This is a genomic window from Neisseria brasiliensis (genome assembly GCF_009671065.1).
GTDB classification, from domain to species: domain Bacteria; phylum Pseudomonadota; class Gammaproteobacteria; order Burkholderiales; family Neisseriaceae; genus Neisseria; species Neisseria brasiliensis.
Genome location: NZ_CP046027.1, coordinates 2355016 through 2412686, shown reverse-complemented (window position 1 = coordinate 2412686; position 57671 = coordinate 2355016). Strand labels below are relative to the sequence as shown.

The 57671-nt window shown below is 48.8% G+C and carries 56 protein-coding genes and 2 tRNA genes (2 of these 58 only partly in view); 20 read left to right on the top strand and 38 right to left on the bottom strand.

The features are described from left to right. The 7 genes from GJV52_RS12060 to surE all read right to left on the bottom strand — a co-directional run. Window positions 1–739, bottom strand: partial view of an ABC transporter permease gene (locus GJV52_RS12060; RefSeq protein ID WP_100562967.1) — the 5' portion only. Its footprint begins 374 nt before the window's first position; 739 of the gene's 1113 nt are visible here — the first part of the coding sequence; its start codon is at window positions 737–739; its stop codon lies off the left edge, out of view. Then, window positions 739–3837 (bottom strand): ABC transporter ATP-binding protein/permease, encoded by a 3099-nt coding sequence (locus tag GJV52_RS12055; RefSeq protein WP_100562968.1) that lies wholly within the window; start codon window positions 3835–3837, stop codon window positions 739–741. Before GJV52_RS12055 ends, GJV52_RS12060 begins: the two co-directional genes overlap by 1 nt. Before the next feature lie 66 nt (window positions 3838–3903). After that, on the bottom strand, window positions 3904–4956 hold the full coding sequence (locus tag GJV52_RS12050) for an HlyD family secretion protein (RefSeq protein ID WP_100562969.1): 1053 nt from the start codon (window positions 4954–4956) through the stop codon (window positions 3904–3906). Next, the gene (locus GJV52_RS12045) at window positions 4953–5600 is read right to left on the bottom strand and encodes a TetR/AcrR family transcriptional regulator (RefSeq protein WP_157798106.1); all 648 of its coding nucleotides are present in this window, start codon (window positions 5598–5600) and stop codon (window positions 4953–4955) included. Before GJV52_RS12045 ends, GJV52_RS12050 begins: the two co-directional genes overlap by 4 nt. A gap of 214 nt (window positions 5601–5814) precedes the next feature. Further along, window positions 5815–6429, bottom strand: coding sequence for a TetR/AcrR family transcriptional regulator (locus tag GJV52_RS12040; protein ID WP_100562971.1), 615 nt, complete (start codon window positions 6427–6429; stop codon window positions 5815–5817). 169 nt (window positions 6430–6598) lie between these two features. Continuing rightward, entirely contained in the window at window positions 6599–7498 is a 900-nt protein-coding gene (locus GJV52_RS12035; protein ID WP_095503794.1) for a peptidoglycan DD-metalloendopeptidase family protein, read from the bottom strand. Window positions 7499–7711: 213 nt separating this feature from the next. Next, window positions 7712–8479 carry a 5'/3'-nucleotidase SurE gene (gene surE, locus GJV52_RS12030; RefSeq protein ID WP_100562972.1) on the bottom strand — a complete coding sequence of 256 codons (768 nt, stop codon included), beginning with the start codon at window positions 8477–8479 and terminating at the stop codon, window positions 7712–7714. A 140-nt stretch (window positions 8480–8619) separates the two neighbouring features. Here surE and GJV52_RS12025 point away from each other — a divergent pair, with 140 nt between their 5' ends. Both GJV52_RS12025 and GJV52_RS12020 read left to right on the top strand, forming a co-directional pair. Continuing rightward, entirely contained in the window at window positions 8620–9771 is a 1152-nt protein-coding gene (locus GJV52_RS12025; RefSeq protein ID WP_100562973.1) for a UbiH/UbiF family hydroxylase, read from the top strand. A gap of 146 nt (window positions 9772–9917) precedes the next feature. Beyond that, on the top strand, window positions 9918–10256 hold the full coding sequence (locus GJV52_RS12020; protein WP_095502517.1) for a cupin domain-containing protein: 339 nt from the start codon (window positions 9918–9920) through the stop codon (window positions 10254–10256). 172 nt (window positions 10257–10428) lie between these two features. Here GJV52_RS12020 and GJV52_RS12015 read toward each other — a convergent pair whose 3' ends face one another. The 3 genes from GJV52_RS12015 to folB form a co-directional block, all read right to left on the bottom strand. Continuing rightward, complete coding sequence (locus tag GJV52_RS12015) at window positions 10429–11106, bottom strand: IS1595-like element ISNme3 family transposase (protein ID WP_095503842.1); 678 nt, start codon at window positions 11104–11106, stop codon at window positions 10429–10431. Window positions 11107–11170: 64 nt separating this feature from the next. Next, window positions 11171–11707, bottom strand: coding sequence for an NUDIX hydrolase (locus tag GJV52_RS12010; protein WP_100563781.1), 537 nt, complete (start codon window positions 11705–11707; stop codon window positions 11171–11173). Window positions 11708–11799: 92 nt separating this feature from the next. After that, window positions 11800–12150 carry a dihydroneopterin aldolase gene (gene folB, locus GJV52_RS12005; RefSeq protein WP_095503498.1) on the bottom strand — a complete coding sequence of 117 codons (351 nt, stop codon included), beginning with the start codon at window positions 12148–12150 and terminating at the stop codon, window positions 11800–11802. Window positions 12151–12208: 58 nt separating this feature from the next. Here folB and plsY point away from each other — a divergent pair, with 58 nt between their 5' ends. From plsY to GJV52_RS11990, 3 genes are all read left to right on the top strand, one after another. After that, entirely contained in the window at window positions 12209–12814 is a 606-nt protein-coding gene (plsY, locus tag GJV52_RS12000; protein ID WP_095503495.1) for a glycerol-3-phosphate 1-O-acyltransferase PlsY, read from the top strand. Between the two features lie 159 nt (window positions 12815–12973). Then, a complete protein-coding gene (locus GJV52_RS11995; RefSeq protein ID WP_100563780.1) occupies window positions 12974–14497 on the top strand; it encodes a patatin-like phospholipase family protein in 1524 nt (507 codons plus the stop codon). A 175-nt stretch (window positions 14498–14672) separates the two neighbouring features. Continuing rightward, window positions 14673–15398, top strand: a complete 726-nt coding sequence (locus tag GJV52_RS11990) for an epoxyqueuosine reductase QueH (RefSeq protein ID WP_095503493.1) — start codon at window positions 14673–14675, stop codon at window positions 15396–15398. Between the two features lie 184 nt (window positions 15399–15582). Here the strand turns inward: GJV52_RS11990 and GJV52_RS11985 are convergent, their stop codons facing one another. The 7 genes from GJV52_RS11985 to GJV52_RS11960 form a co-directional block, all read right to left on the bottom strand. Further along, window positions 15583–17187: an NAD(P)-binding protein gene (locus tag GJV52_RS11985; protein WP_095503492.1), complete on the bottom strand. Its 1605-nt coding sequence runs from the start codon at window positions 17185–17187 to the stop codon at window positions 15583–15585. 78 nt (window positions 17188–17265) lie between these two features. Beyond that, window positions 17266–17616 carry an adenosylmethionine decarboxylase gene (gene speD / locus GJV52_RS11980; RefSeq protein ID WP_095503491.1) on the bottom strand — a complete coding sequence of 117 codons (351 nt, stop codon included), beginning with the start codon at window positions 17614–17616 and terminating at the stop codon, window positions 17266–17268. Further along, window positions 17616–17777: a hypothetical protein gene (locus GJV52_RS13130; RefSeq protein ID WP_195690046.1), complete on the bottom strand. Its 162-nt coding sequence runs from the start codon at window positions 17775–17777 to the stop codon at window positions 17616–17618. The genes speD and GJV52_RS13130 overlap by 1 nt, the downstream gene beginning before the upstream one ends. 9 nt (window positions 17778–17786) lie before the next feature. Then, window positions 17787–19322, bottom strand: a complete 1536-nt coding sequence (locus GJV52_RS11975) for a DUF4178 domain-containing protein (RefSeq protein WP_095503490.1) — start codon at window positions 19320–19322, stop codon at window positions 17787–17789. A 26-nt stretch (window positions 19323–19348) separates the two neighbouring features. Next, a complete protein-coding gene (locus GJV52_RS11970) occupies window positions 19349–20074 on the bottom strand; it encodes a nuclease-related domain-containing protein (protein WP_100563778.1) in 726 nt (241 codons plus the stop codon). A 63-nt stretch (window positions 20075–20137) separates the two neighbouring features. Further along, a complete protein-coding gene (locus GJV52_RS11965; protein WP_095503488.1) occupies window positions 20138–21172 on the bottom strand; it encodes an SPFH domain-containing protein in 1035 nt (344 codons plus the stop codon). A gap of 16 nt (window positions 21173–21188) precedes the next feature. After that, window positions 21189–21587, bottom strand: coding sequence for a DUF350 domain-containing protein (locus tag GJV52_RS11960; protein ID WP_229439429.1), 399 nt, complete (start codon window positions 21585–21587; stop codon window positions 21189–21191). Between the two features lie 180 nt (window positions 21588–21767). Between GJV52_RS11960 and GJV52_RS11955 the strand changes: the two genes are divergently transcribed. After that, a complete protein-coding gene (locus GJV52_RS11955; protein ID WP_095503487.1) occupies window positions 21768–23282 on the top strand; it encodes a polyamine aminopropyltransferase in 1515 nt (504 codons plus the stop codon). A gap of 70 nt (window positions 23283–23352) precedes the next feature. Here GJV52_RS11955 and GJV52_RS11950 read toward each other — a convergent pair whose 3' ends face one another. From GJV52_RS11950 to GJV52_RS11915, 8 genes are all read right to left on the bottom strand, one after another. Next, the gene (locus GJV52_RS11950) at window positions 23353–24450 is read right to left on the bottom strand and encodes a 5-methyltetrahydropteroyltriglutamate--homocysteine S-methyltransferase (protein ID WP_095503486.1); all 1098 of its coding nucleotides are present in this window, start codon (window positions 24448–24450) and stop codon (window positions 23353–23355) included. A 156-nt stretch (window positions 24451–24606) separates the two neighbouring features. Next, window positions 24607–25359 carry an amino acid ABC transporter ATP-binding protein gene (locus GJV52_RS11945; protein WP_100563776.1) on the bottom strand — a complete coding sequence of 251 codons (753 nt, stop codon included), beginning with the start codon at window positions 25357–25359 and terminating at the stop codon, window positions 24607–24609. Window positions 25360–25368: 9 nt separating this feature from the next. Further along, entirely contained in the window at window positions 25369–26085 is a 717-nt protein-coding gene (locus tag GJV52_RS11940; protein WP_095503484.1) for an amino acid ABC transporter permease, read from the bottom strand. After that, window positions 26075–26899: an amino acid ABC transporter substrate-binding protein gene (locus GJV52_RS11935; protein ID WP_095503483.1), complete on the bottom strand. Its 825-nt coding sequence runs from the start codon at window positions 26897–26899 to the stop codon at window positions 26075–26077. The genes GJV52_RS11940 and GJV52_RS11935 overlap by 11 nt, the downstream gene beginning before the upstream one ends. A gap of 170 nt (window positions 26900–27069) precedes the next feature. Continuing rightward, on the bottom strand, window positions 27070–27909 hold the full coding sequence (gene panC, locus GJV52_RS11930; RefSeq protein WP_095503482.1) for a pantoate--beta-alanine ligase: 840 nt from the start codon (window positions 27907–27909) through the stop codon (window positions 27070–27072). A gap of 156 nt (window positions 27910–28065) precedes the next feature. Then, window positions 28066–28857: a 3-methyl-2-oxobutanoate hydroxymethyltransferase gene (gene panB / locus GJV52_RS11925; protein WP_100563774.1), complete on the bottom strand. Its 792-nt coding sequence runs from the start codon at window positions 28855–28857 to the stop codon at window positions 28066–28068. A gap of 134 nt (window positions 28858–28991) precedes the next feature. Further along, window positions 28992–29067 (bottom strand) — tRNA-Thr (locus GJV52_RS11920). Window positions 29068–29102: 35 nt separating this feature from the next. After that, a tRNA-Thr gene (locus tag GJV52_RS11915) sits at window positions 29103–29178 on the bottom strand. 231 nt (window positions 29179–29409) lie between these two features. Between GJV52_RS11915 and GJV52_RS11910 the strand changes: the two genes are divergently transcribed. After that, complete coding sequence (locus GJV52_RS11910) at window positions 29410–30201, top strand: polyamine aminopropyltransferase (RefSeq protein WP_100563772.1); 792 nt, start codon at window positions 29410–29412, stop codon at window positions 30199–30201. Window positions 30202–30259: 58 nt separating this feature from the next. Then, complete coding sequence (locus GJV52_RS11905; protein ID WP_095503479.1) at window positions 30260–30895, top strand: alpha/beta hydrolase; 636 nt, start codon at window positions 30260–30262, stop codon at window positions 30893–30895. Window positions 30896–31121: 226 nt separating this feature from the next. On the opposite strand, the gene GJV52_RS11900 is transcribed toward GJV52_RS11905, so the two are convergent. Further along, complete coding sequence (locus GJV52_RS11900) at window positions 31122–32069, bottom strand: GlxA family transcriptional regulator (RefSeq protein ID WP_100563770.1); 948 nt, start codon at window positions 32067–32069, stop codon at window positions 31122–31124. Between the two features lie 128 nt (window positions 32070–32197). On the opposite strand from GJV52_RS11900, the gene GJV52_RS11895 reads away from it, so the two are divergent. Continuing rightward, window positions 32198–33055 (top strand): MBL fold metallo-hydrolase, encoded by an 858-nt coding sequence (locus GJV52_RS11895; protein ID WP_100563768.1) that lies wholly within the window; start codon window positions 32198–32200, stop codon window positions 33053–33055. 66 nt (window positions 33056–33121) lie between these two features. Here GJV52_RS11895 and GJV52_RS11890 read toward each other — a convergent pair whose 3' ends face one another. From GJV52_RS11890 to GJV52_RS11855, 8 genes are all read right to left on the bottom strand, one after another. Continuing rightward, entirely contained in the window at window positions 33122–33382 is a 261-nt protein-coding gene (locus GJV52_RS11890) for a hypothetical protein (protein WP_154143304.1), read from the bottom strand. Window positions 33383–33397: 15 nt separating this feature from the next. Continuing rightward, a complete protein-coding gene (locus tag GJV52_RS11885; protein WP_154212907.1) occupies window positions 33398–33571 on the bottom strand; it encodes a hypothetical protein in 174 nt (57 codons plus the stop codon). A gap of 142 nt (window positions 33572–33713) precedes the next feature. Next, complete coding sequence (pnp, locus tag GJV52_RS11880) at window positions 33714–35819, bottom strand: polyribonucleotide nucleotidyltransferase (RefSeq protein WP_100563766.1); 2106 nt, start codon at window positions 35817–35819, stop codon at window positions 33714–33716. A 236-nt stretch (window positions 35820–36055) separates the two neighbouring features. Beyond that, complete coding sequence (locus GJV52_RS11875; protein ID WP_095503562.1) at window positions 36056–36916, bottom strand: phosphoribosylaminoimidazolesuccinocarboxamide synthase; 861 nt, start codon at window positions 36914–36916, stop codon at window positions 36056–36058. A gap of 146 nt (window positions 36917–37062) precedes the next feature. Next, window positions 37063–38022 (bottom strand): calcium-binding protein, encoded by a 960-nt coding sequence (locus GJV52_RS11870; RefSeq protein ID WP_229439427.1) that lies wholly within the window; start codon window positions 38020–38022, stop codon window positions 37063–37065. 967 nt (window positions 38023–38989) lie between these two features. Continuing rightward, complete coding sequence (locus GJV52_RS11865; RefSeq protein ID WP_095503563.1) at window positions 38990–39502, bottom strand: TPM domain-containing protein; 513 nt, start codon at window positions 39500–39502, stop codon at window positions 38990–38992. Beyond that, window positions 39502–40392: a TPM domain-containing protein gene (locus GJV52_RS11860; protein WP_100563782.1), complete on the bottom strand. Its 891-nt coding sequence runs from the start codon at window positions 40390–40392 to the stop codon at window positions 39502–39504. Before GJV52_RS11860 ends, GJV52_RS11865 begins: the two co-directional genes overlap by 1 nt. A gap of 100 nt (window positions 40393–40492) precedes the next feature. After that, window positions 40493–41083 (bottom strand): LemA family protein, encoded by a 591-nt coding sequence (locus tag GJV52_RS11855; RefSeq protein ID WP_095503466.1) that lies wholly within the window; start codon window positions 41081–41083, stop codon window positions 40493–40495. 195 nt (window positions 41084–41278) lie between these two features. Here GJV52_RS11855 and rfbD point away from each other — a divergent pair, with 195 nt between their 5' ends. Next, window positions 41279–42169: a dTDP-4-dehydrorhamnose reductase gene (rfbD, locus tag GJV52_RS11850; protein WP_229436973.1), complete on the top strand. Its 891-nt coding sequence runs from the start codon at window positions 41279–41281 to the stop codon at window positions 42167–42169. 438 nt (window positions 42170–42607) lie between these two features. Here the strand turns inward: rfbD and GJV52_RS11845 are convergent, their stop codons facing one another. The 3 genes from GJV52_RS11845 to brnQ all read right to left on the bottom strand — a co-directional run bounded on the left by GJV52_RS11845 (window position 42608) and on the right by brnQ (window position 45413). After that, the gene (locus tag GJV52_RS11845) at window positions 42608–42847 is read right to left on the bottom strand and encodes a glutaredoxin family protein (protein ID WP_095503463.1); all 240 of its coding nucleotides are present in this window, start codon (window positions 42845–42847) and stop codon (window positions 42608–42610) included. Window positions 42848–42874: 27 nt separating this feature from the next. Further along, complete coding sequence (locus GJV52_RS11840) at window positions 42875–43840, bottom strand: AEC family transporter (protein WP_195690045.1); 966 nt, start codon at window positions 43838–43840, stop codon at window positions 42875–42877. 247 nt (window positions 43841–44087) lie between these two features. Next, on the bottom strand, window positions 44088–45413 hold the full coding sequence (gene brnQ / locus GJV52_RS11835; RefSeq protein ID WP_095503461.1) for a branched-chain amino acid transport system II carrier protein: 1326 nt from the start codon (window positions 45411–45413) through the stop codon (window positions 44088–44090). 391 nt (window positions 45414–45804) lie between these two features. Here brnQ and GJV52_RS11830 point away from each other — a divergent pair, with 391 nt between their 5' ends. Further along, window positions 45805–46764, top strand: a complete 960-nt coding sequence (locus tag GJV52_RS11830; protein WP_154143172.1) for an IS30 family transposase — start codon at window positions 45805–45807, stop codon at window positions 46762–46764. Between the two features lie 45 nt (window positions 46765–46809). On the opposite strand, the gene GJV52_RS11825 is transcribed toward GJV52_RS11830, so the two are convergent. Beyond that, window positions 46810–47031, bottom strand: coding sequence for a YdcH family protein (locus tag GJV52_RS11825; protein WP_095501781.1), 222 nt, complete (start codon window positions 47029–47031; stop codon window positions 46810–46812). Window positions 47032–47271: 240 nt separating this feature from the next. Between GJV52_RS11825 and GJV52_RS11820 the strand changes: the two genes are divergently transcribed. From GJV52_RS11820 to GJV52_RS11780, 9 genes are all read left to right on the top strand, one after another. Further along, window positions 47272–48015 (top strand): nitroreductase family protein, encoded by a 744-nt coding sequence (locus GJV52_RS11820; protein WP_095501782.1) that lies wholly within the window; start codon window positions 47272–47274, stop codon window positions 48013–48015. Beyond that, entirely contained in the window at window positions 48008–48367 is a 360-nt protein-coding gene (locus GJV52_RS11815) for a hypothetical protein (protein ID WP_100564141.1), read from the top strand. The genes GJV52_RS11820 and GJV52_RS11815 overlap by 8 nt, the downstream gene beginning before the upstream one ends. 140 nt (window positions 48368–48507) lie before the next feature. Next, window positions 48508–49758 carry a serine hydroxymethyltransferase gene (gene glyA / locus GJV52_RS11810; RefSeq protein ID WP_100564139.1) on the top strand — a complete coding sequence of 417 codons (1251 nt, stop codon included), beginning with the start codon at window positions 48508–48510 and terminating at the stop codon, window positions 49756–49758. A gap of 335 nt (window positions 49759–50093) precedes the next feature. Continuing rightward, the gene (locus tag GJV52_RS11805) at window positions 50094–51893 is read left to right on the top strand and encodes an assimilatory sulfite reductase (NADPH) flavoprotein subunit (protein ID WP_100564137.1); all 1800 of its coding nucleotides are present in this window, start codon (window positions 50094–50096) and stop codon (window positions 51891–51893) included. 471 nt (window positions 51894–52364) lie between these two features. Further along, the gene (locus tag GJV52_RS11800) at window positions 52365–52871 is read left to right on the top strand and encodes a hypothetical protein (RefSeq protein ID WP_095501786.1); all 507 of its coding nucleotides are present in this window, start codon (window positions 52365–52367) and stop codon (window positions 52869–52871) included. Between the two features lie 122 nt (window positions 52872–52993). Further along, window positions 52994–53575, top strand: coding sequence for a hypothetical protein (locus GJV52_RS11795; protein ID WP_095501791.1), 582 nt, complete (start codon window positions 52994–52996; stop codon window positions 53573–53575). Between the two features lie 191 nt (window positions 53576–53766). Further along, window positions 53767–54717 carry a thioredoxin-disulfide reductase gene (gene trxB / locus GJV52_RS11790; protein ID WP_095501787.1) on the top strand — a complete coding sequence of 317 codons (951 nt, stop codon included), beginning with the start codon at window positions 53767–53769 and terminating at the stop codon, window positions 54715–54717. Window positions 54718–54958: 241 nt separating this feature from the next. After that, the gene (locus GJV52_RS11785; protein WP_095501788.1) at window positions 54959–56983 is read left to right on the top strand and encodes a site-specific recombinase; all 2025 of its coding nucleotides are present in this window, start codon (window positions 54959–54961) and stop codon (window positions 56981–56983) included. Between the two features lie 215 nt (window positions 56984–57198). Beyond that, window positions 57199–57671, top strand: the 5' portion of a protein-coding gene (locus GJV52_RS11780) for a 2OG-Fe dioxygenase family protein (RefSeq protein WP_095501789.1). It continues 172 nt past the right edge of the window; the window shows 473 of its 645 coding nt (coding positions 1–473); its start codon is at window positions 57199–57201; its stop codon lies beyond the right edge, outside the window.

Below are 57671 nucleotides of genomic sequence, written 5' to 3'. Positions count from 1 at the left end.
GCACATCCAGCATGTGATGCACAATCAGCCGTACCGACAGCAATTCCACCACCAGAATTACCAAACTGTTGGCCAAAATCTTCGACATCATCAATTCAAAACTATTCACCGGCATCACCAACAGATGCTCAATGGTGCCGCGTTCGCGCTCGCGAATCACTGCCGCGCCGACCAAAATCAGAATCAGTAAAGCCGCATTATTTCCTTCCTGCATAATCGGCAGAAACCACACGCTGTCGCCATTGGGGTTGAACTGGATATTCATCACCGGCGAAACCACCGGCATCGAAGGCGTGCCGACAAATTCCTGAATTTCTCGGTTGATAATTTGGGTCAGATAAGACGAACCCAAACCGGCCTGCGTCATCATGGTCGCATCAGTGAGAAGCTGAACCGACGGGCTGCGTCCGGCCTGAACATCGCGTTCAAAATTCGGGGGAATCTCCAACACAAAAATCAAACTGTTTTTATCCATCAGCTCGTCGGCATCTTCACGTTTCACATCTATTGGTGTGCGAAAATACGGCGGCAAAATAACATCACGGATGCGCAGCGACAAGGTTGAGCGGTCTTGATCGATGATGCCCACGGTGGCATTTTTTACATCGGTGCTGATTTGCGCCGAGCTGATGATTTCGCCGGTGAACATAAATCCAATCAATACCAGCAATACCGGATCGGTCAACAGGCTGCGGAATTCCTTAAACATCAGCGTGACAATATTTCGTAAGGTTCTCATCATTTCTCCTGTTTTTTCAGAAGCATACACGCCAAAATCAACATAGCCGCCGCAAAGGCCGCAATTGCTGCATATTCAGTGGTGTAATCGGCCGTATTTAAGCCTTTGGTAAAACTGCCGACGGTAATATTGCGATACCAAGATGCAGGCATGATTTTACCGAACATGACCGAAGCTCCGCTCATCGCAGAAAGCGAATACAGAAAGCCGGAATAATTGACCGTCGGGATAATCGTGATGATCGCCGCCGCAAAAATCGCAGCCAATTGAGAACGCACAAAGCTGGAAATTACCAAGCCCATGGCGGTTGATGCGGTCACAATCAATACCGTGCCAATCAGCACCCCCAGCAACGAGCCTTTCAATGGCACGCCAAACCAAAACACCAGCATCAGTGCCAAGGCAGCAAAGTTAATCAAGCCGACACCGATATAAGGCAACTGCTTGCCGATTAAATATTGCGACACACTGGCGGGCGATGCATAAAAGTTGGCAATCGAACCAATCTCTTTTTCACGCACCACGCCCACCGCCGCCATCATTGCCGGTACCATAATCAACACCAGCATCACCACACCCGGCGCAATCGCATTGATGCTATTGAAATCTTGGTTATACAGCATGCGCGGTTCCACCACCGCCGGAGGATTCAGATTAATCGGTAAGCCTTGTGCTTCAATTTTGGCGCGACTATATGCACCGACCAAACTGGCCGCATAGCCTTGAATATTCGACGCATTAAACGGCATGGCGCCATCAATATAAAAAGCCACTTCCGGCGATAAACCACGCGCCACATCGCGCCCGAAGCCGTGCGGAATATCCATCACCATCACCGCTTGCGAGCTTTGTAAGGCCGTCTGAATGTCAGCTTCGTTTTGCAAAGGCGGCTGCTCAATGAAATAACGCGAACCGGAAAAATATTCCACCAATTCACGGCTTTTGCTGGTTTGGTCACGGTCGTACACAGCAAATCTTAGGTTTTGCACGTCAAATGACACGCCCCACGCCATCGCTGCCAACATAATCACCGGCCCGAACACGGCAAACACCAAGCGGATTTTGTCGCGGATTAATTCTTTGGTTTCACGCCTTGCAAAAGTGAACACCGTTGCCAGCCAATATTTCAATGATTCGGTATCGCGCTTGTGATGGGCGTTTTCAGACGGCGTGAGCGTATTCAGGCCGTCTGAACGTGTATTAACCGGCTGCTTATCCGTGGCTTGGTTTTCAGACGGCATAGAGATATGTTCCGTAGAAGCAAAGTCATCATTTTGCGGAACCGATTGTTGGTTTGGATTAAACGTATTTTCTGTGCTGCTTTCTGCATGTGATGGCGTATTTTGCGCAGAATGGCTAACAAGGCCGCCTGAAACGGATTCGGTGTCATGATTTTCAGACGGCCTGTCTTGCTGTCTGTCGGCCTGAATCACGCGGGCGGCCAGTTGCGCGGCGGCTTCGCCGTTGGCTGTCGGATTATAAGAAGTTGGCTGTGATGCAGTTGATGGTAGGCCGTCTGAAGCAGCGGGCGCAGATTGGCTGGGGTCGCTTGTTTTTTCACCGGATTCTGTTTCGCCTTCCGCTTCAATCAAATACTGCACAAACGCTTCTTCCAAATCCGGTGCGTTTTGCTCGCGGGTCAATTCTTCCGGCGTACCCACGCCCAACACGCGGCCTTTGTGCATAAAGGAAATGCGGTCGCAACGCTCGGCTTCGTTCATAAAGTGGGTGGAGACAAAAATGGTGATTTTGTCTTCGCGCGAGAGCTTGAGCAAATGGCGCCAAAACATATCACGGGCTGCCGGATCAACGCCCGAAGTCGGCTCATCCAAAATCAACACTTCAGGGTGATGCAGACACGCCGCAGCCAATTGCAGGCGCTGACGAATGCCCAAAGGCAGCGATGACGGCGCAGTATCGGCCACTTCATCCAATTGAAATTGATGCAATGCATCCTCTACCGCCGCTTTGCCTTTGTCACCCAATTGATAAAGTTTGGCATGCAAATCCAAATTCTGGCGCACGCTCAATTCTTCATACAGCGAAAACGCTTGCGACATATAACCCACGCGCATTTTCACGTCGGTGCCGCCTGCATCAATCGGTTTACCCAACAACTCAGCCGTACCCTCAGTGGCTTCCAGCAAGCCGGTGAGCATTTTCATGGTGGTAGATTTACCACAGCCGTTGCTGCCCAAAAAGCCAAAAATCTCGCCTTGCGGAATGGTAAAGCTAACCTGATCGACGGCGGTAAAATCACCAAAACGCTTGGTCAAGCCATGCGCTTCAATGGCCGGCGGCAAATCAGGATCAGGCATAAACGGCGTGATGTTTAAAATGCCTTCGGTCTGTTTTTCTTCCGGCAACATTTTGATGTAGGCTTCTTCCAGCTCTTCGGTGCCATACTCTTCCAAAACCGATTGCGTGGATTGGTTGGACAACAGTTTGCCGTCGTCCATCGCCAACAGCTGCTCAAATTGCTGCGCTTCTTCCACATAGGCAGTGGCGACAATCACCGTCATGCCTTGGTTTTCTTGGCGCAAATCGTTAACCAGCGTCCAGAATTGGCGGCGCGACAAGGGATCGACACCGGTGGTCGGTTCGTCCAAAATCAATAAATCGGGATTGTGTACCAAGGCGCAACACAGGCTTAATTTCTGCTTCATGCCACCGGAAAGTTTGCCTGCCGCGCGGTCGATAAACGGATCCAAACCCGTTGCCGCCACCAAACGCGCAATCCGCTCTTCACGTTCTTGCGCTTTCAAGCCGAACAAACGCGCGTGGAAATCGATGTTTTCATATACGGATAAGGTGCGGTAAAGGTTTTGTCCCAAACCTTGCGGCATATAGGCAATGCGGTGCGACAATTCCCGCCGCGTTTCTTTGTCGGCCATGTCGCCACCCAACACCGACACGTTGCCATCTTGAATCACGCGCACACCGGCAATCAGCGACAATAAAGTCGATTTGCCCACACCATCGGGGCCGATTAGACCCACGGTCTGGCCGCGCTCGATTTCAAGCGATATGTTATCCAGCGCCTGCACTTTGCCGTAGCGGTGGGAAACAGCGGAAAGGGAAACGGCGGTTGTTGTCATGGTTATTTCACTCGTGTGGTTCAGACGGCCTGTGTTGCTTCAAGGCCGTCTGAAAATATGGAAAGCTTATTGCGGCAGCTTCACCGCCAATTCAGACGGCCATTCGCCTTCTTGCGTTTTGACAAAGCCGTTGCCGGTCAAACCGCCTTTTAACAAGCGGTTGTAGCGCGTGGCGGTTTCAGACGGCACTTGCAATTTCACTTTAAACATCAACTTGGCGCGCTCGCTTTCGGTTTCCACCGATTTCGGCGTAAATTGCGCATCAGTAGCAATAAATTGAATGGTGGCAGGGAACACGGCATCGATACCGTCAAGTTTGATGCGTGCTTCATCACCGACTTTCAGACGGCTCATGCTGTCGGTCGGCAGGAAAACATTCATCGATACGTCAGTCGGATCCAACAGGCTGACAATTTTGTTGCCTGCTGCAATCACGTTGCCGACTTCAGCAATTTTGTATTCCACGCGGCCATCAATCGGCGCACGGATGTTCATATCATCATTGGCAGACGTGGCGGATTTCACTTGTGCTTCAGCTTGTTCCACACCGGCACGCGCTTCGGCAATTTGCGCGCCGGTTTGTGCCACCACAGCTTGCGCTTCATCGCGGGCGGCTTCGGCGGCTTTTACACCGGCAGTAGCTTGTTCGTAATCCGCTTGGCGTTTGGTCACTTCTGAACGCGAAACCAATTGATCAGCCAGCAATTTGCGGGCGTTGTCTAATTCCAGTTTCGCCACGCGCTGCTGCTGGCGGGCGGAATCGACATTGGCTTGTGCGCGGGCAACCGATTGCTGGGTTTGCGCTTTGGCCGCTTGCGCACGCGTAACCGCTTCTTGCTGACGGCGTGCCGCTGCCTGCGCTTCTGCCAAGCGGCTGGAGCTGGTGTCTGACGACAATTCCGCCAACACATCGCCTGCTTTCACATCATCGCCTTCGGCCACATTCATTTTTTCCACACGACCACCATACAAACTGGCGACATCAATACGGTTTAATTCCAAACGGCCGTTGGATTGGGCGATGTTTTCCGGCAATTTGCCGCTTTGCTGTTGCTGCCAATAGTAAAAACCGCCGGCAGCCAATGCCGCAACCACGGCAATCGTGATGATTTTTTTCATGATTTTTCCTGTTTATCGGTGAATTTTGCGTGATGGGGAAACATGGCATTCAAGCACCAGTCGATACGCTCGCTAATGGCTTCATTGGTGAGAATATCCGGCACTCGGCCTTTGATGGTATCGGGCAGTAAATCCATTTGACCGAAGCGTGAGCCAATAATCATCGGGGCATTTACCGCCGCGCTGAAATAGCCCAAGCGCTGCACATCGGTTGCCGGAACGCTGTTATCCAGCTTGCCACACTCTTCCAACACTTTTCTGAATATTTCCATGCGCTTAGCGCTAGTGGTGCGGATAAAATGATTGATGACATCAACGCCGTTGGCGCTGTCGGCAAACATGCGGTGAATCAATTGCAAATTATTGCGTATATCTTCGGCCAAAACCTGCGCCATGGTGCGCAACTTTTCAAAGGGATTATCGGAGAGCGCCGCCATGTCCAGATTGGCGGAAATGTAGTTATTATGATGATTGAGCAATTCGAGAATAAAGACATCTTTATTGGTAAAAAGATGATGAAACATGCCCGAGCTCAAGCCTGCTTCGGCCGCCAACACGCGCACCGAAAGTTTGTAATAGCCTAATTCGGGATAGAGTTTGCTGCCGGCAGCAATGAATTTGTCATGTGCATTTTGTTCAGACATGGCATCTTCCTTTTCATTGGACAGTTGTCCAATTATGATAAAAAAATTTTTCCCTATCAAGAAAATTTTTAGAATAAAAATACTTATCATCCATTAATATGATATTGTGTTTTTACTCTTAAGATTTGCATAGAGCTTGGTTCAAATTCATGCTTTTTTCAAGAAGCCAGATAGGCCGTCTGAAAAACCATACGCCTTCAGACGGCCTATGGTTTCAATCATTAAATAATACTTTAAACGCCCAATTAATCCGCTGCTGGATATGCGTATCGGTCATCAGGTTGGGCACATTGCTGCTGATGTCTTCTGACAACACACCCATTTTTTCATCACGATGCGTGATAATCAGCGGCAGGAATACCGCACCTTTCAGAAATTCATAGCGGTTTTGCAATTCTAATTCGGAAATTTCCTGCCCTTGATAACATTCACGCAGCAGCTTAATTAAACCTAAAGCAATGATTTCATTTTGGATTTTCAAGGCTCTTCTGATGATTTTGACACCCAAGTAGCTATCCAACAGCATACGGTGCGTCCAATCCAAATTACAGCGCAACGCCACTGATAAGCGCCAAACAATTTGGCGCATACGCTCGATTGGCGGCATTTGCGGCGCAAAATCGAATGATAATCTGCCCAATGAACAGGCATTGAATTCCTGCAACATGATTTTGATAAATTCATCTTTATCGGGAAACATCGATTCGTATGTTTGTGGGGAAATATTGAGGTGCTTGGAGATGACTTCAGCAGTTAAGCCTTCATATCCGTGACTCGGATAGAGCTTGATGCCGGCACGCACCAATTGCATGGCGGTGACACTGTTCATGATATTCTCCTTGTGATTATTTTGTTTTAATTGGACATTCGTCCAACGAGAAAATACTATACCCCCGATAGCTTATTAAACGCAAGCAAAATTTTAAAAAAAAAGCCGTGTGAATCATGTAGATGCATGATTCACACGGCTTTATGTAGATTCAATAAAATCAGTTGATTTAGAACGGAACGTATGTAGTCGGATTAACCGGTTTACCGTTTTGACGCACTTCAAAATGCAATTGGTTGCGTGGTGCATCGGTGCTGCCCATTTTGGCAATAATCTGACCACGTTTCACAGTTTGACCTTCGTTGACCATCAGGCTTTGGTTATGGCCGTAAGCAGTCAGGAAAGTAGAATTGTGCTGCACAATCACCAAATTACCGTAGCCGCGCAAGCCTGAGCCGGCATACACGACTTTACCGTCGGCAGCAGCAACCACAGATTGACCGGCGTTACCGGCGATGTCGACACCTTTATTGTTGCCGCCGAAATTAGTAATCACGTTACCCACGGTCGGACGCTGCCAAGTGATGCCGCTCACGGTGCGGGTAGCACCAGTTGATACGGTGGCGGTAGTGGCCGGAGTAGAAACTGGAGCGGCTGCCGGTGTGCTGGCTGCGGTGGTCGCAGGTGCTACATAGCCTGCCGGTTTCACGCGCAAAACTTGGCCCACGCTGATGGTGTTGTCGGCCAGATTGTTCCATGAGCGCAAGTCATTTTGGTTGATGCCATAGCGTTTAGAAATATTGTAAACGGTATCGCCGCGCACCACGGTATGCGTAGCTGCATTCACGTCAACCGGTGCGTAAGACGGCACATAAGTACCGCCGGTTGAACCGGTGTAAGCAGGCGTAGAAACAGGTTGCGTGGCAGGTGGAACGTATGGCGCATCAGTGGCCACGGTAGAAGCCGCATTCGGATCGTATGGATTGGCGCCGTATGGATTGGTTGCCGTTGAAGTCGAGCCGGTGGAAGAAGTACCGTCGACAACAGGTGCAGGTTGCTGGCTGGCACATGCGCTTAAGAATAATGCCAAAGCGGCCGAGCCGGCATAGAATGCGGTTTTTTTCAACATATGGATGACCTTCGTTTGGGGGTTTTCTATTTCTGTTGGGGCATATCATAATCAAAATATGCCCCATTCTCAAGTGTTGTATGGGTAAAATGACAAACTAATCTGATGAGCGCAGCTGTTTTTGCTCGAGCTATTTGTCTGTTTTTAGGCCGATTTATGCTTGAGGCCGTCTGAAAATTTTTACTTTAGCAAAAGTAAACCGATTGTTCACGCTTATTTTGAAGCCGGCTTATGCGGCGCATTTTGCCAAAATGCACGCACGCCGCTGAGTTCTTCATGCGAGGTTAAATCAATTTGCAGAGGCGTTACCGTGATGAAACCCGCTTCGCACTCGCCAAAATCCGTGCCTTGTTCGCGGTCGGAAATGTCGCCGACCGGGCCAATCCAATACACCGGCTCGCCGCGCGGATTGGTCGTCGGTACAATGCTTTGCGCGTGGTGACGCCGCCCCAAACGCGTGATTTTAATGCCCTGGATGTCTTCCGGCGCAACCGCTGGGATATTGATGTTCCACAGCATGGGGGGTTGCGGCGGATTTTTCAGCAGATGCTCGAGCAGCAACCACGCGGCTTTTTCGGCGGTTTCCCAATAGCGGCCGCTGAAATCGTTTAACGAAATCGCCACCGCCGGAATGCCCATTAAATAGGCTTCTGTTGCCGCAGCGACTGTGCCCGAATACAGCGTGTCATCGCCCATATTTGCACCATTGTTGATGCCGGACAGCACCAAATCGGGCTGAAATTCGGGCAGCGCGTGCAAACCGAGATGGATGCAGTCGGTCGGTGTGCCGCTCACATAATAAAAACCGTTTTCCGCTTGGCGGATGCGCAAAGGCCGGTCGAGCGTTAAGGAATTACTCACGCCGCTGCGGTCGCGTTCGGGTGCCACCACGCGCACGTTGGCAAATTCTGCCGCCACGCGCGCCAAAATCGCGATGCCCGGCGCAAGATAACCGTCGTCATTGCAAATTAAAATATTCATGCGTAATCCCCGAATGATGATGAATGCGATTGTAAATGCACGGTTTGCAATTTGTCTATGTTTCAGACGGCCTTGTGTGTTAGTAAGGCCGTCTGAAACAGGCTATAATCTGAACTATATTCGTTTTAGAAAACCATGCCATGATTGAACACGAAATTCTGATTATCGGTGGCGGCTTGGTCGGCACAGCGGCGGCTGTGGTGCTCAAACGCCAAGGTCGCGATGTTGCCCTGCTGGAAATCCGCCCCGCCGAAACCGATTTAAGCCGCTTGGAAACCGGCTGGGACGCGCGCATTTTTGCCATCAGCCCGGCCAATCAGGCTTTGCTGCAATCGCTGGATGCGTGGCCGTCTGAAAGCCGCATTCAGCCGGTGACCACCATGGATGTACGCGGTGACAATGGCGGACGAATCGAATTCAAAGCCGCCGATATTCCTGCGCCGCGCCTTACCGCCATCGCAGAAAACCGCTGGATCTTGGCCGGATTGTGGCAACAAATCCGTGCGCTGGATATTCCGGTGATCACGCAAAAAGCAGTCGAACTGGAAACCGACATTCAGACGGCCTTAGTACGCTTGGAAAACGGCGATACAGTGCAGGCCAAGCTGATTATCGGTGCCGACGGTGCCAATTCTTGGGTGCGCACTCAAGCCGGCATTCAGGTGCGTGAAAATCCTTACGGCCATCATGGCGTGGTTGCCAACTTCATCACCGAAAAAGACCACCACGGCACAGCGTTTCAATGGTTTAAAAATGGCGAAGTGCTGGCTTATCTGCCGCTGCCCGACCATAAAATTTCCGTAGTATGGAGCACCGCCGAACCGGAAAAACTCACCGCGCTCAGCCCCGAAGACTTGGCCGCTGCCGTCACCGCGCAAGGCGAAGGCGTGTTGGGAAAGCTCTCGCCGCTCTCACCCGCATTTTCTTTCAACCTGATTTTGCGCCGCCCCGAAACCACATTTGCGCCGCGTGTGTTGCTGATTGGCGATGCCGCACACACCATCCACCCTCTGGCCGGACAAGGTGTGAATTTGGGGTTCGGCGATGTGCTCGAACTGCAAAAACTCAGTCAAGGCGTGACCGACATCGGCGCGTATCAATTTTTAAAACGCTTCGCACAAAACCGCCTCGAACCGGTGCGCACCATGCAATACGGCTGCGACGGCCTGTTCCGCCTGTTTGCCGACAACACCCTGCCCGCCCTGCCTTGGCTGCGTAACACCGGCTTGGATTTGGTCAACGCTGCGCCGTTTATCAAAAACCGCTTGATTAAGCATGCGATGGGGTTGTGACTGTTTAAACGTTAATTGAGTGATTGATAGGCCTTCTGAATATTTTCAGACGGCCTTGTTTTATGTCAAAACAAATTGGGATATTTAATATCGAAACAAAATAAAAGTTTATACTAATCGCTGATTTTACGCTTCAGGAAAACACCATGAAACAATACACCCCCGACCCCAAAGCCCTGCTCGGCGGCGTGATTGCCAGCGACAACGACCAAGAAATCGTGCAGCTTTCTTTGCAGCAAAACAATGAAATCCCGACTTACGAAACCGATGCGATTGTGTTATTGCTGGTGCTCAACGGCCGCGCGCAAGTCATCACTTCCGCAGGCACGCTCGACACGCAAGGCTTGCAGGTGGTGCGCCTTGAACCGAACGAAGCACACAGCATCCGCGCCTTGGAAGATGCCACCAATATTTTAGTTATTAAACAAAAAACACATGAATTGGTGTTCAGCAAGAAATTGCGCTTTGGCAGCTGCTGCTTGTGATGGATAAAATCAGGCCGTCTGAACGATAATCTTTCAGACGGCCTTTAACTTTAAGCAAACTATAGTCGTTTTAAATAGAAATCAGACAAGACGACAGCGACCGCCGTGTACATTGAGTACATAAGGGAGCTGGCAACGCTATATTATTTTAGGGGCTTAGGAAGCAAAAATATTAAATTGGGTTATTTCGAAGCATCTTCATTAATATTTTACCTAAATCTTCATGCCGGTGGTTAAACCTAAACTCCGTTTCTTTGAGATGCAGATAAAACATCTCTTTGGAAATACCATGAAATTTAGCCAAACGCCCCTTAGCATAACTCCAAAAAGATTCAATACCATTGATATGTTGCTTTCCTCGAGCAAACTCATTGGAACCGTGATGAACACGGTAATGCTTCTCATAGCCCATATCGACAAGACCGTCATATGCTTTCCAGCCGTCAGTATTGATTTCACTGTCAGCAGATATGTGACCACGTATGACCTTGATTAGTGAGGCTTTCGAAGCGTCGGGAACGATTTCCGTATAGACCACGCCATTGCGTTTCAGTATGCCAAATACGATGGTTTTACCTGACGCTCCGCGACCGCGCTTACCCCTGATACGTCGCGCACCAAAGTAAGATTCATCTAATTCGACCACACCGGACAGTGGTGAGCTTTGTTCGCACAGAGCAGCAATCCTGTGTCTGATTTTCAGGAAAATAGGATTGATACTGCGTACACTAATGCCGGTCATTTTAGCAGTATCGGAAGCGGTCAAATCAAGAGCAAAACAGCGGATTATTTCTCTAAACTTTTGCTCTGAAATTTTGCTGAACTTTTGATACTTATTTTTTAGTTTCATATTAGGAGCTTATCATGTTTTTTGATGATTTTGCTTCCTAAGCCCCTATTTTAAATGACTATATTCAACTATTCATCAACCAATATTGCAAACCCACTAAGGTTTTGGCATCTTTGATTTCATCGTTTTTCAAAGCGACTTTCACTTCTTCGCGGCTGAGCAACACGGTTTCGGTGATTTCGTCTTCATCGTTGCTCAAGGTGCTGCCCACGCGCACGCCGTTGGCTTGGTAGAGATACATTTTTTCATCGCAAAAGCCGACTGCGGTGTAGAAAGTATGCAGTAGTTTCACGCTGTCGGCGGTGTAGTTGGTTTCTTCGGCCAACTCACGCAAGGCGCATTCGGCAGGATCTTCGCCGGCCACATCCAATTTACCCGCCGGCAATTCCAACACGGCTTGATCGGCGGCATAACGCCATTGACGCACCAGCACCACTTCGTCATTATCTGTCACGGCCAACACACAGGCAGCACCGGGATGGCGAATCACCATGCGTTGGCTTTCTTTGCCGTTGGACAAGCGGATTTGGTCGCGGCTGATGCGGATAAACGAACCTTCGTAAATCGGTTCACTGCTGATACAGGTTTCTTTTAAATCCATGATGTTCTTTCTTCAATATAAATAAACAGGCCGTCTGAACGTTTAAGCGAAGCTTTCAGACGGCCTTAGATATAACAAAAGGCCGTCTGAAATCAATTTTTACTACGCTCGATTTCCACGCCCACTTCTTTTACATCCGGCAGAATACCCGGTTTGACGATTCTCACGCGCACCCACAGCGCATTGAAATCTTCTAAAATCAACTTGGCCACATGCTCGGCCAATACTTCCAGCAACAAAAAATCCTGTTCTCGCAAGCTATTGCGCACGGCTTCGCATACTTCGCCATAGTGCACCGTATCGCCGATGTCATCGCTCAAGGCAGATTTTTCCGGCACGCCAATATCTAAATCCAGCACCAGCGTTTGCAGTCGCTCGCGCTCCCAATCGTACACGCCAATCAACGTATCGGCCTTCATGCCGCGTAAAAAAATTTTATCCATTTGCATTGTCCCGTTTTTTGGATAGAATACCCCTTTCATTCTAAGCAAAGCATACAAAATGTACAATGTTTTAGCGGTGACTTCGGCTTATTTAATCGGTTCATTGTCTTTTGCGGTAATTGTATCGAAAGCATACGGCATGGATGATCCGCGCACCTACGGCTCCGGCAATCCGGGCGCGACCAATGTTTTGCGCAGCGGCAAGAAAAAAGCAGCCGCGCTCACTTTGCTGGGCGATGCGCTCAAAGGCTTTGTGGCCGTGTGGCTGGCGCGCTGGTTGGGAACCGAAGTCAGCATGGTAGAAGCCACCGTCGGCGTGTGTGCGGTGGCCGTGCTGGTTGGACATATGTGGCCGATATTCTTCCGCTTCAAAGGCGGCAAAGGCGTGGCCACTGCCTTAGGGGCGTTGCTGGCGCTTTCTTGGCCGACTGCGTTGGTATGCGCCATTGTGTGGTTGGTGATGGCTTTTGGGTTTAAAGTTTCTTCGCTGGCGGCTTTGGTTGCCACAGTAATCAGCCCAATTGTGGCCTATTTCTTTATGCCTTATCCTTCTTGGGTGTGGGCAACCGCGGTGATTGCGGTATTGGTGTTGTATCGCCATAAAAGCAATATCATCAACCTGATTTCTGGTAAGGAAAGTAAAATCGGCGATAAAGCTTCATAGCTTTGCCAAACAATCATATAAAAAAGCCCGACAATGTCGGGCTTTTTTATGCTTTAATACATACAATAGTGTATTTATTCAAATATAATTCAGCTAGAATAAACAAGGCCGTCTGAAATCAGATTCATCATTTTTTCTTTATTTTCCGATTAAAACATTATGTTGAAAAAAAACGCCAAACTCACCCTCACCGTCTCGCTGGCTATCATGCTTTCTGCTTGTTCGCTGGTGAAATATCAACCGCTCGAAACCATCAATAAAGTGGATTTGAGCAAAGGTTATCGTTTTGAAAATGCCAATAAAGAAAATCAAGACGATACTTTTATGGTGTTGATGTTTTCCGGTGGTGGCACGCGTGCGGCGGCTTTGGGTTATGGCGTACTAGAACAATTGCATCAGCAGCAAGTCCAGATCAACGGTCAAAAAAAATCCTTACTCGAAAACGTTGATTTAGTAGTAGGCGTATCCGGCGGCTCAGTATTGGCTGCTTATTATTCGCTGCATGGAGCAGATACTATTCCCAGCTTTTATCGCCGTTTCTTACGGCAAAATTTTCAACGCAAAGTCATCAGGCAGGCATTCTCTGCCACCAACATCCCACGTCTCGCTTCACGGGAGTTCGGCCGCGGTGATTTGCTGCAAGAACAATTTGAAACTTATTTATTCGGCAGTGCCACGTTTGAAGATTTGGAAAAACGCCGCAAAGGCCCGTTTGCTATCATCAGCGCGACAGATATGGGCATAGGCGAACGCCTGAATTTTACCCAAGAATATTTTGATCCGATGTGCTTAAACTTAAGCAAATTAAGCATTGCCCGTGCCGTTGCAGCCTCCAGTGCCGTGCCGGTAGTATTTGCGCCGCTTACACTTAATAATAATGGCGGCAACTGCAATTATACGCCGCCCAAACGCATTCAGGCCGCAGTACAAAAAGATGAAGGAAAAAATAAGCAGCAAAATATTACACGAAAAGAAGTCAAAGAACACTTTCTCCAATACAGCGACAGCCAATCCCGCCCTTATATCCATCTGCTCGATGGCGGCCTGACCGACAATCTCGGTATGCGCAGCCTGCTCGACATGACCGAAGTATATTCGAGCAATATGCTGGTACAACAAATGAGCACGCATAAAATCAAGCGCATAATGGTGATTAATGTCAACGCACAAAACCAAATCAACAGCGATTTGGACAAAACTGCCGCTGTGCCGGGTATGCGCGATGTGGTGAACGCGATTATCGACATTCCGATCGGCAAATATTCGCAAGAATCGCTGCGCCGCTTCCGCGCCTTTACCGACCGCTGGAACGAAGCCCAATACAAAGATGCCAACGGCAATCCGATTTCGCTTACCTTTGTCAGCCTAAGCCTGCGCGATTTGCCTGAATCACCACTGCGCGACACCGTGTTGAATATTCCGACCAGTTTCTACCTGCCGGGTGACGATGTCGATAACTTGCGCACTGCCGCCGCTGAATTGATGAGGCATTCCAAAGAATATCAAGGCTTGCTCAAAGAATTATCCACCCAGCCAAATACCGAAGCCTTGTTTACCCAAACCGAGCCGGAGATGGAAGAAAATCCGGAAATGAAGCCGGTGGAAAATCCGTTTTCCATTGAAGAATTAAATAAGATAAATGCCACTGATTCAGAAGATTTCGAATTACCACCGCAACCATAAGCTAAACATTAAGGCCGTCTGAATGATTGTAAAAACAAAGGCTTCAGACGGCCTTTCTGTTTTATCCGCCTTTCAGTCAAACACATAATTTGCTAAAATACAGCTTATTTATTCTTTCAGACGGCCTACTTTTAAATCGGGCCATCTGAAACATTTCAACACACAGAATCAAACCATGAGCCAAAACGAAAAATTAATCGTCACCGACATCGACCGCCCTGTTCTCACTCCGCCCGACGGCCACAAAAAAGTGCTGCTGCATTCCTGCTGCGCGCCGTGTTCCGGCGAAGTGATGGAAGCCATGCTCGCCAGCGGTATCGATTACACCATTTATTTTTATAATCCGAATATCCACCCACACAAAGAATACATGTTGCGCAAAGAAGAAAACCTGCGTTTTGCGGAAAAATTCGGTATTCCGTTTGTCGATAAAGACGACGACTACGAAAACGACCGCAAAGAATGGTTCGAGTTGGCCAAAGGCATGGAATTCGAGCCAGAACGTGGCATCCGCTGCACCATGTGTTTCGATATGCGCTTCGTCAAAGCCGCGCAATACGCCCACGACAACGGCTTTCCCGTGTTCACCAGCTCGCTCGGCATTTCACGCTGGAAAGACATGAAACAAATCAACGGCTGCGGCCATCGCGCGGCAGATTTGTTTGACGACGTGACCTATTGGGATTTCAACTGGCGCAAAGGCGGCGGCAGCGCGCGCATGATTGAAATCAGCAAACGCGAAAACTTCTACCAGCAAGAATACTGCGGTTGCGCTTATTCCCTGCGCGACTCCAACAAACACCGCAAATCGCAAGGCCGCATTCCGATTAAAATCGGCAAGCTGTATTACGGCGACGAATCAACCATTTACGAGCCACAAGCGATTAAAGTGGATAAATAATCTTAGTTAAAAAACAGGCCAAAGCCTTTGCAAAGCTCGTCAATTTGCATAAATCTTTAAACCGTCATTCCCGCGCAAGCGGGAATGACGAGCATAGTTTTCTTAGTTCAAATTGAGTTTTACAAAGGTCTCAGGCCGTCTGAAAGATTTTATCTTTCAGACGGCCTTTTGTATTGATTAAGCTTTAAGCCAACACTTTCTTCGCCGCTTCTATACCCCAATACGCCGCCTCTTCAAAAACTGAATAGCCGCTCAAATCGCTGTGGGCAAACAATAATTTGGAATGATGCTGCCGCAAAGCCAGTAAGTTTTGATTGTCTAGATAACCCACTTTCGGCACGCTCATGGCATGGCCGCGCACGGTCAGGTCGATGTGTTCGACGTGTTGCCAAAACGATTTGCCGTACACGCTCAATAAATCTTGTGCGGCGATGTCGGCCAATGCTTGCTCGTCGGCTTCCAGCAGCCAGCGGCGGATGTTTTGCGGCGTATCATGATTGAGCGCGGTGTAGGCGGTGAAGATCGTACGCTCAGGCTTGGCCACGCGGATATGCTGGTGCGTGGACACGACATAGCCCAGCGACGGGCTGCCGTAAACCACGTTGTCCCACGCCAATTCGCTGTTGCCCTGCTCTTTGGGAAAACGGTTGAGCACGAAATTCGCCACCAGCCACGGCGCATATTCAGGCGTGTGCAAACCGTATTGCTGCGGCGTATCGATGATGTGCGCCGCCACCATCAAAGGCATGGCGCTGATGACGTGACGGGCGGTGACGGCATAGGTTTCGCCGCCGGCATGGTCGTACAGCCAAACGTCCACGCCGTCTGAATGCTCGCGAATCTTCACGGCGGAAGCGCTAATAGAAGCCGGTTGCGCCAAGCGGATCAGGTTTTCAGACGGCCATGCATGCAAGGTTTGCAAGCCGCTTTTTTCGCGTAATTTCGCCGACAAATGCGCCAAGCCCTGCGGCCAAGTCAATACCGTGTCGGTGCTGTTGCGGCTGGCAAAATAATGCAATCCGGCAAACGCAGACACTTGTCCAATCCCCTGCCCGTAATCGTCGCGACAGCAGTAATCAAGATACCAACGTAAGGTCGGCGAGTGGTAGCGTTCCTGATTCAGCCATTGCGCAAAAGTCAATTTATCGAGCGCGCGCCATTGTGTATCTTGCGATGACAAAGCAATCGGAATGGCAAAGATTTTTTTACCGTCGCTGCCGTAGGCGTTTTTCAGACGGCCTATCAAGGCAAAAAAGCGGCTGCTGTCGTCATCGTCTTGAGGCAGCAAATCCGGCTGCCACGCTTGTTCGTAAAACAAACGCGCTTCGGGCGCATGCACCAAATCCGTTTCACGATAGCTGCCGTCCGCCTGCAAAATATCAAAGTCGCGCAGCATATCGCGGATATGGCTGCTTTCTTTTGACGGCAAGGCCAAATAATGCGCGCCACTGGGCGCAGTCAGGCCGTCTGAAAAACGGTAGGCCGCATTGTTGCCGTCCGGCTCGAAACCTTCGGCCAGCAACACATCACGGTGGCCGTGTTTCGCCAAATACCACAACGCGCTCAAACCCGCCGCGCCGCTGCCCAAAATCAGGGTGTGGCATTGATAATGTTTTTTCGGGTTGGTCGACAATTTGCCGTCGCGCAGCAAATGCCCCATCGGCAAACCGACACGGTTGACCGATACCGTCGGTGCGGCGTTGAGATGATGATAACCGAGATAGGAAAACAGGGAAGCAGTGGTTAAGGCGGCGGTGTAGCCGAGAAACTGGCGGCGGGTGGTGTTCATGGGGTGTCCGGAAGAAATATTAAGAATGCTTTAAGCAAAATGTGAGGCCGTCTGAAAACAATTTTAAGAAATCAAACATCAATCCCAACGGCTGCCGCGGCGGTATACCGTCCATTCGCTGTTCGTGGCTTGTAAGGCTGTTTGCAGGATTTGGCGCACGGTTTCCAGCTCGCTGCTGCCGCAGATAAACGCGTCCACCGCCGCGAAGCCATGCTCCGGCCAAGTGTGGATGCTGATGTGTGATTCGGCCAACAGCAATACACCGGTCACGCCGCCTTCGCCGCCGAAGGTGTGGAAATGGCTGCCGAGTATGGTCGCGCCGGCCGCTTCTGCCGCTTCGCTGAGCCAGTTTTTCAGACGGCCTTCGTCTTTCAGCGATTCAACATCGCAGCCGTATAAATCCAGCAAACCGTGGTTTTCAGGCTGCATTATTTGTGTCCTCCGGCCGAACCGCCGACGTAGCCGCCCACATAGCCGCCTCCGTGGGTGCGCGAGCCGCCGGAATCACTGTCGCTGACGATGGAATAATTGTTGAGCGTTACCATCAGCACAATCAGCGAGGCAAACATAATATAAGCGATTTTAGACATGTGTTTTTCCTAATCGTCGTCGCTGCTGCGGCCTAGAAACCAAATAAATGCGATGCCGATGATGGTCGGAATCATCGATTCGTCAAACACTTGCTCCGAGTTCATCATCAGCCATGCCGGTGCGTTAATCAGCAGCAAGATGCCCACCATCAACAGGCGCAAGCCGTTGCTCACGCCGTCGGGGCGCATATTGGCGGTGTATTGCGGCGCTCGGCTTTGTGCCAGACCGAAGGCTTGAGCAATTTCGTTGTAGCGGATGGGCGTGTTTTTGCTCCATGCCAATTCATTCTGCGACAGCGTCGCACTCAATTTGCCGCTACCTTGGCGGTAATCGGTGTAATAGTTCAAGTCGCCCTGCCGCACCTGCCAATAAAAAGCACCCGCCGCTACTTCAACGCGGCCTCCGTAATCATAGAGCTTTTCGCAACCTCGCGGCTGGTTGTATTGATTAAGGCGCGGCCACTCGTTGAGCGTTTCGGATATGCTCCATTCGCCCTCTGCCGTTTGCACCAGCCAGTTAAACCCGTGCTGCGGGTGATACAGCAGGTACTCCACCCACCAGCCCTCCGGCACCAGCGCATGAGTGGCCATGCCGAACATTTTGTCGAAGGTTTCTTGCGCGTCGGTTTCGCTGTAACGCACCGCGCCCATCACATAATAATCACGGTTTTTCAGACGGCCTGCGCTACCCACTGGCAGCATAAACAGCTTTTCCTGCGCCTGCCGCATGTGGTTGGCTTCAATCAGCTTGATTTTGTCTTCACTGGCCTGCAATTGGCTGGCGCAACTCGGACAGACAATATGCTCGGCTAAGCCGTTGACCCAATGCACCGGCGCACCGCAATTCGGACAATCTTCTGCCTGCCGCGAACCTTTCAGACGGCCTGCGGTTTCGCGGATTTGGTCATCGCTACGGGTATGGGCTAGATGCAAATCATCGAGCTTGACCATGCGCCCGACAAAGGCTTGCGGCTCGGTTTCGGCGTAATCCAAGGTCAGAAACAGGTTTTCGCAGCGCCAGTCGGCCACGCGGTTGACCGTTTCGCCCTGAATCCGAAACGGCAATTCGCCCTGCACCGCCGCTTGGCTTAAACTGATTTCGCGCACATCAGCCGCCATAAACTGCTTGCCGTTGTGGTTTAAGGTGCTGAATCCGGCGCGGATGTCGTGAAATCTCGGTGCCGATTCTGGCAAGCGGTCGGCCATGGTCATCACATACAAGTCGCCTGCTTCCGACAGCCAGCCGTCTTGCCCGTCGTCAAACAGCACATACCATTCGTTCCACACGCCGCCATCATAACGCGCCTGCAAGCGGCCGATAATCGAAAAAGCGCGCAGCAGAAAACGACCCGTCGTGCCGATTTGCAGCGGGCTGAAATCTTCCAGCAGCGCGGAATCGCGGCCGGTATCGACGATGCTGTCGTCTTGGCGCACCAGCATGCTGTTGCAGTAGCCGCACACCAGCGTCATCGCGGTGGCCGAATGTGCTTCCACCGGCGCGCCGCAGCTTGGGCAATCAGTTTTGAAAAAAGGCGTTGTGGACATGGATGTTTTGTTTTATTGGGAAAGTTTCAGACGGCATGGCGAACGCCCGAATTCTCTTTTTGTTTTAATGATTGAACATGTTGTTCAATCCGCTCAGGTGTCGCTTCAAAATCAGGATTTGATAAAATTCTACAAAATTCAATACACTGCTCAATACTGAAAACCTCTTTGTCATATTTCTGAACATAAGGAATAAAATCAGAAACCAAACATACATTTTCCGGAAATGGTGTTTTCAACTGACAATTACGATGAGTAAATGCAACAATCGAATGGAATTCTTTTTCTGAAAGCCCTAATAATTTAGACAAGGCTTTAATATGCTTATAATTTTGTCTTAACGGATTTTGGAACGAAAACTTACTGCCAGAGGGTAAGGTATGCGTCCATTTAGGTTGATTTGGCGTTCCGAAAATCCAACCTTGAAAATATTTTGCTTCAATTACAAAAATTCCATAAGGTGAAATAACAATATTATCAATTTGTGTGCTACTACCATCTATAGGCACAATTAGATTATGAAAATAACGGTAATGTGCTGTGTCAAGCTTTGATAAAACTTGTACTTTGATAATCTGCTCGCCTATCGCACCTTTAAGTGCAGTTTTTTCTTCCTTATTGAGATTACTTTGCTTCTTTCGATCACTATTTTGTCGTGATTTTTTGCGTCTATTCGGTTGATTAGAGCCATCTCCAGCCAACAACATACACACAAAACAAACCACAATGACAAAAATAATTAGACTTTCCATTGTTTTGTTTTCCCTAACAGAGGCCGTCTGAAAATTGCAATTGTTTCAGACGGCCTTTTTGCCTTAGCCAATCAGTTTTTTCAACACTTCGGCTTTGGCTTGGTCGTAGTCTTCTTGCGAAATCAAACCTTCATCAAGCAAGGTTTTGAGTTTGGCCAATTTGCTTTGCGGATCTTCGACAGGTTCGGCGGCCGTCTGAACCGGATTAGTCGGTGCGGCTTGCGCTTGGTTCGGTTGCAGCATACCGGCCATCGCACCGGCCATGGTTTGTCCCACGCCCGCGCCGACACCGATACCCGCACCTATGCCCGCCAAGCCGCCTTCGTTTTCGGCGGCTTTGGTGATGGCTTCGGCGGTTTGGTATTGAGCGTATCTGCCCAAATCGCCAATCACGCCCATGGAGATTTTCTTATCCAGCGCCGCTTGAATGGCTTCAGGCAAGGAAACGCTCTCAACAGTGAAGTTTTCCAGCATTAAACCCAGTTTGGCAAATTCAGCCGCCAGCAATTCGGCCATTTTTTGCGACAGCAGCACTTGGTTGGCCGCCATGTCGAGAAACGGAATGCCTGAGGTGCCGAAAGCGGTGGCCAATTGCGTCACCACAATATTGCGCAATTGCGCTTCCAATTCTTCGCCGCTATAGGCCGCAGTTACACCAGTAACTTCTTTAAAGAATTTGGCCGGATCATTCACACGGTAGGAATACATGCCGAACGAGCGCAATTGCACCGCGCCGAATTCCGAATCGCGCACGGTGACCGGCTGGGCAGTGCCCCATTTGCGGGCAAGCTGTTGCTTGGTATTAAAGAAATAAACGTCTGATTTGAATGGCGATTGGAATAATTTATCCCAGTTTTTCAGGTTGGTGAGCACAGGCAGCGTTTGCGTATTGAGCGTGTAGCGCCCTGCGCCGAATACGTCTGCGGTTACGCCTTCATCGACAAACATCGCCATCTGCGCTTCACGCACGGTCAGGCTGGCGCCGTTTTGGATTTCTTCGTCCTGCATGGGAAAGCGCCACATCAGCAGGCGTTCGTCCGGATTCGGCCATTGGATGACGTCGATAAATTGTTTTTTGATAAAGTCGAATAAAGCCATTTTTTGCTCCCGAATATTAGGTCAAACACGCCGCGTTTAATAAGCCGATGGATACGGAAACCGCACCAAACAGCGCACCCACTGCGACATTGTTGTTAATCAATTCTTCATTGGCGCCTTTAATGATGCAGGTGGCGGCGAAATACACCAAAATCTGTACCAAAGCCGCGCCCAAGCCCCATAAAATAAAATCGGTGAAGCCAACGCTGTGGGAAATGCTCGATGCCAAGGTCACGCAAAAGCCGACCAATGCGCCGCCGAACGACAACGCGCAGGCCAAATTGCCGTTTTTAATCAGGCGCAATTCTTCGGCTGGCGTGATGCGCAGATAAACCGCGGCAAACACCACCGTCATCGCTACGCCGGCAAGCATGTATTGCAGATACAGAAAATACTGGGCTGGAGAAATGCTCACGATAGACATCCTTTGATTTGGTATAATTGCCGGAAACTTTTGCTGATTATGCCATTGACTATGTGCTGCTGACAATGCACATGCCGTCTGAAACGTTGATTTTTATTGTGCTTTCAGACGGCCTTCCTAAAACTTTAAAACACTAAATCACCGTCTTACCCGCCACAGGCCGTCTGAAACATGAAACTCAACCGCACGCTTATTATTTCCGTTTTCGTCGTCGCCAGTTGCGGCTTGGCTTACGAACTCATTCTGGCCGCGCTCGCCAGCTATCTGTTAGGCGACAGCATTCTGCAATTTTCATCCATCATCGGCCTGTATCTTTTTTCGATGGGCATCGGCGCGCATTTGTCGAAATACGTTAAAGACGAAGATACCTTAGCGCGTTTTATCGAAATCGAATTGCTGGTCGGCATCATCGGCGGCGTTTCTGCGCTGGCTTTGTTTGTGGCTTTCGGCTTTTCCGCCGCACCGTTTCGCACTTTGCTTTACGCGCTGGTGCTGATCGTTGGCACCATCGTCGGCATGGAAATTCCACTAGTGATGCGCGTGCTAAACCAGCAAAAAGCGGATTTCAAAGAATTGGTGGCGAAAGTCTTAACCTTCGATTATTTGGGTGCATTGGCCGTTTCGCTGCTGTTTCCGCTGATACTCGCGCCCAAGCTCGGCATGGCGCGTTCGGCCTTATTGTTTGGTTTACTCAATGCAGCCGTAGCGGCGCTGACCGCTCGTGTGTTTAAAGCACAACTGAACAACTACAAATCCTTGCAAATCCGCGCCGCTGTGGTGCTGCTGATTTTGGCGGCCGCATTTCTTTACGCCGACCGCATTACCTTTCAAGCCGAGCAACGCTATTTCGGCGACCCGATTGTCTATGAAAGCCACTCGCCCTATCAGCGCTTAGTCGTAACCCGTTGGAAAGACGATACACGCCTGTATATCAACGGTAATTTGCAATTTTCATCACGCGATGAAGTGCGCTACCACGAAGCCTTAGCCTTACCTGCCATGCAAATGAGTAAACAACGGGAAAACATCTTGATTCTCGGCGGCGGCGACGGCTTGGCGGCGCGCGAAGTGTTGAAATATCCTGAAGTGAACAAGGTCACGCTGGTGGATTTGGATCCCGACATGACCGCCACATTCCAAACTTCCGCCACCTTGAGCGCGCTGAACCAAGGTGCGTTGTCACACCCGAAAATGAACGTCGTCAACGATGATGCGGCCAAATGGCTGGAAACCAATCAAGATAAGTTTGATGTGATGATTATCGATTTGCCCGACCCGTCGAATTTCTCCTTGGGCAAGCTTTATTCCGTGCCGATGTACCGCTTGGTGGCACGCCATCTGAAACCAAAAGGGCGCATTGTGGTGCAATCCACTTCACCTTATTTCGCGCCAAATGCTTATTGGTCGGTGGTTGCCACGCTGGAAGCGGCAGGTTTGTACACCGCGCCTTATCATATTTATGTCCCTTCGTTTGGCGAATGGGGCTTTGTGTTGGCGGCAGCGGACAATGATTTTCCGATTCCGCAGCATTATGATGTGCCGACCCGTTTTCTCAATGCCGAAACCACCGCGGCGATGTTCCACTTTCCGCCCGATATGGCACGGCGCGATGTGGAACCGAATTATTTGAACAATCAGATTTTGGTCAGCTATTTTGAACGCGATTGGAATAGCGTGATTCGTTAGGCCGTCTAAAAACATAAAACAAGGCCGTCTGAAACCCAATGTTTCAGACGGCCTTGTCTATATTTTAACTTTAATCTTCGCCCCACACTTCGGCAGCGATTTCTTCGACCAAGCGCACTTTTGCCCATTGCTCGGCTTCGGTCATGATGTTGCCTTCTTCGGTTGAAGCAAAACCACATTGCGGCGACAAGGCCAGTTGGTCGAGAGGCACGATTTTTGCAGCTTCGGCGATACGTGCTTTGATTTCGTCTTTGCTTTCCAACTCAGGGAATTTGGACGTTACCAAGCCCAACACAATGCGGCCTTTGTGCGGATTGTCGTTGAAGTATTTCAATGGCTCGAAACCACCCGAACGCTCGTTGTCGTATTCCAAGAAATAGCCGTCATAAGCTGTTTGACCAAACAATTCAGGCGCAACCGGATCGTAAGCGCCGGTCAGCAAATAAGACGATTTGTAGTTGCCGCGGCAAACGTGGGTGGTGATGGTCATATCGGCCGGTTTGTCGGCCAAAATGGCTTGGATGTTTTCCAAGGCAAATTGTTTGCTGGCTTCAAAATCAAATTCAGGATTGCTGAAATTGTTGCACAAAGTGCCCCAATACACGTCATCGATTTGCAGATAACGGCAGCCGGCATCGTAAAATGCTTTAATCGCGTCTTTATAGGTTTGGCGCACGTCTTCGCAGAATGCGGCTTTGCTTTCATAGACGCCGGTATCCCAAATAAACGGATACATCAATTGGTTCGGGCTGGGAATGGCGTATTTCACAATGCCCCGGTCGCCGACGATTTCGGCCAAGGCTTTGTAATGGGCGATAAACGGATGGTTTTCGTTCCAAGACACTTTTCCGTTGCAGCGCGTATTGTATTTGCGCACTTCGGTGCCTTTAAACGCATAAGCCTGCTCCGGCACAAAGCCTTCGATGCCGTTGAGGTTTTCCAAAAAGTCAATGTGCCACCATGAGCGGCGGAATTCACCATCGGTAATCACTTGAATGCCCGCGTCTAATTGGTCTTGCACCAATTTGGCGATTTCTTGGTCTTCCACACGGGTCAATTCTTCACGGCTGATTTTGTCCTCGGCAAATTCGGCACGCGCTTTTTTCAGGTTTTCGGTACGCAGGTAGCTGCCGACGGTATCGGCGCGCAAAGGTAAAGTTTTGCTCATGGTAGGTTCCTCAAATAAAGTTTATCTATCGGCAAGTATAAATGAATTGATTAATGACCTGAAGTCAAAAAGGTATGAAAAATTCACGCATTCATGTGATTGAAATTCATAAAGGCCGTCTGAAAAATCATCTTTCAGACGGCCTGATAAACAATCTCAATGCTGGGCACGGATTTGCTGCAAGAAGCGGCGGGTGCGTTCATGTTGCGGATTGTCAAACAACACTTCCGGCGCGCCCTGCTCAACAATCATGCCGCCGTCCATCACCACCACAATATCGGCCACTTCCATCGCAAACTTAATTTCGTGGGTCACGACCACCATTGTCCAGCCTTCTTGTGCCAGTTCTTTCATGGTGTTCAACACATCTTGCACCAATTCCGGATCGAGCGCGGAAGTCGGCTCGTCAAACAGCATCAATTCCGGCTGAATCGCCAAGGCGCGGGCAATGCCAACACGCTGCTGCTGGCCGCCCGACAATTGATACGGATACAAATCGACTTTATCGCCCAAGCCTACTTTTTCCAGCAAGGCCAAGGCAGCGGCACGCGCTTCGGTTTTGGCTTTGCCCTGCACCGATACCGGCCCTTCCATCACATTTTCCAAAGCGGTTTTATGTGGGAACAGATTGTATTGTTGAAACACCATGCCCGACTTGCGGCGCAAGGCTAAGATTTCAGCTTTGCTCGGTTTTTGGGCAAAATCAACTTTTAAGGGCGCGGCATTATCGAATTCGATTTGCCCTTGCTCGGGCATTTCCAACGCGTTCAAGCAGCGCAAAAACGTGGTTTTACCCGACCCAGAAGGCCCCAAAATCACCACCACTTGGCCTTTGTTTACATCCAAATCAATGCCGCGCAAAATGGTGTTATCGCCGAATGTTTTGTGGATATTACGGATTTTAATCATCTTTTTTCCTTACTTAGCCACATAGCGATCGAAGCGTTTTTCAATTTTCGCTTGAATCAGGAACAATACCCAGCAGAAACACCAATACACCAAACCCGCTTCGATATACACCGGCAAAAAGTCATAGGCGCGGTTGGCCACTTCGGAAGCGGTGCGGAACAATTCCGTTACCGTCACAAACGAAGCCAGCGACGTGCTTTTGAATAAGCTGATGAATTCATTGCTCAAAGGCGGCACGGATACGCGGAAAGCCTGCGGCGCGATAATGCGGCGGAAGGTTTGCATATAGGTCATGCCGATGGAAAAACCGGCTTCCCATTGACCTTTGTGCACCGATAAAATCGCGGCACGAATGGTTTCGGAAGCATACGCGCCGACATTCAGCGAAAAGCCGATAATCGCCGCCGGAATCGGATCAATGTACACCCCGACCGCCGGCAAGCCGTAAAACACCACTGCCAATTGAATCAGCATCGGCGTGCCGCGGATGGCGGAAACATAAAACTTCACCAAGCCCAAGAAAATTTTGTGCAACCAGCTTTCAGACGGCATCACGCGAATCACCGCCACGATGATGGCAATCACCATGCCGATGATAAACGAAGCAATCGCCAGCGGCATGGATACCAAAAATCCGGCCTTAACCATAGGCCAAAACGCGCTGATTACCAAATCAGCGCGTGTCTCGGTCATAAACGGCAATGAAGCCAGTAGATTATTTAACACTGATGTCTTTTCCGAAGAATTGTTCGCCCAGTTTTTTCAATGTGCCGTCTGCTCGCAATTCTTTCATTGCTTCGCTGAATTTGGCCACGGCTTCATCATTGCCTTTATTGACAATCAAACCGGCACCGACTTTTTCATCAGCAGGCGCAGTCCACACGATTTTCACGCCGGCATTCAGATTTTTTTGCAGATAATCCAATACCGCCAATTCATCGTTCAGCGTCACTTCGGCACGTTTTTGCTCAATCAGCATCAAGGATTGCGCCAAACCGTCAACCGGCACGATTTCGGCTTTAGCTGCAGTGGCGCGTTCGCCGTAGTTGCTGGTTAAAGATTGGGCGGCTTTTTTACCGGCAATTTCATCAACCGATTTAATGGTGCTGTCGTTGCGTGCCACCAAAACCGGGCCGCTCCAGCTATACGGCTCGGATTTATCAAAAGTCGCTTGGCGTTCAGGGCTGGTCAACGCCACTTGGTTGGCCACCACGTCAAAACGACCCGCTTTCAAACCGGCCATCATGGCATCCCATTGGGTTTCTTTGAATTCAACGGTCACGCCCAATTTTTCAGCGATGGCGCGAGTCACTTCCACGTCGTAGCCGGTCAATTTGCCGGATTTATCGTGGTAGGTGAACGGCGCATAAGTGCCTTCGGTGCCAACGGTGATGATGCCTTTATTGTTGATGCGTTCAATCAAAGAACCTGAAGCCTTGTTCGCAGGTGCCGCACCTGAAGCCGCCGAGCCGCCCTCGCTGCCACCGCAAGCAGCCAGTACTAAAGCAGTCATGCTGCCCAATAAGAATTTTTTCAACATCGCTTGATTCCTGTGTGTATCTTTAAAGCGGCTATTTTAATGGATACTGCCTGCAAATACAAAGAATGCTTTCTGCTATCATTTATAACCAAAACATATAACAAAGGCCGTCTGAAACAAAATATTCCGATATTCTGCTTCCGACGACCTTTCCAATAAACACTAAAATTTTATAGATTTAATGAAACTTCTAAATTATCAATCAAACGCGTGCTGCCCAATCGGGCCGCTGCCAATACCACTAAATATTTGTCGCCCACACGCGCCACTTCCAAGCTTTCTGCTTGACGGATTTCAATATAATCCACCTCCCAACCGGCTTGATTTAAGTTTTCTATTGCCGTTTGCTCGATTTGCGTATAGGCAACATTACCTGCCTGCAATTGTGCCGCAGCGGCTTGTAATTCACGGTATAAACGCGGCGCTTCGGCGCGCTCGGTTTCGCTTAAATATTGATTGCGGCTCGATAAAGCCAAGCCATCGGCTGCACGGCCGGTATTCACCGGCACAATTTCAATATTAAAGTTTAAATCTTCAACAAAACCTTTAATAATCGCCAATTGCTGATAATCTTTTTTACCGAAACAAGCGACATCTGCCTCGACAATATTAAATAATTTACTCACCACCGTTGCCACACCGCGGAAATGGCCGGGACGAAATTTGCCACATAATTCGTTTTGCAGATGCGGTGGCTCAACGTTGTAACGCTGCTCGACATTGGGATAAAGCTCTTTTTCATCCGGCGCGAACACCACTGCTACGCCTTCATTGGCCAATTTATCGGCATCTTGTTGCAAAGTCCGTGGGTATTGATCAAAGTCTTCACCTTGACCAAACTGAAGACGGTTCACAAAAATACTGACCACCACATTATCGGCGCGCTTTTTCGCTTCACGCACCAAAGCCAAATGGCCTTCATGCAGATTGCCCATGGTCGGCACAAACGCTACTTTTCCGGCCTGTTTGCGCCATTCGCGCAATTCTTTAATGGTATGAATGATTTGCATAATTTGAATAATCCTTAAAGACGGCAAGGCCGTCTGAAAATAACGGCTTAATTATACGCCTAGCCCCGATGATAACCAAATCCATCAGATAAAAACAAACATGCCGTCTGAAAACCTGTTATTTTTCAGACGGCATGTTGATTGTTTATTTGCTCATTAATCAGCAAAAGTATGCTCAGGTGCTGGGAAAGTTTGTGCTTTTACTTCATCGACGTAAGCTTTCACCGCCGCTTGCACGCTGTCTTTGCCCTGCATAAAGTTTTTTACAAACTTGGCGGTTTTGCCCGGGAACACACCCAGCATATCGTGCATTACCAAAACCTGACCATCGCAATCCACACCCGCGCCAATGCCGATGGTCGGGCAAGCCACGCTTTCAGTCACTTGCTTGGCCAATTGCGCCGGCACACACTCCATCAACACAATCGCGGCACCTGCTTCATCATGTGCTTTGGCATCGTTTAACAAAGCCTGCGCTTTGTCGCCGCGCCCCTGCACTTTATAGCCGCCAAATGCAAACACCGATTGCGGTGTCAAACCGATGTGCGCACACACAGGAATGCCGCGCATTTGCAGAAATTCAGTAGTTTCTGCCATCCATACGCCACCTTCCAGCTTTACCATATGCGCACCGGCTGCCATCAACTCTGCCGCCGCTGCAAAAGCTTGTTCTTTACTTTGCTGATACGCACCAAAAGGCAAGTCGCTCACAATCATGGCGTTTTTCGTGCCGCGTGCCACGGCTTCGGTGTGGTAACACATATCGCGCAAACTTACCGGCAGCGTGGAAGTGCGCCCTTGTACGGTCATGCCCAAAGAATCCCCCACCAGTAAAACATCCACGCCCGCTTCGTCCATCAACGCAGCAAAGCTTGCTTCATAAGCAGTGAGCATGGCGATTTTATTGCCTTCGGCTTTCATTTTTTGCAGTGTGTTCACAGTAATCATGTCGTCTGGTTTTCCCGTCTTGTTCAGACGGCCTTATGTAGATTAAAACGAGGCCATTATAAGGCTTTCGTGTTAAATATGTGTCAAGAAATAAAAAAACAGCTTAACCACATTCATGATTAAGCTGTTTTATTTGGTGCCGGCACCAAGAGTCGAACTCGGGACCCCCTGATTACAAGTCAGGTGCTCTACCAACTGAGCTATACCGGCTTAACTGGCTGCATAAAAGCAATACAGTTTTAAACTGGTGCCGGCACCAAGAGTCGAACTCGGGACCCCCTGATTACAAGTCAGGTGCTCTACCAACTGAGCTATACCGGCTAAGAAAGTCAGCATTATGCCTTTAACCCTTGCCATTGACAAGGGCTTTGCTGCGAAAAAAATCTGCTATCGCACAAAATATTTGATTTTAAATTAAATATACTTTTTTTCATTTCAAGCAAATGACATGATAAAAATCTATATGGTCAATCATTCTGCAATAGGCCGTCTGAAAAAGAACACAAAATCTGTTAAAATAACCGACTTTCCCAATATTTCACGACTCTGCTCATGGCCCAACACCCTTACCGTCGCTTGCGTGCGCCGCAAGCGCATTTGCCCGAAGTCGGCATTTCTGAAGAAGGCAATATCCGCTCACTACATTTGGGCAGCTCGACGATTCAAAGCTCCATGAACCTCGACCACCCTGCCGAATTGGTGTTGTCATACAGCCGCGCCATGATGGGCTGGCTGTTGTTTACCGAAAACACGCCGCGCCACATTACCCAAATCGGTTTGGGCGGCGGCTCGTTTGCCCGCTGGATTGATGCCTACCTGCCCGATACCAAGCAAACTGCCGTCGACATCAATCCGCAAGTGATTGCCGTGGCACGCAGTTTGTTTGAATTACCGTTTGAAGGTGAAAAATTTGAAATCGTGGAAGCCGATGGTGCGGAATATATTAAGGTGTTCCGCCACAATACCGATGTGATTTTGGTCGACGGTTTCGACGGCGAGCAGATTATTGATGATTTGGTGAGCGAACCGTTTTTTGAAAATTGCCGCCAAGCACTCTCGCCCGACGGTGTGTTTGTGACCAACTGGTGGAGCGGCGACAAGCGTTATCAGCGTTTTGTCGAGCGTTTATTAAAAGTTTTTGACGGCCGCGTGTTGGAATTGCCGGCAGAAAGTCATGGCAACATGGCGGTGATGGCGTTTCAGAGCAGCCCGAAAGAGCAAAATCTCGACAATCTGAAAAAACGCGCCGACAAGCTTAGCGACTTATACGATTTGAATTTCAAACGTATGCTGGCCGATTTAAAAGCCTATAATCAAAACAACGGTAAACATTTTTATTTATAGCATAAAGGCCGTCTGAACATTTTCAGACGGCCTCACACTCAATCAAAAGGAAATCATGATGTTGAAACCCGAGGTCATCGCCATTCAAGGTCCGGTCGGCGCACTCGAAACCATTTACCTACCCGCCCAAGGCACCGCGCGCGGCGTGGCCGTGGTGAATCACCCCAACCCGCTACAAGGCGGCACCAACACCAATAAAGTGATTCAAACCGCCGCCAAAGCCCTGACCCAGCTTGGTTTTCACTGCTACCTTCCCAACCTGCGCGGTGTGGGCAACAGCGGCGGCGAACACGATTACGGCAAAGGCGAAACCGAAGATTGTATTTGCGTTATCGACTATGCCCGCGCGCAACATCCAGAATTGGAACAATTTGTATTGGCCGGTTTCTCATTCGGCGGCTATGTCGCCAACTTCGCCGCCCAAGAGCGCGAACCGGATATGCTGTTGCTGATGGGCGCTGCCCTGCGCCACTACCCCGACCGCCCCGAACCTGAAGCGGCACCTAACCCGAATAAAACCTTAATCATTCACGGCGCAGAAGATGAAGTGGTCGAGATTGAAAAAGTTTTGGCATGGGCGGAACCGCAAGATATTCCGGTGATTGCCATTGCCGGCTCTACCCACTTTTTCCACGGCAAACTGATTGTGTTGCGCGATACCATCAGCCGCTTTGCACCGATGATTTTGGGTTAAATTACTATGATAAACAGGCTGAGTCCTTTGCAAAACCTCATTAATCATTAGTAAAAACCAAAACAGCCGTCATTCCCGCGTAGGCGGGAATCCATCTCAAAATTTCAGAAACTTAATTTATTCAATAGCTTGCTATGTTGAAAAATGGATTCCCGCCTACGCGGGAATGACGTCGGTTCTTTGTGCAATGGTTTTTCAAGGTGTTTTGCAAAGGTCTCGGCCTGTTTTAATTCATCCCCTCATCACGAAACATCTTGCGCCAAGCATGCGGATTCACTTGATAATACTTGAAAAACTGCTGCCGGAACGACACCGCATTTTGAAAGCCGGTTTTCTCGGCAATCTGCTCAACGCTGAAACCTGAATTTTCCAATAAATCCAAGCTGCGTTGCAGGCGCTCTTTGTGCAGCCATTCGAGAAAGGTCATGCCGGTGGCTTTTTTGAAATGACGGGTAAAGGTGCTGTGACTCATGAAAACGCGTTCGGCCACTTCATCAATATTTTGTGGCTCGTGTAAATGGTCGCGCAAATAATCCAACAGCGCGTTGATTTGCGTGTCTTTCGTTGATTGCGCCAATGGCCGCTCGATAAACTGCGCCTGTCCGCCCTCGCGATGCGGCGGTACCACCAGTAAACGCGCGGTTTTGTTGGCAGTTTTGGCACCATAAAACTTGCGGATAATGTGCAGGCAGCAATCCAAAGCAGCGGCAGTTCCGGCAGAAGTAATGATGTTGCCGTCTTCCACATAAATTGAATTCACATCTAATTTCACTTTAGGAAAACGACGGCTGAAATCGGCCTCACCCTTCCAATGCGTTGCCGCTTTTTTGCCGTCGAGCAAACCGGCATACGCCAAGGCATACGCGCCGTAACACAGGCCGACAGTATACGCGCCGCGCTGATAGGCCGTCTGAAGCGCGCTGATTAATTCGGGCACAGGCTGCGTTTGTTCATCTTTCCAACCCGGCACCACCACAATATCGCATTGCGCCATCAAGCCCAAACCGCCATCAATCGACGGCTGCATAATCTGATTGTGCAACGGTTTGCCTGTGCGCGTAACAATTTTCACCTCAAACAAACCGTCTTCCGCCGCATCTTGAAACGCCATATACGGCACGGAAAAATGAAACGGGCTCACTTCGGGATAAAGCAACAAGGCGATTTTCAGCATAATGTGATTCTTTGATTAAGATTGACCCGATTGTTATGTTTTTTGAACTGAATGTCAATTTTCAGACGGCCTTATGCTGCGTACAATGCGTTTCATCGATTCAATCATCACGTTTAAGGAAGAAAATCATGAAACCGAATACCCTGTTTACCGCCGTATTGGCTGCTTCCGCTCTGTTTGCTGCTGCGCCTGCCATAGCCGAAGTGAGCTATCAGCATATCCGCAACGCTACCGCCAAAATCAATTACGGCGGCACCACTTTTTTGGTTGACCCGTATCTTGCGCCTAAAGGTGCGTATGCCGGTTTTGCAGGCACGGTAAACAGCCAATTGCGTCATCCTTTGAGTGCCTTGCCGCAATCCATCGCCGACATCATCAAAGGCGTGGATGCGATTGTTGTCACCCACACTCATGACGACCACTGGGACGAAGCGGCGCAAAAAATGCTGCCGAAAGATTTACCGGTGTTCGTGCAAAACGCCAACGATGCCAAAATCATCCGCAGCCAAAGCTTTAAAGATGTGCGTGTCGTCGGTCAAAACACCGAGTTTAAAAATGTGCGCTTGAGCAAAACCGGCGGTCAACACGGCAGCGATGAAATGTATGTCAACCCACAATTAGCAGAAATGCTGGGGGATGCGATGGGTGTTGTGTTCCAAGCGCAAGGCGAGAAAAGCCTGTATGTGATCGGCGATACTTTGTGGAACTACCATGTTGATCATGCTTTGGCGCAATACAAACCTGAAATCATCGTGATGAACACCGGCCTTGCGCGTATGCCGCAATTTAAAGAAGGCATCATCATGGGCACTGAAGATGTGGGCAAAGCCTACCGCGTCGCACCGAATGCAGACATCATCACCGTGCATATGGATGCGGTAAACCATGCTACCATCAGCAGCGATGATATGCGCAAATATGTGAAAGCCAACCGCTTAGGTTCACGTGTGCATGTGCCGAGCAATGGCCAAGTGTTGAAATTTTAAACAACTATAAATAAACAGGCCGTCTGAAACAATTAGGTTTCAGACGGCCTGTTGTCATTTCACGATTTAAATCCGCATAGCGCTAATGCGTTGGAACATATAAGTATTTTCGCGATTAGATACCGGAATCACGCCGATAAAGGTTGCGCCTTTAACCTTTTTGAATTGCTGGATTTGCGCGTCAGTAATTTGCGAAGCCAACACGCGTGTGCGGAAAATGCGGCCATTGGCATCATGGAAATTCAAGGCCACATATTCTCGGCCATTGACTGTGCGGCGATCGGTTTCGACTTTGCGAATATCGTTCACCACCATTTGATTATTCAAACCACGAATTTGCTCTTACAATGCAGTTTGCAGCGGCTGCTTAAGACCGTCCCAGCTTTTATCGGTCGTGATGGTCACATTCGGATCGTTGGTGTAATGCGTTGTGGTCGAATCGGAAACAGCACACGCACTCAGCGCCGATACGGCGGCTACTGCGGTAATGGTTTTGATAAATAAGGTTTTCATCATCTTCCTTTCTTTCCATGTGGGCAATATGGTTTCAGACGGCCTTTAAAGCGACCATACCATATCATGCCGTCTGAAAAATATCCGTCATAAAAAACGGCTTGATTCATGTTAACACGAATCAAGCCGTTTGCACTAATATGGATTATTCAGCGGCAGGCGCTTCCAACAATGCTTTCATCGACAAACGCACGCGGCCGCGGTCGTCCACTTCCAAGGCCTTCACTTTTACTGTTTGACCAACTTGCAAGTAGTCGCTTACGTTTTTCACGCGCTCATGGGCGATTTGGCTGATGTGTACCAAGCCATCTTTGCCCGGCATCACAGACACAATCGCGCCGACGTTGTTGTCCAAGATTTTCACCACAGTGCCTTCGTACACTTTACCCACTTCCACTTCGGCAGTAATCTGCTCGATGCGGGCTCTGGCGGCATCACCGGCTTCTTGCGTGGTCGCTGCGATGGTGATGGTGCCGTCCTCGGCGATGTTGATTTCAGTGCCGGTTTCGGCAGTCAATGCGCGGATGGTTTCGCCACCTTTGCCAATCACATCACGGATTTTATCTTGGTTGATTTTCATGGTGAACAAGCGTGGAGCGTGTGCCGACAATTCTTGTGGACCGGCCACGGCTTCCTGCATTTGCGCCAAGATGTGCAAACGTGCTTCTTTGGCTTGAGCCAAGGCGATTTGCATGATTTCTTTGGTGATGCCTTGGATTTTGATGTCCATTTGCAGCGCGGTCACGCCTTCGGTGGTACCGGCTACTTTAAAGTCCATATCGCCTAAGTGGTCTTCGTCGCCCAAGATGTCGGTCAACACGGCAAATTTGTTGTTGTCCAAAATCAAGCCCATGGCAATACCGGCCACGTGTGCTTTCAAAGGCACACCGGCAGACAACAGGCTCAAACAGCCGCCACATACGGAAGCCATTGAAGACGAACCATTTGATTCAGTGATTTCAGATACCACGCGCATGGTGTAGCTGAAATCTTCCGGCTCAGGCAATACCGCCAACAAAGCGCGTTTAGCCAAACGGCCGTGACCGATTTCGCGGCGTTTCGGCGCACCAACGCGACCAACTTCACCAGTAGAATACGGCGGGAAGTTGTAATGCAGCATGAAGCGGTCGGTGTATTCACCGCTCAAAGCATCAATGATTTGCTCGTCGCGTGAAGTGCCCAAAGTGGCCACAGCCAAGGCTTGGGTTTCACCACGGGTAAACAAAGCCGAACCGTGGGTGCGCGGCAATACGCCGGTTTGAATGTTCAGCGGACGCACGGTGCGGGTGTCGCGGCCGTCGATACGCGGTTGGCCGTCCAAAATTTGACTGCGCACAACATCGGCTTCCAAGTGTTTGAAAATGCCTTTGATTTCGTTGGCAGACAGAGTGTCGGTTTCTTCGGTAATCAGAGCATCTTTAACGGCTGCCCAAGCTTCGTCCAGTTTGGCTGAACGCGCTTGTTTAGAGCGGATTTTGAACGCTTCGCCAATGGCATTGCCAGCAATTTCGCGCACTTTAGCCACCAATTCTTCATTGGTTTCCGGCGCTTTCCAATCCCATACTTCTGGGTTAACCGCATCGGCAAATTCGTTGATGGCTTGAATCGCCACTTGCATTTGATCGTGGCCGTAAACCACTGCGCCCAACATCACGTCTTCAGGCAGGATGTCGGCTTCAGATTCCACCATCAACACGGCTTTTTCAGTACCGGCAACCACCAAATCCAATTGAGATTCAGCCAGTTGTGCTTTGGTTGGGTTCAATACGTATGCGCCGTTCACATAGCCTACGCGCGCCGCGCCAATCGGGCCGGCAAACGGTACGCCGCTCAATACCAAGGCGGCAGACGCGCCCAACATGGCAGGGATATCAGAATCGATTTCAGGGTCAACCGATACCACCATCGCCACGATTTGAATGTCGTGGTAGAAGCCTTCCGGGAACAGCGGGCGAATCGGACGGTCGATCAGACGGCTGGTCAAAATTTCTTTTTCGCTTTGCTTACCTTCGCGCTTGAAGAAGCCGCCCGGGATTTTACCGGCAGCATAAGTACGCTCTAAGTAATCCACGGTCAACGGGAAGAAGTCTTGACCTTCTTTCACGTCTTTATTTGTGGTGACGGCAACCAATACCACGGTGTCGCCCATCGATACTTTAACGGCCGCAGCGGCTTGGCGTGCGATTTCGCCGGTTTCCAAAGTGACGGTTTGATCGCCGTATTGGAAGGTTTTGATGTGTTTATTGAACATGTTTGTCCTTTCAATGTTGCCGCACCGCTAAAACACTAATGATGCACACTAAAGCGTGAATGTGCATGGTTAGGGTTTCAGGCTGATGCAGCGGGTTGATTAATATTCAGACGGCCTCTTATGACCATCCAACCTGTAATTATAACGGCAAACTGCCGCTAAATCCATATGGTGATTTTATTCAAATGTCAAAGGCCGTCTGAAAGAGTATTCCTTTCAGACAGCCTCATTACATCTTAACGTGTCAACAAATTCAACGCTTCTTGATATTTTTCCACGGTTTTTTCAATCACTTCCACCGGCACTTTCGGTGCTGGGGCTTGTTTGTCCCAACCACTTTGCTCCAACCAATCGCGCACAAACTGTTTATCAAACGAAGGCGGATTTGTGCCGACTTGGTATTGATCGGCCGGCCAAAAACGGCTTGAATCAGGCGTGAGCACTTCGTCCATCAAGGTTAAGGTGCCGTTTTCATCCAAGCCGAATTCAAACTTGGTATCGCAAATAATGATGCCGCGTGACTTGGCGTATTCGGCCGCTTCGGTATAGAGCTGAATCGCTTTCTCACGCACTTCGGCTGCCAATTTTTTACCAATAATTTGTTCGCATTGCTCAAAGCTAATGTTTTCATCATGGTCGCCCACTTCGGCTTTAGTTGACGGAGTAAAAATCACTTCCGGCAACTGCTGCGCTTCCTGCATGCCCTCGGGTAATTTAATGCCGCAAACAGTACCGGTTTTCTGATAGTCTTTCCAACCGCTGCCGGCCAAATAACCGCGCACAATCGCTTCAACCTTCACCGGCGTAAGTTTTTTCGCCACAACGGCGCGCTTTTCCAATGCTTTTGCTTCGTTTTCCGGTAAAACATCGTACACGGTATCGCCGGTGAAATGGTTCGGCATAATATGCGCCAGTTTTTGAAACCAGAAATTGGAAATCTGCGTCAGGATTTCGCCTTTGGTGGGAATCGGGTCGTCCAAAATCACGTCAAAAGCCGACAAACGGTCAGAAGCGACCATCAGCATGCGTTTGTCGTCGATTTCATATAAGTCACGTACTTTGCCCGAATAAATATTTTTCAAACTGATTGCCGCCATGTCGAGAGTCTTTCCAGTCAGGATTCAAAAGTGTTATTTTAGCCGAATTTCTGAAGACAAGGCAGTCTGTCATCAAATAAAAAAAGCCGTCTGAAAGACAAAAGTCTTTCAGACGGCCTGATTCAAGCGTAATCGGCTAAACCATATTAAGCAATCGCTGCTTGGGTTTGCTCTTGGATTTGCTCCAAAGCCAAGGCGCCGGTGCTGTAACCGCCAACTTGGTAAGAAGTACCATCAGAGAATTTGAAGGTTTCGATTTGGTTGTCAGAACCAACAAACCAATCGCCTACCAAGATGCTGTCGCTGCTGTTGGCAAAGGTAATGCTCAAGTCATCACCTTCTTGGCACAAGATTACGTCTTCTAAGCAGAAGCCTTCACCAAATACCAAGGTACCGTCGCCACCATTATCTTCGATGATGTCGTAGCCGTAGCCTTTATCGAAGAAGTAAGTGTCGTTGCCCAAGCCGCCGATCAATACGTCGTCGCCTAAGCCGCCGTCCAAGTAATCGTTGCCATCTTTGCCAACTAAGCAATCATCACCGTCCATACCGAACAGTTTGTTGTTGCCTGAGTTGCCGTTGATGGTGTTGTTCAACTCGTTGCCGGTGCCGTTGATGTCACCATCACCTTGCAGGTACAGGTCTTCAACGTTCTTAGGCAAGGTGTAGTCAATTTCACTGCGTACAGCGTCATGACCTGAAGCAAGGTTACCATCTTCAATAACTTCATCACCTACATTATCGACATAGTAAGCATCGCCGCCATCGCCGCCGCGCATAATATCAGCACCAGTACCACCATTCAGGTAGTCGTTACCCGTACCACCATTCAAGTAATCTTTACCGGCTTCGCCATACAGGCTATCACCATCGTTATCACCTTTGATGGTATCGTTACCTGGGCCACCGTAAATCACATCAGTACCATCTTTACCATAAATGACATCTTCACCATCGGTACCATAGATAGTGTCTTTAACTGCAGTACCTTCAGTATGGCTTGCACCATCTTCAGGTTTCACCACATTAATGACATTATCCGGATTGGTATCTTTGCCACCAAATGTGTTTTCTTGGTTTTGATCGTCTACACAGTCTTCGCACACTTCTTCTTGCTCTGGTGCAGGAATTGGGGCAGGTTGTTGTTCAGGTTTCTGCTCTGGTTTTTGTTCTGGAACAGGCTCAGGTTTTGGTTCTGGTTTTGGTTCTGGTTTTGGTTCTGGTTTTGGTTCTGGTTTTGGAACAATTGGTTTGATTGGGGTGCAATCGTAAGTGTAGGTATAGCACACCACTTTATATGTAGGCTAAACTGGTGCGCAGAACAATGAAAGCAATGAAGAAGATTTAATAGAATAAGAAGGGGCGCAATAGTTGTTGTAGCTCACTTTGTAAGAAGTAGTCGGTGAGCAGTAGTTATTGATGCTGTATGATTTAGCTGGGGCACAGTAGCTGTAACTGGCCGAAGAAAAACCGCCGTAATAATAAGTCATGTTGTATCACTCCCAAAAATATAAAAAAAATGCTGACTTTAGCCTAGAGCAATCAAGCTATTTAGTAAGCAATGTCATTCTAGTGATATTTTTATTTACATTTATTATGACTAGGCAAACGGTATAAATAAATGACAAAAGGGACTTAAAATACTAAAATAATATTTACTTTATTTACTAATATTAATATTTCTGCAATTTTTTCTAACGAATATACCTCAGCAAATAATTCATCTAAATAAATTTTAAGCATATGTATTTATTTATGATTTATAAAATAACTAAATAGAAAAATTACTTTATCATATATAATATCGAATTAAAAATTCAATTTGAATATTTATACTGTATGGATATATTTTTTTAGCAATTCCACCGCAATTATTATTATGCAAATCAAATATGATTAATAGATATATTTATATTTAACTATATTATTTCATGATGTAATTTATTTTTCTATAAAATTTTAGCTTGTATTGAATATTCAACAATTTGTTTTTTCATTTTTACAACACTAAAAAGGCCATCTGAAACCAATTACCCTTTGGTTTTCAGACGGCCTTTCAATTGAATATATTCATTACACCATCATGACATCATTATCCAAGTCATCACGATAAATCGTATTGAGTTCGCGCGGATAAAATTCGGTCAATACATGGCTGACGCCCTGTAAACCGTTTTCCAAACCTTGAATATATTCCTCTTTGCGGAAAGATTCCCGAATCAAATCGCAAATTGCCTGCCATTTTTCTTGCGGCACTTTGCGGCTGACACCACGGTCGGCCACAATTTCCACCACATGATCGGCAAAGGAAACATACACCAGCACACCGCTGTTGTGTTCGGTATCCCATACACCCAACTGGCCGAACCATTGCAGCGCACGGGTATGCGGGTCAACATTTGCCAATATTTCACTGTTGGCATAACGCGATTCGACCACAAAGCGGATTTGGCCGGCATGTTTTTGCTCTGAAAAACCGATTTCACGGCTGATGCGTTCTAAATCCGCAGTCGGAAAAAATTTCTCGACACGCCAGCGTGGGTATTTCCAGTGTTGCCATAAACGTTTAAATCTATTTTGTTCCATTACCAGCTCCCTGAAGCGCCACCGCCACCAAAACCACCGCCACCGCCACCGAAGCCGCCTCCTCCGAAGTCACCGCCGCCGTTTCTCCAGCCGCCGCGTGGGCTACTGCCGCCAAAGCCGCCGCCGAAACCACCTCCGCCGCCGGAAATAAAGGCGCTCGAACCCAATAAGAACGTAAACAAGGTTCCGCCGATGGCCGCAATGATGCCAATCCACAATGCCCAGCCGAACATGGCTGTTAAACCAAACATCACACCGCCGGTAATCAGACTGCCTAAAATACGGCCGAAAATGGATTTCAAGAAACTGCCGGCCACCAATGGCACAAACAGCAACATCATCCATGCATCTTCACCTGCCGGCTCGGCATATTCACTGGTCGCCGCTTCTGGCAAACCCTCGCCGGCAATCAGCCGTTCGATTTGCCCGACTGCTTGATAAATCGCAGCATCAGTTTGGCCTTGCTGCAAATACGGTCGCATCACATCATCTAAAATACGCTTGGCGTACACATCAGGAATTGCGCCCTCCAAGCCGCGGCCGACGGCCAAATGCGTTTTGCGCTCATCACGCACCAGCAGCAGCAAGACACCATCGTTGATGTCTTTGCGACCCGGTTGCCATGTTTCCATCACGCGCAAGGCATAATCAAACGGGCTTTCCGGTGAAATCGCCGGCACGGTCAACACCACAATCTGGCTGCCTTTTTCTTTGCTGTATTGTGTCAAATGCGTATTCAGCTCGACTCGCGCTTCAGCACTCATCATCTGCGCACTGTCCATCACCGGCGCCGTGAGCGGCGGAATGGCGGTTAATTCGGCAGCAAACAGCAAAAAACTGCTCAGCAGCATGGCCAGCGCAAGACCTGTTTCATGAATCACAGATTGCATAGCTTTGCCTTTCCGGATTTTAATGGTCATAAACCATTTTATCCATGACTTCAGACGGCCTGTTCACCATAAATGAACAGGCCGTCTGAAAAGTTAATGCTTAAAACTGCACGGCAGGCGCATTCGAAATCGCACCTTCATTCTCTACGCTAAAGTTCGCACGCGGCTGCATACCGAAAATTTTTGCGGTAATGTTTTGCGGGAACTGGCGCAAAGTGGTGTTATAAGTTTGCACCGCTTTGATGTAGCTGTTGCGCGCGATGGAAATACGGTTTTCCGTGCCTTCCAATTGCGCCTGCAAATCGCGGAAATTTTGGTCGGCTTTCAATTGCGGATAGTTTTCCGACACCACCAATAAGCGCGACAACGCACCACTCAATTCACCCTGCGCTTGTTGGAATTGCTTCAATTTTTCAGGATTGCTGGCATCTTCAGCGCTCAACTGCATGCTGCCCACTTTGCTGCGCGCTTCGGTGACTTTGGTAAACACTTCTTCTTCATGAGTCGCATAACCTTTTACCGTATTCACCAGATTCGGAATCAAATCCGCGCGGCGTTGATATTGGTTCAACACTTCCGACCAAGCCGCATTGGCTGCTTCGTCTTGCGTTTGCATGGTATTGTAACCGCAACCGCTCAAGCTGAACATTGATGTCATCACGGCCAAAACGGCCAACCATTTTTTAAACATTGCACTCTCCATCACATAATGTGTCAAAAAATTTTCCATCACGCCATCATTTTTGATGGCCGTCTGAAAACTTGTTTTCGAGTATAACCTAAAAATTATTTTTTGATTAAAAAAATAAATAAGAAAATAAATTTCCGGATAATCGATTAGGCAAATTTGCTCTATAATACGACTAATTACAGCCTACTACTTTATTTGTTCCGACAGCAAGGAGAAGCCCATATGCGAATTTTACTGACCGGCTCGAAAGGCCAATTAGCCCATTGTCTACGCGACCGCTTACCTGAAAGCTGGGAATTGATTGCCACGGATTCAAGCTCTTTGAATATTACCGATGCCGAAGCTGTGAACAACATGGTGCAAAATTTCCAACCCGATGTTGTGGTCAATGCCGCTGCTTATACTGCTGTCGATAAAGCCGAAACCGATGTCAGTAATGCCTTTGCCGTCAACGCCCAAGCCGTGCATCATTTGGCCGCTGCCGCGCAAAAAATTCACGCGCGCTTTATTCATGTTTCCACCGATTACGTATTTGACGGCAATGCCAAAAGCCCGTATCGCACAACCGACTCAACCAACCCGCAAAGCGTTTACGGCAAGAGTAAACTCGCGGGTGAACTGTTGGCCTTGGCTGCACACCCCGAAGCAGTGATTATCCGCTCGTCTTGGTTATTCAGCGAATACGGCAACAACTTTGTCAAAACCATGCTGCGCTTGGCCGACGAGCGCGACAGCTTATCTGTCGTCAACGATCAAACCGGCAACCCGACTTATGCCGGTGACTTGGCCGCTGCCATTGTCAGCATCATTGGCGAACCGGAAATGCATCGCGGCATTTACCACTATTGCGGCAACAAATCAGTGAGCTGGTACGAATTTGCTGATGCCGTATTCCAAACTGCAGCCAAGCATATTAATGGCTTCAAAATGCCTGAGCTCAAAGGCATCCCAAGCAGTGAATACCCTGTTCCCGCGCCGCGTCCGACATACAGCGTGATGGACAATCATAAAATTGAACGTGATTTCAAGGTAAAAGCGTCCGACTGGCAAAAAGCCTTAAACGACATCATGGGTAAATTAAACTAAGCAAACCCATCAACAATCAAGTAAGGCCGTCTGAAACTAATTTAATCATTTCAGACGGCCTTTTTATTTGACGTCAAAATCTTGTCATTATTGTACGCTATGATACGCACTAACAGAAAAACACAGCAACTTTACATAATTGCTGTATTCAATTCTGTGAAAAGCGCCTATTATGCCAACATAACATCTCACGATAAATATTGCAGGTTTGATAAAAAAACATAATCTGCAAAAAGCAACAAAGTGAAAGGAAGTATCTTTATGCAACATCGTCGACGTCAGTCAATTTTCCAGGCCGCCAAACGCGCCTCTTTTAGCAACAAACCGACGACTCCTGCACAAGTGCAAAGTCGTTAAGTAAAATCAAGGTGCACCATGCTGGGTTGCACCTTTACCATTTCTACTATGCCGTCTGAAATTTCAGACGGCATAGTTATATCAAGATTGCGCTTGAAGATAGGCTTTTAATTTGTCTTCATCTAAAAACCAATGGCAGATCTCATGCTCGCCATGCAGCAACACCGGCACTAATTCATTGTATTTTTCTTCTAAAAGCGGATCTTCATCCACATCAACCACATCCAATTCAAAACCAAATTCCTGCTGGAACGGCTGCAATTGCTCGCGCATTTTGTGGCACAAGCTGCAATACTCGCGGAACATCAACGTTAATTTCATTTATCGTTTCCTTTGTTTTATCATTATTTAATGATGCCACATCAACACCAGTGAAATCGGGATAATCGACAGCAAAGTCGCCATCAGCATTGCGCCCGATGTTTCCTTGACAAAACCATGAATGCCACCAAACAGCGCATACAGACTGGCCATTGGTGTAGTCGCAAACAACACGCCGGCAAACAACATATCCTTATCCGCGCCCATCAACCACAAGCAGGCAAACACCACCAGCGGACACAAAGCCAATTTGCCAAACGTCACCCACGCCATGTCTTTCACATTACCACGAATACTCATGCCGTAAAGATTGCCACCAATCATAAACAGAGCCAGCGGTGATGTAGCCGTGGCCAGCATGGCGGAAAGTTTGTCCATAAAGGCTGGCAATGGTAGCCAGCCAAAAGCAAAAATCAAGCCGATGGGCATGGAAATAATAATCGGATTGGTCAGCAAGCCCTTACCAATTCGGGTAAACAATGCCCAATAATTGGTCTGCCCGCCCTTAGCCAAATCCAGAAAAATAAACATTAATGGCAAAATCAGCAGGTTTTCCGTCAGCACGTTCATGGCAAAATACACGCCGGCCGCCGGACCAATCGCCATCAGAAGCAAAGGATAGCCGACAAAACCGGAATTCGACATTCCCACCGCCAAACCGTTTAACGCAGCCAATTTCGGATCCAAGCCGCGTTTTTTCGTGGCGTACCAACTGATAAAAAACAACAAACCTGAAGCCAGCGTGTAGCCGTAGAAATATTCCGGCTTAAACACATCGGCAATTGGCCGTGTAGCAATGGCGTTAAACACCATCATGGGCATACCGATTTTGATGACAAATTTGCCCAAGCCATCAAGCTGTTCACGGCTAAAAATCTGTTGCCGCATCGCACCATAGCCGATGGCAATCATCAAAAAACGGGGGCGATAATGGTAAAAATGGCGGACATAATTAATCCAAGTAGGCGGAATCAAATACTGAGACTTTTGCAAAATCCCCATCTTTGGCACATTTCTTCGTTATGCGTTGCTCGAAAGCTTGCCTATCTTTGTGATATGTCTGCGCTTTCTGCGCTGCTCTAACTTCGAACTGCACTCAAATTCGGGGTTTTGCAAAGGTCTCATACTTCTAAATAAGCGAATCGCTATTGTAAAACAGAATGCCGATAAAAAGGCCGTCTGAAAAAGATTTCGTGTATCTTTTTTCAGACGGCCTTTTTTTATTTATCCGGCAAGCAGATTAAGCTTTCTTTTTAAACACTGCATTCAGGATGCAGCCCAAAATAAAGCCAACTACTGCAGGCACTACCCAGCCCAAACCGATATCGTACAGCGGCAAAGCGTTGTTAATCGCAGCAGCTGTTTCATCACTAAAGCCGAATGCGGCTTTGTAGGCATCCAATACACCCACAATCAGGGTGAAGAAGATGGTGCAGATATACACAATACGGCCACCGCCGAACAGGTTATGCAAGAACGCCAGCAAAATAATCACCACGGTCAGCGGGTAAAGCAGCATCAACACCGGAATCGAGAAGCTGATGATACCGGCCAAACCTTTGTTGGCAAAACCCATCGATACCAAAGTGAAAATGGTCACAAATGTTTTGTAAGAAATACCCGGGCACAAGCGGTTGAAGAATTCCGCATTGGCTACGATCAAGCCGATTGCTGTACTCAAACACGCCAAGAATACAATCACGCTCAGCAAAATATTGCCGGCGTTGCCAAAATAAAATTGCGCAGTTTTCGACAACACTGCCGCACCGTTTTCCTGCATACCCAAACCGGCCACGCTGGTGGCACCCATGTAGCCAATCATCAGGTAAACCAAAGCCAAGCATGCCGCGGCAACCACACCAGCCACGGTGGTAGTGCGCAACAATTCTGCGCGGTTGTCCACGCCCATGGCGCGTACGGCATCAATCACAATGATGGCGAATACCAACGATGCCAGCGCATCCATGGTGCCGTAGCCTTCCAAAATACCTTTAGCAAACGGACGAATGGCAAAATCACCTTGTGGCGCAGTCAGCGCACCCATCGGGTTCATCGCGGCATAGCCCATCAAAATGGCAATGGTCACCAACAACGCAGGTGTCAAAATTTTACCGATACGGCCGACCAGTTTGCCCGGCGACAACGACAGCCAATAAGCCACGCCGAAAAAGAATAAACTAAACAATGCCAAAGCCAGCGTTTTGTTTTCTTCGCTGATATAAGGCACCACACCGATTTCAAACGATACCGTTGCCGTGCGCGGCGTGGCAAACAAAGGACCAATCGCCAAATACAGCGCTGAAGCAAACAAAATACCATATAAAGGGGTCACGCGTGAGGCCAATACCTGCACGTCGCGCGAGTTGGAATAACCAATCGCAATCACACCCAATAAAGGCAAACCGGCACCGGTCAGCAAAAAGCCGAGCATGGCCGAAAACCAATTTTCACCGGCCTGTTGTCCCAAAAATGCAGGGAAAATCAAATTACCGGCACCAAAAAACAAAGCAAACAGCATCAGGCCGACAGCCCAGAGCGATGCCTTTTGATTTCCTGAAGAATTCATGTGTACCACCTGTTTTTCTTATCTGTACAATCAAATATCATGCGCTATTTTGGTTTGACACCGCCACAGACATGACCAATTCAAGCTTTACTTTTATTAAGCAAAAACCAACATCAGCCGCTTGAAAACGCCGATGGGTGCGCTATAAAATGTAAAGTAGGTGTCAAGAATAGTCAAATTTTCCAAAATCAGCAACTTATTTTTAATGATTTTCAAATATTTCTCGATTAGCGGTAAACTGAAACCACACCGCTTTGCGTGGTTTAGATGAATCGTTTTTCTTCTATACAATGAAAAGGCCCTTACATTCGCCTAACAAGTGCAATTTCCAATAACAGAAAAGGCCAGTATGCGGTAGTATACTGCCTTTCCTGACAAGAAAGATTGCAATATGGCCTACACACAACTGACCTCACACCAAAGATACTACATTTCCAGACATTACCGCAACCTACCCCTAAACCAAATCGCACAGAACATCGGTTGTCATCCCGCCACCGTCAGTCGGGAAATCAGACGGCATTCCGTCAACGGCACCTACTGTTACCGAAAAGCACAACAGCAAAGCGAAGTTAAAAAGAAAAACAAAAAGCCAACCAAACTGACTACTGCCGTCAAACAGACTGTTAACAAACTGATTACCCAAAAATACAGCCCCGAACAAGTCTGCGGCTACCTGCTGAAACATCAACACATCAAACTGCACCACAGCACCCTTTACCGCTATCTCGCCAAAGACCGTCAAAACGGCGGCGACCTGTACACCCATCTGCGTATCGTTTCCAAACCCTACCGCAGAAAATACGGCAGCGGTGCATGGACAAAAGGCAGCGTACCGGACAGAACCGACATTGAACACAGACCTGCCATTGTCGATCAAAAAGAGCGGGTCGGCGATTTCGAGATGGACACCATTGTCGGTAAAGATCAAAAAAGCGGACTGGTGGTTGCTGTTGAAAGAAAAACCAAATTTGTCGTTATCCGCAAAATCAGCAATTTCAAAGCAGAAGATGTAGCCCGGGTAGTGATTCGGGCATTGAAGCCGTTTAAAGATATCATTCAAACGATTACTTTGGATAACGGTAAAGAGTTTTACCGACATAAAACCTTTGCCAAAGCCCTGGGTGCGGAAACTTACTTCTGCCGTCCATACCATTCTTGGGAAAAAGGCTTGGTGGAGAATACCAACGGGCTGATCAGACAATACTTCCCAAAGGGGACGGATTTTAGGAAACTGGGTGCTAAAAAGATTAAAGCGGTTGAGGAGGCCCTTAACCGCCGACCGAGAAAGACATTGGACTATGAGACACCGGGTGATCTGTTTTCAGCAGCCCTTGCCAATGGCATTTGAGCGTTGCACTTGAAATGCGAATGTAAGGGCCTTTTAAATCAATGCTTAAGCCTTACCGTCGGCTTTCAACAAAATTTCATACAAGCGGTCTTTCAATGCCAATTTTTCTTTTTTCAGCTCTTCAATATCATCCGCGCCAGCAGTAACCGGATTGTTTACCAAGCCAGTGATTTTGTCGTCCAATTCGTTATGCTCGTCAAACAAGCGGGCGAAGTGTGCGTCTTCTTGTTTTAATTTAGAAATCAATTCGCGATATTCTGGGAACATACTGTTTTCCTCTCTTTTTTAAATCAAAGTAAAAATAACACGGTGAAACCTGTGTTGTGTTGTCGATTTCTTGATTACATTATAGCAAAGGCAATATTTTTAGCCAGCTTTTTTGCGGTTGTAATCTGCTTTAAATCAAATATCCACCAAACATCTTCTATCAAGGGATGACCTTTCCTCTAGACGGCGTAAAAACACCGCCTTACAATCAGTAAAACACGCAACCGCAAGGACAAAACCATGAATCACGCCATCAAAACCATGAAAAACCACCGCGTATTCCGTCACTTCAAAACCGGCATCACCATGCCTCAGGAAGACGTGCAAACCATCATCGATTGTGCACGCCAAGCGGCTTCATGGATGAACGGCCAACACTACACCATCATCAACATCACCGATGAAAACTTACGCAGCCAAATCGCCGCCTTGCAACCTGCTAATCCGCAAGTTGCCACCTGCAGCACTTTTCTGATTTTCATCGCTGATTTACACCGCAGCGAATTGTGTTCGCAAGCCTATAACGGCACGTTTACCGCGGCTTCGCATTCCGATAACTTAATTACCGCCGTCACCGATGCTTCTCTGGCGGCACAAAATGCCGTTGTCGCAGCAGAAAGTCTGGGCTACGGCACTTGCTATATCGGCGGCATCCGCATGATTGCGGCGAATATTATCGAATTGTTGAATTTGCCAAAAAACACGTTCCCCCTATTCGGCCTGTGTATCGGCACGCCCGACATTGAAATGCGCGTCAAACCGCGTTTGCCGGAACACACCGTTTACGCTGAAAACCGCTATCCCGACGACCAAACGCTTTCAGACGGCCTCGAAGCCTATGAGCAAACCATGACCGAATTTGGTGAAGCGCGTGAAAAGCTGCCTTACCGCGAAAAATTTGCCCGCTATTACAGCAGCACCGAGCCGAAAAATGAGCCATTGATTTTCCAACAAGGCTGGCTGGGCGGCGGCCAACATGACTAAAATTCGTGCCGTTTTCGGTGCGAGCGGGCAATTTGTATTATTTGCTGACCGCCCTTACTGGATGCCCATCAACGATGCCGATTACGACCATGCGCCCCAATTAAGCGGCGAATTCAGCATTCACGATGAAGCCTTTTACCCGATTGACGGCAATGATGTGGCATTTGATTTGCCTGATAACGTGAAAGTTTTCAGCGAGGAAGCCCGCCGCTTGGAAGAAAGACGCTTGCAGATGTTGGCTTTGGAAGATTTGGCCAAAAACCTGAAAGCGGCGCAGGCTGAATATGATTTGGAACAACTCATTGGCAAAATCGATTTTTATTTAAAACAGGAAGATGTGTTTGATCGCTAATGTTCAGACGGCCTCAATAATATTTCGCTATGACTGCCTAAAATTGTTGACAATTCCAGCCAATTTGGTACATTACTCAGCTTATTTATCTGCAACATCATTTCCCCTTTCACAACCATTCCACCACAAAGGATAAGCCCATGTTTTCAAAAAGCGTAACCCTCGCACAATACGACTCAGAATTAGCCGCCGCCATGGATTTGGAAGTGCAGCGCCAACAAGACCACGTTGAGCTGATTGCCTCTGAAAACTACGTCAGCTGCGCCGTTATGGAAGCCCAAGGCTCACAATTGACCAATAAATATGCCGAAGGTTACCCAAGCAAACGTTACTATGGCGGTTGCGAACACGTTGACGTGGCCGAGCAATTGGCCATCGACCGCGTGAAAGAATTGTTTGGCGCGGCTTATGCCAACGTGCAGCCACACTCTGGTTCACAAGCCAACCAAGCGGTTTACGCTTCTGTATTGCAACCGGGCGACACCATTTTGGGCATGAGCTTGGCACACGGCGGTCACTTGACCCACGGTGCCAGTGTGAACATTTCCGGCAAATTATACAATGCCGTAACTTACGGTTTGGATGAAAACGAAGTATTGGATTATACTGAAGTTGAACGCTTGGCTTTGGAACACAAACCAAAAATGATCGTGGCCGGCGCGTCTGCCTACGCTTTGGAAATCGACTGGGCAAAATTCCGCGAAATCGCCGATAAAGCGGGCGCGTATCTGTTTGTCGATATGGCGCACTATGCCGGTTTGGTGGCCGGTGGCGAATACCCGAATCCGGTGCCTTTTGCCGATTTCGTCACCACCACCACCCACAAAACCTTGCGCGGCCCACGCGGCGGTGTGATTTTGTGCCGTAACGAAGACCACGCCAAAGCCTTGAATTCAGCCATCTTCCCAAGCCTGCAAGGTGGCCCTCTGATGCACGTTATCGCTGCCAAAGCCGTGGCATTCAAAGAAGCGCTGCAACCTGAATTCAAACAATACGCCAAACAAGTCAAAGTCAACGCTGCGGCGATGGCAGAAGAATTGGTGAAACGCGGTTTGCGCATCGTTTCCGGCCGCACTGAAAGCCACGTTTTCTTGGTTGACCTGCAACCGATGAAAATCACCGGTAAAGCTGCCGAAGCCGCTTTGGGCAATGCGCACATCACCGTCAACAAAAACGCTATCCCGAACGACCCTGAAAAACCATTCGTGACTTCAGGTATCCGCATCGGTTCTGCTGCGATGACTACCCGTGGTTTCCAAGAAGCCGATGCCCGTGTGCTGGCAAACTTGGTTGCCGATGTTTTGGAAAATCCGGAAGACGAAGCGAACTTGGCCAAAGTGCGCGAACAAGTGACCGAATTATGCAATAAATATCCAGTTTATGGTGCGTAATCTTGTCAGACGGCTCACTATTTTTCAGGCCGTCTGAAACCAGTTTGTTGTATTAAAAAAGCCGTCTGAGTGCATTTCAGACGGCTTTTTCTTATTTTGTTCAAATAATGAATATCTTACTGATTCAGACGACCTTATGGTACATGCCGTCTGAAAACTTATAACGAAAACGCATTAAATTAAAACCAACCATTCTTTCCTTTTTTCAGACGGCCTGTATAAAGTAACGCTACCTTCAAATGCCTGCCGTTGCAGACATACGCAGCAAAAAATCAAAATGTGGCGGCCGTTGCCGACAATATTCAGCAACGCACCGCCTCGACAAAGGAACCGTCATGAGTCAAGCCAATCCGTTACCTGCCGAAATTTCGGCGCAATTATCTGCCCTGTCGCCAACCCAACTGGCTTGGCTGTCGGGCTATTGCTGGGCGCAAAGCCAAGGCGCAGCAAGCGGCACTGGTGTGGCACCGGCTGCATTTGCCGCCGAAGCCGCTGCCCCTACTGTCGCCCGCCGTGTTACCGTATTATCTGCTTCGCAAACCGGCAATGCCCGCCGCGTGGCCGAATCCCTGCATCAGAAACTCGAAGCCGCCGGCGTGAGTGCGCGCTTGGTTGGCGCGGCCGACTTCAAGAGCAAAACCTTACCTGAAGAAGACATTTTACTGCTGGTAACGTCTACCCAAGGCGAAGGCGAACCGCCGGAAGAAGCAGTGCCGTTGTATAAATTCGTGTTCGGCAAAAAATCACCTGATTTGAGCAAACTGACCTTTGCCGTATTGGGTTTGGGCGATTCTTCTTACCCTAATTTCTGCCAAGCCGGTAAAGATTTCGACAGCAAATTCGCCGGATTGGGCGGCAGCCGTTTGACTGATTTGGGCGTGTGTGATTTGGATTTCCAAGCCGCTGCCGATGCGTGGGTGGATGCGCTGGTGCCGAAAGTGGCCGAACTCTTTACTCAAGCCTCTGCCGCACCTGCGGAAAATGCAGCCACCGCTTCGGTGGCTGCAAGTGGCGGCGCGGTTTACACAAAAGAACAGCCTTACACCGCCACTTTATCCGTGCGCCAAAAAATTACCGCACGCACTTCCGAAAAAGACGTTGAACACGTCGAAATCGATTTGAGCGGCTCCGGCATTCAATATCAAGCCGGTGACGCGTTGGGCATTTGGCCGTTGAACGCGCCCGATACCGTGCAAAAAATCCTGAATCTTGCCCAATTAAGTGGCTCGGAAACGGTCAAACTCGCCGATGGCAAAGAAACCGACCTTCAGACGGCCTTAACCGAGTTTGCCGACATTACGCAAAATACCCCGGCTTTCTTGCAGCATTATGCCGAATTGACCGACCACGCCGAGTTGCGTGAAATCGTGTCCGACAGCGACAAACTCGATGCCTATCTGGCGATTACGCCGCCTGTGGGGGTGTTGGCGACTTACCCGAAAGCTTTGGACGCGCAAACCCTGTTCGGCCTGTTCCGTCCACAAACCCCACGCCTGTATTCCATCGCTTCGGCGCAGGATGAAGTCGGCGAAGAAGTCCATCTCACCGTCGGTGTGGTGCGTTTCGACCATCACGACCAAACCTACACCGGCGTAGCTTCGGGCTTTATCGGCGAGCGTTTGGAAGAAGGCGGTGAAGTAAAAGTGTTCGTTGAGCCCAACCCACATTTCCGCCTACCTGCCAACGGCGACACACCTATTATCATGATTGGCGCAGGCACCGGTGTGGCCCCGTTCCGCTCGTTTATGCAGCAACGCGAAGCCAACAGTGACGGCGGCAAAAACTGGCTCTTCTTCGGCAACCAACGTTTTTCCGATGATTTCCTGTATCAAATCGAATGGCAGCAATTCCGCAAAAACGGCTTGCTGACCCGCGCCGATTTGGCTTGGAGCCGCCAAGGCAAAGATAAAGTGTATGTGCAGCACAAAATCACGGAAAACGCCGCCGAAGTGTGGGCATGGCTGCAAGAAGGCGCGCATGTGTATGTGTGCGGTGATGCAACCCGCATGGCACGCGATGTCGAAGAAGCTTTGTTGAACGTGATTGCCGAACAAGGCGGATTGAGCCGCGATGATGCGGAAGACTACCTCAACGATTTGCGTGAAGACAAACGCTACCAACGCGATGTGTATTGATTAACTATCTCGATTTTCCTCCACCTTGAAGTAGCTTATGCCGTCTGAAAGATTTCAGACGGCCTTTTTTTTCAGACGGCCTTTACATGTTTGGCGGTAAAAATCCAGTATAATGCCACTTAAACACAGTAATAAGGTAAAATAAATTGGAAGGATTACAACAACTTATACAAATGTTAATCGCATTTGTGAATTGGATATTGAAATTACTCGACTTTTTGTTTTAAACTTAAGCCCAATCATTCATTTATTAAAGCAAATTTTCCATCATGCAAACGCAAATTCGCTCAGTTTCTTATTTCTATTGGTACCACACCGACGTGCGGTACTTTTTTGCGCTTGTCTGAAGCATAGAGAAATAAGCAAACGCGAAACATGCCGCCACGTAAATCGGGCGGCACTTTTGTTTTCAAGCTTTAACGGTTGCCGCCCAAAAAATCAAAAACACCCAAACTTTTTAAGGAGCAACCCATGAAACACGCCACCACCACCTTCACCCAAACCAACCCATTACACCGCTGCCGCATGATTGTCGATGGCAATATCCACCGCAGCGATTTGTGCGACGGCACATTGCCCGATGCTTCGGAAAACCTGATTAGCGAAGCCATGCTGCCGAGTATCCGCACCATCGCCACCTTAATCGCCGCCGAGCGCCATCAGTTCAACCAAGCCAGCCCGGCCGTGTTCACCGAAGAAGCCGATTTCTTTGCCGCCCGCATTTTGGTTTTGGGCGTGCGCCGCTTTCATCTCGACATCACCTTAATCCCGATGCTCAAAACCGCCAACCAACGCGCCCAAGCCTTCGCGTTCAAACATAATTTGCCGTTTACGCCGGCCGATATGCAAATGGCGCTGCACCCCAACCGTCCGGCCAATCTGCTCATCATCGAAACCGAACACGAAATGGAAAGCCAAGGCAATTTAATCGCCAACACTTTAGCCTTTGCCGCCAAATTGCCACGTTTGCCTTTGTAAAAAAACCGCAACCCGACTTGATAAATATTGAATTTCCCCTATATTACGACTCATAATCTGTTTGACGGATTTTGCCGAGTCAATCGGCTTAGACACAACACCATCTTATTATGGAAGCCAAAATGAAAAAAATCATTGCCTTAGCCGTATTATCGACTTTCGCGTTAGCTGCCTGCAAAGACGATACTCAAGCAAAATTGGAACAACAGCAAAAACAAATCGAAGCGCTGCAACAACAATTAAGCCAACAAAATAACCAAGCCACCGCACAAGAAGACAACACTGTTTATCAATTGGCAGAAGATGCCGTTAAAGACACCATTCCTGCCGAAGCCTTGGCCAACAACGGCAACGGCGAGCCTGTTACCGGCACCGACGGCCAACAATATATTTACGACCAATCTACCGGCAGCTGGTTGCTGCAAAGCTTGATTGGTGCCGCTGCCGGTGCGTTTATCGGTAACGCTTTAGCCAACAAATTCACTAAGGCCAATAATCAAAACAGCCCGGTTGCCCAACGCGCGCGCAACAGCTATTACCAAAGTGCCCGTCCGAACGCACGCACCAGCCAGCAACTGAACACCCGTTCTGTTCCGGCGCAAAACCGTGCCGCCACCACACCGAACTACCGCCAAACTCAGGCTGCGCCGTCTAACACCCGTCGTGCTGCCCCAGCTCGCCGTGGTTTTGGCCGCCGCCGTTAATTGAATACAGGCAGGCCGTCTGAAACTTTTCTTTCAGACGGCCTTATTCATTTCTAAAATATATCAAAATAAAAAATCTGATTAATTGAATATATTTTATTGCTATAAAGATAGTAAAAACCATTTATTCCAAAGCACACGCCTTTTCAGTACAATAAGCCATCTGAAATGCCAACCATAAAGGAAACAGCATGAGCAACCATCACAAACTGATTATTTTGGGTTCGGGCCCTGCCGGTTACACCGCCGCCGTTTACGCCGCGCGCGCCAATCTGAATCCGGTGATTATTACCGGTGTCGAGCAAGGCGGCCAATTGATGACCACCACCGAAGTGGACAACTGGCCGGCGGATGCTGAAGGCGTACAAGGCCCTGAATTGATGGCGCGTTTCCAAGCCCACGCCGAACGCTTCGGCACAGAAATGATTTTTGACCAAATCCACACAGTTGATTTGCAAAACCGCCCGTTCACGCTCAAAGGCGACATGGGCGAATACACTTGCAATGCGCTGATTGTCGCTACCGGTGCTTCGGCCAAATACTTGGGCTTGCCGAGCGAAGAAACCTTCGCCGGTAAAGGCGTATCTGCTTGCGCCACTTGCGACGGTTTCTTCTACCGTGAGCAAGATGTGGCCGTGGTCGGCGGAGGCAATACTGCCGTTGAAGAAGCGCTTTACTTGGCCAACATTGCCAAAACCGTTACCCTGATCCACCGCCGCGATACTTTCCGCGCCGAGAAAATCATGGTCGATAAACTGATGAAACGCGTTGAAGAAGGCAAAATCATTCTGAAGCTGAATGCCAACTTAGACGAAGTATTGGGCGATGATATGGGCGTGACCGGCGCACGTTTGAAACACAACGACGGAAGCACTGAAAACATCGATGTTAAAGGCGTATTCATCGCCATCGGCCACAAGCCGAACACTGATATTTTCAAAGGCCAATTGGATATGGATGCCACCGGCTACCTGCAAACCAAAGGCGGCACGGCAGACAATGTCGGTGCGACCAACATCGAAGGCGTGTGGGCAGCAGGCGACGTCAAAGACCACACCTACCGCCAAGCCATCACCAGCGCGGCTTCAGGCTGCCAAGCGGCTTTGGATGCAGAACGTTGGTTAGACAGCCAAAATCTCTAAAGCACCATTCACTGAGGCCGTCTGAACGTTTCAGACGGCCTTTTCTGATGTATTCAAATATAAAATGTTTAGCTTGTGCTTTTGTTGCACCTGACACATGAGCAAAGCAAAATCAGGTTATAATTGACGCCACGCGTGTGTCTATTCATATTAAACCTAGCCATACATAAAAAAATCAACGGCTTGTGCTATCTATCTCAAGCAACATCATCAAGCCCATATTTTTTATGGAAAACACCCAATGAAAAAACTCACTACCCAAAACCTGCACACACAGCTCAGCGAAGCGCTTGAAAGTAAAGAATTTGTGTTGATTCTCAACGCCATCATCGAATTTTTGCGCAGCGGCGGTAGAAGACAAGCATCACAGCGTTTTGATTTAATCATTGCCACGCTGAAAGACAATCCGGATTTGGCGCGCAAATTCAGCCAACGCTTTTATATTTGGCTGGAAAAGGTACACGTTTATCCGGCGCTGATTAAGCTCGGCCTTTTTTCGCGCGACAGTTTTATCCGCGAAATCAGCAGCCGTATTTATGAACGCTTCAGCCCGTCTTTCAAAGATTTCAGTAATTTATTGGAAGTTTTTCTCTATCTTTTCCATACCCAAAACGACGAAAAATGGCTACAAACCCTCAATCTGCGCCAATGGCTGGCCTTATACGAGCTGATTGAAGAACATGCCGATCCGACCTTGCTGCAAATTGTGCAACGCAAGCTGACCGATTCATTGCTGCGCTCAATGGAAATGCTTTCGCTTTGGATTGCTTCCGAAGCCATCGAGCCGGAATTGGTGCGCATTGCACCGCGCCTGCTGCATTCCGATTCGCCTTTTGTCGGCTTGCAACGTGAAATGGCCAAGCTGATTGAGCATTACCGCCTTGAAACCACGCCTTACGATACCGCGCATTTGGAAGTGATGTTCGACCAATGCGTGACACAAGTGGAATATCTCGCCCGTCGTGGCACCGGTGCAGGCTCCGGCTCATCAGTCAAAGTGGCGCACTTATTAGAGCGCCTGCAGCAGACCATAGGCCGTCTGAAACTCTTAACCGACATTCAGACCCAGCCGCAGCAGCGCACACGTTTGACTGTTGTGTTGATGAATTACCTGATTAATGCCGCTGTCGGCCAATACAGCACGCGCGAATTACGCCGCAGCAGTATCCGTATGTTGGCACGCAGCATTACCGAGAATACCAGTAACCACGGCGAACATTACATCACGCGTGACCGCAAAGAATACATGAGCATGCTCTATTCGGCAGCCGGTGGCGGTGTGATTATCGCGCTGATGGCGCTGAATAAAATCCATATTGGCACGCTGGGCTACAGCGAATTTTTCACCTCTGTTTTATCCGGCCTGAATTACGGCATAGGCTTTATGATTATTCATATGCTGCATTTCACCGTCGCCACCAAACAGCCTGCCATGACCGCCGCGCGCTTTGCCGAGAAAGTCGATTTAAACGAACGCGGCCGTGCGGTTGACAATAAATTGGCCAAGCTGTTGATTGACGTATGCCGCTCGCAAAGTGTGGCTGTATTTGGCAATGTGGTGGTGGCGATTTTGTTGGCGGGTATGATTTCGGCAGCTTTTATCAGCAGCAACCAACAGCCTTTATTGAGCGAACAAAGTGTGGCGTATCAATTGAAATCGATTGATATCTTTACCCAGCCAACATTGTGGTATGCCGCGATTGCTGGCGTTTGGCTGTTTTGCTCGGGGATTATCGCCGGCTTTTTTGACAACCGCTCCGACTATCTCGACTTGCGCAACCGCCTAACCGTGAATCCGCTTTTACGCAAAATCATGCCTGCTACCTTGCGCAAGCACTTTGCCGAATACATGCACAACCATTACGGCTCGCTGATGGGCAATTTCATTTTCGGTATGCTGCTGGGCATGACAGGATTCTTCGGCCATCTCTTCAACCTGCCGCTCGACATCCGCCATGTGGCCTTCTCTTCAGCCAACTTGGGTTATGCGGCAGTAAGCGGCGATATTGGTGCAGCTGCCTTTATCTACGGCATGATTGGTGTGTTGGCCATCGGCACGGTGAACCTGATTGTCAGCTTTGTTTTGGCTTTATATGTTGCCCTACGCTCTCGCGGCACTGAAATCGGCAGCATGTCGAACTTAATCAAAAACGTGTGGACGCAAGTCAAAACCAATCCGCTGCAATTGGTGTATCCGGTGCACATACCAAATAACGGCAATGGTAACGGTAACGGAAAAGACAACAGCGATTCTAAATCACACTAAACCCTTAAAATTTAAAAGCAATTATTCGCAGGATTCTTCAACGTAAGAATCCTGCTTTTTTTGTGTTCAGACGGCCTATTTTGCCAAAGTCATAAATGACTACATTCAATTACAAAATGATTGCGTAATCAAAAAAGCAACGATAATATGCCGATTAGCCATTGCCACAAGCATCAGGCCACATTCCAAAGAACAAAATTCAGGAGAAAATCAGCATGGATCAATTTGTTTACCGCATGGGCAATTTAACGCCTGAAGCCGCCCAACAACTCGGCCAATCCTTCCACACACTCAAACCAAGCCAATACAAAGATGGTGCCTACCGCCTGCGCCGCTATTCCAAATTCGACTATCAGCGCAGCAGCGGCAACATCGAATTACAAGCTGGTGCGCAGTTTGTGCAAAGCTCGGATTTAAACCGCTTTCAAGGCGACATCGCCCGCACTTACGACGACTTAACCGATGAAACCATCCGCAGCGATGGCTTTGCCCATATGATGGCATCGTTTGCCGATTATGCCGATTTGCCGGAAAACGTCGAAATCGAAGTGCATCAAATGCGCATCATTGCCAAATCGGCTGCCGAAGCTGCCGTGGCCACGCCCGAAGGTGTGCATCAAGATGGCTTCGACCGCATCGGCGTGTTCACCGTTGCCCGCCACAATGCCGATGGCGGCGAGCTTTATCT

Coding starts and splice junctions, on each gene's coding strand:
- GJV52_RS12055 (WP_100562968.1), bottom strand. CDS start 3,837: ATGACAACAACCGCCGTTTCCCTTTCCGCTGTTTCCCACCGCTACGGC.
- GJV52_RS12050 (WP_100562969.1), bottom strand. CDS start 4,956: ATGAAAAAAATCATCACGATTGCCGTGGTTGCGGCATTGGCTGCCGGC.
- GJV52_RS12045 (WP_157798106.1), bottom strand. CDS start 5,600: ATGTCTGAACAAAATGCACATGACAAATTCATTGCTGCCGGCAGCAAA.
- GJV52_RS12040 (WP_100562971.1), bottom strand. CDS start 6,429: ATGAACAGTGTCACCGCCATGCAATTGGTGCGTGCCGGCATCAAGCTC.
- GJV52_RS12035 (WP_095503794.1), bottom strand. CDS start 7,498: ATGTTGAAAAAAACCGCATTCTATGCCGGCTCGGCCGCTTTGGCATTA.
- surE (WP_100562972.1), bottom strand. CDS start 8,479: ATGAATATTTTAATTTGCAATGACGACGGTTATCTTGCGCCGGGCATC.
- GJV52_RS12025 (WP_100562973.1), top strand. CDS start 8,620: ATGATTGAACACGAAATTCTGATTATCGGTGGCGGCTTGGTCGGCACA.
- GJV52_RS12020 (WP_095502517.1), top strand. CDS start 9,918: ATGAAACAATACACCCCCGACCCCAAAGCCCTGCTCGGCGGCGTGATT.
- GJV52_RS12015 (WP_095503842.1), bottom strand. CDS start 11,106: ATGAAACTAAAAAATAAGTATCAAAAGTTCAGCAAAATTTCAGAGCAA.
- GJV52_RS12010 (WP_100563781.1), bottom strand. CDS start 11,707: ATGGATTTAAAAGAAACCTGTATCAGCAGTGAACCGATTTACGAAGGT.
- folB (WP_095503498.1), bottom strand. CDS start 12,150: ATGGATAAAATTTTTTTACGCGGCATGAAGGCCGATACGTTGATTGGC.
- plsY (WP_095503495.1), top strand. CDS start 12,209: ATGTACAATGTTTTAGCGGTGACTTCGGCTTATTTAATCGGTTCATTG.
- GJV52_RS11995 (WP_100563780.1), top strand. CDS start 12,974: ATGTTGAAAAAAAACGCCAAACTCACCCTCACCGTCTCGCTGGCTATC.
- GJV52_RS11990 (WP_095503493.1), top strand. CDS start 14,673: ATGAGCCAAAACGAAAAATTAATCGTCACCGACATCGACCGCCCTGTT.
- GJV52_RS11985 (WP_095503492.1), bottom strand. CDS start 17,187: ATGAACACCACCCGCCGCCAGTTTCTCGGCTACACCGCCGCCTTAACC.
- speD (WP_095503491.1), bottom strand. CDS start 17,616: ATGCAGCCTGAAAACCACGGTTTGCTGGATTTATACGGCTGCGATGTT.
- GJV52_RS13130 (WP_195690046.1), bottom strand. CDS start 17,777: ATGTCTAAAATCGCTTATATTATGTTTGCCTCGCTGATTGTGCTGATG.
- GJV52_RS11975 (WP_095503490.1), bottom strand. CDS start 19,322: ATGTCCACAACGCCTTTTTTCAAAACTGATTGCCCAAGCTGCGGCGCG.
- GJV52_RS11970 (WP_100563778.1), bottom strand. CDS start 20,074: ATGGAAAGTCTAATTATTTTTGTCATTGTGGTTTGTTTTGTGTGTATG.
- GJV52_RS11965 (WP_095503488.1), bottom strand. CDS start 21,172: ATGGCTTTATTCGACTTTATCAAAAAACAATTTATCGACGTCATCCAA.
- GJV52_RS11955 (WP_095503487.1), top strand. CDS start 21,768: ATGAAACTCAACCGCACGCTTATTATTTCCGTTTTCGTCGTCGCCAGT.
- GJV52_RS11950 (WP_095503486.1), bottom strand. CDS start 24,450: ATGAGCAAAACTTTACCTTTGCGCGCCGATACCGTCGGCAGCTACCTG.
- GJV52_RS11945 (WP_100563776.1), bottom strand. CDS start 25,359: ATGATTAAAATCCGTAATATCCACAAAACATTCGGCGATAACACCATT.
- GJV52_RS11935 (WP_095503483.1), bottom strand. CDS start 26,899: ATGTTGAAAAAATTCTTATTGGGCAGCATGACTGCTTTAGTACTGGCT.
- panC (WP_095503482.1), bottom strand. CDS start 27,909: ATGCAAATCATTCATACCATTAAAGAATTGCGCGAATGGCGCAAACAG.
- panB (WP_100563774.1), bottom strand. CDS start 28,857: ATGATTACTGTGAACACACTGCAAAAAATGAAAGCCGAAGGCAATAAA.
- GJV52_RS11910 (WP_100563772.1), top strand. CDS start 29,410: ATGGCCCAACACCCTTACCGTCGCTTGCGTGCGCCGCAAGCGCATTTG.
- GJV52_RS11905 (WP_095503479.1), top strand. CDS start 30,260: ATGTTGAAACCCGAGGTCATCGCCATTCAAGGTCCGGTCGGCGCACTC.
- GJV52_RS11900 (WP_100563770.1), bottom strand. CDS start 32,069: ATGCTGAAAATCGCCTTGTTGCTTTATCCCGAAGTGAGCCCGTTTCAT.
- GJV52_RS11895 (WP_100563768.1), top strand. CDS start 32,198: ATGAAACCGAATACCCTGTTTACCGCCGTATTGGCTGCTTCCGCTCTG.
- GJV52_RS11885 (WP_154212907.1), bottom strand. CDS start 33,571: ATGATGAAAACCTTATTTATCAAAACCATTACCGCAGTAGCCGCCGTA.
- pnp (WP_100563766.1), bottom strand. CDS start 35,819: ATGTTCAATAAACACATCAAAACCTTCCAATACGGCGATCAAACCGTC.
- GJV52_RS11875 (WP_095503562.1), bottom strand. CDS start 36,916: ATGGCGGCAATCAGTTTGAAAAATATTTATTCGGGCAAAGTACGTGAC.
- GJV52_RS11865 (WP_095503563.1), bottom strand. CDS start 39,502: ATGGAACAAAATAGATTTAAACGTTTATGGCAACACTGGAAATACCCA.
- GJV52_RS11860 (WP_100563782.1), bottom strand. CDS start 40,392: ATGCAATCTGTGATTCATGAAACAGGTCTTGCGCTGGCCATGCTGCTG.
- GJV52_RS11855 (WP_095503466.1), bottom strand. CDS start 41,083: ATGTTTAAAAAATGGTTGGCCGTTTTGGCCGTGATGACATCAATGTTC.
- GJV52_RS11845 (WP_095503463.1), bottom strand. CDS start 42,847: ATGAAATTAACGTTGATGTTCCGCGAGTATTGCAGCTTGTGCCACAAA.
- brnQ (WP_095503461.1), bottom strand. CDS start 45,413: ATGAATTCTTCAGGAAATCAAAAGGCATCGCTCTGGGCTGTCGGCCTG.
- GJV52_RS11830 (WP_154143172.1), top strand. CDS start 45,805: ATGGCCTACACACAACTGACCTCACACCAAAGATACTACATTTCCAGA.
- GJV52_RS11825 (WP_095501781.1), bottom strand. CDS start 47,031: ATGTTCCCAGAATATCGCGAATTGATTTCTAAATTAAAACAAGAAGAC.
- GJV52_RS11820 (WP_095501782.1), top strand. CDS start 47,272: ATGAATCACGCCATCAAAACCATGAAAAACCACCGCGTATTCCGTCAC.
- GJV52_RS11815 (WP_100564141.1), top strand. CDS start 48,008: ATGACTAAAATTCGTGCCGTTTTCGGTGCGAGCGGGCAATTTGTATTA.
- glyA (WP_100564139.1), top strand. CDS start 48,508: ATGTTTTCAAAAAGCGTAACCCTCGCACAATACGACTCAGAATTAGCC.
- GJV52_RS11805 (WP_100564137.1), top strand. CDS start 50,094: ATGAGTCAAGCCAATCCGTTACCTGCCGAAATTTCGGCGCAATTATCT.
- GJV52_RS11800 (WP_095501786.1), top strand. CDS start 52,365: ATGAAACACGCCACCACCACCTTCACCCAAACCAACCCATTACACCGC.
- GJV52_RS11795 (WP_095501791.1), top strand. CDS start 52,994: ATGAAAAAAATCATTGCCTTAGCCGTATTATCGACTTTCGCGTTAGCT.
- trxB (WP_095501787.1), top strand. CDS start 53,767: ATGAGCAACCATCACAAACTGATTATTTTGGGTTCGGGCCCTGCCGGT.
- GJV52_RS11785 (WP_095501788.1), top strand. CDS start 54,959: ATGAAAAAACTCACTACCCAAAACCTGCACACACAGCTCAGCGAAGCG.